This is a genomic window from Segeticoccus rhizosphaerae (genome assembly GCF_009192725.1).
Classification (GTDB): Bacteria; Actinomycetota; Actinomycetes; order Actinomycetales; family Dermatophilaceae; genus Segeticoccus; species Segeticoccus rhizosphaerae.
Genome location: NZ_VOHR01000002.1, coordinates 1 through 54593, shown reverse-complemented (window position 1 = coordinate 54593; position 54593 = coordinate 1). Strand labels below are relative to the sequence as shown.

General features: G+C 67.4%; 57 protein-coding genes and 3 pseudogenes. 32 read left to right on the top strand and 28 right to left on the bottom strand.

Features of this window, described 5'->3' with window-relative positions; genetic code table 11:
• The coding region (locus FRW57_RS00620) for a VOC family protein (protein ID WP_152185008.1) at positions 1-330 on the bottom strand (330 nt) is incomplete at its 3' end.
• Positions 331-498: 168 nt separating this feature from the next.
• Between FRW57_RS00620 and FRW57_RS00615 the strand changes: the two genes are divergently transcribed.
• Positions 499-1257 carry a trypsin-like serine protease gene (locus FRW57_RS00615; protein WP_137121174.1) on the top strand — a complete coding sequence of 253 codons (759 nt, stop codon included), beginning with the start codon at positions 499-501 and terminating at the stop codon, positions 1255-1257.
• A gap of 60 nt (positions 1258-1317) precedes the next feature.
• Here FRW57_RS00615 and FRW57_RS00610 read toward each other — a convergent pair whose 3' ends face one another.
• Complete coding sequence (locus FRW57_RS00610) at positions 1318-2187, bottom strand: EamA family transporter (RefSeq protein ID WP_137121175.1); 870 nt, start codon at positions 2185-2187, stop codon at positions 1318-1320.
• A 253-nt stretch (positions 2188-2440) separates the two neighbouring features.
• Here FRW57_RS00610 and FRW57_RS00605 point away from each other — a divergent pair, with 253 nt between their 5' ends.
• Together FRW57_RS00605 and FRW57_RS00600 are read left to right on the top strand one after the other, a co-directional pair.
• Positions 2441-3640: an MFS transporter gene (locus tag FRW57_RS00605; protein WP_152185007.1), complete on the top strand. Its 1200-nt coding sequence runs from the start codon at positions 2441-2443 to the stop codon at positions 3638-3640.
• 354 nt (positions 3641-3994) lie between these two features.
• Positions 3995-4420: a hypothetical protein gene (locus FRW57_RS00600; protein WP_137121177.1), complete on the top strand. Its 426-nt coding sequence runs from the start codon at positions 3995-3997 to the stop codon at positions 4418-4420.
• 15 nt (positions 4421-4435) lie between these two features.
• On the opposite strand, the gene FRW57_RS00595 is transcribed toward FRW57_RS00600, so the two are convergent.
• Complete coding sequence (locus FRW57_RS00595; RefSeq protein WP_152185006.1) at positions 4436-5059, bottom strand: NADPH-dependent F420 reductase; 624 nt, start codon at positions 5057-5059, stop codon at positions 4436-4438.
• A gap of 168 nt (positions 5060-5227) precedes the next feature.
• On the opposite strand from FRW57_RS00595, the gene FRW57_RS00590 reads away from it, so the two are divergent.
• Complete coding sequence (locus FRW57_RS00590) at positions 5228-5848, top strand: TetR/AcrR family transcriptional regulator (RefSeq protein WP_137121179.1); 621 nt, start codon at positions 5228-5230, stop codon at positions 5846-5848.
• Here FRW57_RS00590 and FRW57_RS00585 read toward each other — a convergent pair.
• The 4 genes and pseudogenes from FRW57_RS00585 to FRW57_RS24950 all read right to left on the bottom strand — a co-directional run.
• Positions 5831-6859: a patatin-like phospholipase family protein gene (locus tag FRW57_RS00585; RefSeq protein ID WP_137121180.1), complete on the bottom strand. Its 1029-nt coding sequence runs from the start codon at positions 6857-6859 to the stop codon at positions 5831-5833. The two genes, FRW57_RS00590 and FRW57_RS00585, sit on opposite strands and share 18 nt — an antisense overlap.
• Positions 6860-6959: 100 nt before the next feature.
• On the bottom strand, positions 6960-7886 hold the full coding sequence (locus tag FRW57_RS00580; protein WP_238999223.1) for an NADP-dependent oxidoreductase: 927 nt from the start codon (positions 7884-7886) through the stop codon (positions 6960-6962).
• A 150-nt stretch (positions 7887-8036) separates the two neighbouring features.
• Positions 8037-9278, bottom strand: a complete 1242-nt coding sequence (locus tag FRW57_RS00575) for an MFS transporter (RefSeq protein ID WP_137121181.1) — start codon at positions 9276-9278, stop codon at positions 8037-8039.
• A 163-nt stretch (positions 9279-9441) separates the two neighbouring features.
• Positions 9442-9813, bottom strand: a pseudogene (locus FRW57_RS24950) (peroxiredoxin family protein); the annotation flags it as partial.
• 387 nt (positions 9814-10200) lie between these two features.
• Between FRW57_RS24950 and FRW57_RS00565 the strand changes: the two are divergent.
• Positions 10201-10509: a GNAT family N-acetyltransferase gene (locus FRW57_RS00565; RefSeq protein ID WP_137121183.1), complete on the top strand. Its 309-nt coding sequence runs from the start codon at positions 10201-10203 to the stop codon at positions 10507-10509.
• A 460-nt stretch (positions 10510-10969) separates the two neighbouring features.
• Complete coding sequence (locus FRW57_RS00560; protein ID WP_162529203.1) at positions 10970-11614, top strand: RNA polymerase sigma factor; 645 nt, start codon at positions 10970-10972, stop codon at positions 11612-11614.
• Positions 11615-11681: 67 nt separating this feature from the next.
• On the opposite strand, the gene FRW57_RS00555 is transcribed toward FRW57_RS00560, so the two are convergent.
• From FRW57_RS00555 to FRW57_RS00535, 5 genes are all read right to left on the bottom strand, one after another.
• Positions 11682-12146 carry a DUF5709 domain-containing protein gene (locus tag FRW57_RS00555; protein ID WP_137121185.1) on the bottom strand — a complete coding sequence of 155 codons (465 nt, stop codon included), beginning with the start codon at positions 12144-12146 and terminating at the stop codon, positions 11682-11684.
• Positions 12147-12233: 87 nt separating this feature from the next.
• Positions 12234-12956 (bottom strand): FAD-binding oxidoreductase, encoded by a 723-nt coding sequence (locus tag FRW57_RS00550; protein WP_137121186.1) that lies wholly within the window; start codon positions 12954-12956, stop codon positions 12234-12236.
• Positions 12956-13558 (bottom strand): sulfite oxidase-like oxidoreductase, encoded by a 603-nt coding sequence (locus FRW57_RS00545; RefSeq protein ID WP_137121187.1) that lies wholly within the window; start codon positions 13556-13558, stop codon positions 12956-12958. The genes FRW57_RS00550 and FRW57_RS00545 overlap by 1 nt, the downstream gene beginning before the upstream one ends.
• 162 nt (positions 13559-13720) lie before the next feature.
• The gene (gene msrA / locus FRW57_RS00540) at positions 13721-14278 is read right to left on the bottom strand and encodes a peptide-methionine (S)-S-oxide reductase MsrA (protein ID WP_152185004.1); all 558 of its coding nucleotides are present in this window, start codon (positions 14276-14278) and stop codon (positions 13721-13723) included.
• A gap of 124 nt (positions 14279-14402) precedes the next feature.
• Complete coding sequence (locus FRW57_RS00535) at positions 14403-15173, bottom strand: SDR family NAD(P)-dependent oxidoreductase (protein ID WP_137121189.1); 771 nt, start codon at positions 15171-15173, stop codon at positions 14403-14405.
• Between the two features lie 270 nt (positions 15174-15443).
• On the opposite strand from FRW57_RS00535, the gene FRW57_RS00530 reads away from it, so the two are divergent.
• Positions 15444-16076 carry a TetR/AcrR family transcriptional regulator gene (locus FRW57_RS00530; RefSeq protein ID WP_202911483.1) on the top strand — a complete coding sequence of 211 codons (633 nt, stop codon included), beginning with the start codon at positions 15444-15446 and terminating at the stop codon, positions 16074-16076.
• A gap of 204 nt (positions 16077-16280) precedes the next feature.
• Here FRW57_RS00530 and FRW57_RS00525 read toward each other — a convergent pair whose 3' ends face one another.
• Entirely contained in the window at positions 16281-16748 is a 468-nt protein-coding gene (locus tag FRW57_RS00525; protein WP_137121190.1) for a hypothetical protein, read from the bottom strand.
• Positions 16749-16837: 89 nt separating this feature from the next.
• On the opposite strand from FRW57_RS00525, the gene FRW57_RS00520 reads away from it, so the two are divergent.
• From FRW57_RS00520 to FRW57_RS00490, 7 genes and pseudogenes are all read left to right on the top strand, one after another.
• Positions 16838-17917 (top strand): sigma-70 family RNA polymerase sigma factor, encoded by a 1080-nt coding sequence (locus tag FRW57_RS00520; protein WP_137121191.1) that lies wholly within the window; start codon positions 16838-16840, stop codon positions 17915-17917.
• A complete protein-coding gene (locus tag FRW57_RS00515; protein ID WP_152185003.1) occupies positions 17918-18796 on the top strand; it encodes an STAS domain-containing protein in 879 nt (292 codons plus the stop codon).
• The gene (locus tag FRW57_RS00510; protein ID WP_238384621.1) at positions 18793-19215 is read left to right on the top strand and encodes an STAS domain-containing protein; all 423 of its coding nucleotides are present in this window, start codon (positions 18793-18795) and stop codon (positions 19213-19215) included. Before FRW57_RS00515 ends, FRW57_RS00510 begins: the two co-directional genes overlap by 4 nt.
• On the top strand, positions 19212-19535 hold the full coding sequence (locus tag FRW57_RS00505; RefSeq protein WP_137121193.1) for a phosphatase RsbU N-terminal domain-containing protein: 324 nt from the start codon (positions 19212-19214) through the stop codon (positions 19533-19535). The genes FRW57_RS00510 and FRW57_RS00505 overlap by 4 nt, the downstream gene beginning before the upstream one ends.
• Positions 19536-19861: 326 nt before the next feature.
• Entirely contained in the window at positions 19862-20254 is a 393-nt protein-coding gene (locus FRW57_RS00500; RefSeq protein WP_238384622.1) for an ABC transporter substrate-binding protein, read from the top strand.
• A gap of 433 nt (positions 20255-20687) precedes the next feature.
• Entirely contained in the window at positions 20688-21116 is a 429-nt protein-coding gene (locus FRW57_RS00495; RefSeq protein WP_137121233.1) for an Hsp20/alpha crystallin family protein, read from the top strand.
• Between the two features lie 668 nt (positions 21117-21784).
• Positions 21785-21934, top strand: a pseudogene (locus FRW57_RS00490) (IS481 family transposase); the annotation flags it as partial.
• Here the strand turns inward: FRW57_RS00490 and FRW57_RS00485 are convergent.
• The 5 genes from FRW57_RS00485 to FRW57_RS00465 are packed head-to-tail and all read right to left on the bottom strand — an operon-like array spanning position 21931 to position 28695.
• Positions 21931-22881 carry a hydroxymethylglutaryl-CoA lyase gene (locus FRW57_RS00485; protein WP_137121194.1) on the bottom strand — a complete coding sequence of 317 codons (951 nt, stop codon included), beginning with the start codon at positions 22879-22881 and terminating at the stop codon, positions 21931-21933. The pseudogene FRW57_RS00490 and the gene FRW57_RS00485 sit on opposite strands and share 4 nt — an antisense overlap.
• The gene (locus FRW57_RS00480) at positions 22878-23492 is read right to left on the bottom strand and encodes an isochorismatase family protein (protein ID WP_137121195.1); all 615 of its coding nucleotides are present in this window, start codon (positions 23490-23492) and stop codon (positions 22878-22880) included. The genes FRW57_RS00485 and FRW57_RS00480 overlap by 4 nt, the downstream gene beginning before the upstream one ends.
• Positions 23493-23520: 28 nt before the next feature.
• A complete protein-coding gene (locus tag FRW57_RS00475; protein ID WP_137121196.1) occupies positions 23521-25395 on the bottom strand; it encodes a hydantoinase B/oxoprolinase family protein in 1875 nt (624 codons plus the stop codon).
• Positions 25396-25398: 3 nt separating this feature from the next.
• Positions 25399-27480: a hydantoinase/oxoprolinase family protein gene (locus FRW57_RS00470; protein ID WP_152185002.1), complete on the bottom strand. Its 2082-nt coding sequence runs from the start codon at positions 27478-27480 to the stop codon at positions 25399-25401.
• A gap of 9 nt (positions 27481-27489) precedes the next feature.
• Positions 27490-28695, bottom strand: a complete 1206-nt coding sequence (locus FRW57_RS00465; RefSeq protein ID WP_137121198.1) for a CaiB/BaiF CoA transferase family protein — start codon at positions 28693-28695, stop codon at positions 27490-27492.
• A 75-nt stretch (positions 28696-28770) separates the two neighbouring features.
• On the opposite strand from FRW57_RS00465, the pseudogene FRW57_RS24945 reads away from it, so the two are divergent.
• The 5 genes and pseudogenes from FRW57_RS24945 to FRW57_RS00445 form a co-directional block, all read left to right on the top strand.
• Positions 28771-29067: pseudogene (locus FRW57_RS24945) on the top strand (GntR family transcriptional regulator); the annotation flags it as partial.
• Positions 29068-29091: 24 nt separating this feature from the next.
• Positions 29092-29604, top strand: a complete 513-nt coding sequence (locus FRW57_RS00460; RefSeq protein ID WP_238999221.1) for a GntR family transcriptional regulator — start codon at positions 29092-29094, stop codon at positions 29602-29604.
• 182 nt (positions 29605-29786) lie between these two features.
• The gene (locus FRW57_RS00455) at positions 29787-32111 is read left to right on the top strand and encodes a hypothetical protein (protein ID WP_137121200.1); all 2325 of its coding nucleotides are present in this window, start codon (positions 29787-29789) and stop codon (positions 32109-32111) included.
• Positions 32108-33739 carry a hypothetical protein gene (locus FRW57_RS00450; RefSeq protein ID WP_137121201.1) on the top strand — a complete coding sequence of 544 codons (1632 nt, stop codon included), beginning with the start codon at positions 32108-32110 and terminating at the stop codon, positions 33737-33739. Before FRW57_RS00455 ends, FRW57_RS00450 begins: the two co-directional genes overlap by 4 nt.
• Positions 33740-33863: 124 nt before the next feature.
• Positions 33864-35108: an MFS transporter gene (locus FRW57_RS00445; protein ID WP_152185001.1), complete on the top strand. Its 1245-nt coding sequence runs from the start codon at positions 33864-33866 to the stop codon at positions 35106-35108.
• Between the two features lie 89 nt (positions 35109-35197).
• On the opposite strand, the gene FRW57_RS00440 is transcribed toward FRW57_RS00445, so the two are convergent.
• The 4 genes from FRW57_RS00440 to FRW57_RS00430 form a co-directional block, all read right to left on the bottom strand.
• Positions 35198-35944 carry an HAD-IA family hydrolase gene (locus FRW57_RS00440; protein ID WP_137121203.1) on the bottom strand — a complete coding sequence of 249 codons (747 nt, stop codon included), beginning with the start codon at positions 35942-35944 and terminating at the stop codon, positions 35198-35200.
• Positions 35944-36915: a sodium:solute symporter family protein gene (locus tag FRW57_RS00435; protein ID WP_203230160.1), complete on the bottom strand. Its 972-nt coding sequence runs from the start codon at positions 36913-36915 to the stop codon at positions 35944-35946. The genes FRW57_RS00440 and FRW57_RS00435 overlap by 1 nt, the downstream gene beginning before the upstream one ends.
• Positions 36873-37352 (bottom strand): sodium:solute symporter family transporter, encoded by a 480-nt coding sequence (locus FRW57_RS24705; RefSeq protein ID WP_203230159.1) that lies wholly within the window; start codon positions 37350-37352, stop codon positions 36873-36875. Before FRW57_RS24705 ends, FRW57_RS00435 begins: the two co-directional genes overlap by 43 nt.
• 106 nt (positions 37353-37458) lie before the next feature.
• Positions 37459-38319: a MurR/RpiR family transcriptional regulator gene (locus tag FRW57_RS00430; RefSeq protein WP_162308167.1), complete on the bottom strand. Its 861-nt coding sequence runs from the start codon at positions 38317-38319 to the stop codon at positions 37459-37461.
• An 82-nt stretch (positions 38320-38401) separates the two neighbouring features.
• Between FRW57_RS00430 and FRW57_RS00425 the strand changes: the two genes are divergently transcribed.
• A complete protein-coding gene (locus tag FRW57_RS00425; RefSeq protein WP_137121205.1) occupies positions 38402-39631 on the top strand; it encodes a metal-dependent hydrolase family protein in 1230 nt (409 codons plus the stop codon).
• 2 nt (positions 39632-39633) lie between these two features.
• Complete coding sequence (locus tag FRW57_RS00420) at positions 39634-40809, top strand: metal-dependent hydrolase family protein (protein ID WP_137121206.1); 1176 nt, start codon at positions 39634-39636, stop codon at positions 40807-40809.
• Positions 40810-41063: 254 nt separating this feature from the next.
• On the opposite strand, the gene FRW57_RS00415 is transcribed toward FRW57_RS00420, so the two are convergent.
• Positions 41064-41918: a substrate-binding domain-containing protein gene (locus tag FRW57_RS00415; RefSeq protein WP_152185000.1), complete on the bottom strand. Its 855-nt coding sequence runs from the start codon at positions 41916-41918 to the stop codon at positions 41064-41066.
• Here FRW57_RS00415 and FRW57_RS00410 point away from each other — a divergent pair.
• The 5 genes from FRW57_RS00410 to FRW57_RS00390 all read left to right on the top strand — a co-directional run bounded on the left by FRW57_RS00410 (position 41799) and on the right by FRW57_RS00390 (position 47073).
• Positions 41799-42716, top strand: coding sequence for an SDR family oxidoreductase (locus FRW57_RS00410; protein ID WP_238999225.1), 918 nt, complete (start codon positions 41799-41801; stop codon positions 42714-42716). The genes FRW57_RS00415 and FRW57_RS00410 overlap by 120 nt on opposite strands.
• A gap of 76 nt (positions 42717-42792) precedes the next feature.
• The gene (locus FRW57_RS00405) at positions 42793-43881 is read left to right on the top strand and encodes a substrate-binding domain-containing protein (RefSeq protein ID WP_137121208.1); all 1089 of its coding nucleotides are present in this window, start codon (positions 42793-42795) and stop codon (positions 43879-43881) included.
• A gap of 28 nt (positions 43882-43909) precedes the next feature.
• Positions 43910-44692: an ATP-binding cassette domain-containing protein gene (locus tag FRW57_RS00400; protein ID WP_137121209.1), complete on the top strand. Its 783-nt coding sequence runs from the start codon at positions 43910-43912 to the stop codon at positions 44690-44692.
• On the top strand, positions 44689-45750 hold the full coding sequence (locus FRW57_RS00395) for an ABC transporter permease (protein ID WP_338055327.1): 1062 nt from the start codon (positions 44689-44691) through the stop codon (positions 45748-45750). Before FRW57_RS00400 ends, FRW57_RS00395 begins: the two co-directional genes overlap by 4 nt.
• A 279-nt stretch (positions 45751-46029) precedes the next feature.
• Positions 46030-47073, top strand: a complete 1044-nt coding sequence (locus FRW57_RS00390; protein WP_137121211.1) for an ADP-ribosylglycohydrolase family protein — start codon at positions 46030-46032, stop codon at positions 47071-47073.
• A 544-nt stretch (positions 47074-47617) separates the two neighbouring features.
• Here FRW57_RS00390 and FRW57_RS00385 read toward each other — a convergent pair.
• Both FRW57_RS00385 and FRW57_RS00380 read right to left on the bottom strand, forming a co-directional pair.
• Positions 47618-47857, bottom strand: coding sequence for a zf-HC2 domain-containing protein (locus tag FRW57_RS00385; RefSeq protein WP_137121212.1), 240 nt, complete (start codon positions 47855-47857; stop codon positions 47618-47620).
• The gene (locus FRW57_RS00380; RefSeq protein WP_238999220.1) at positions 47854-48531 is read right to left on the bottom strand and encodes an RNA polymerase sigma factor; all 678 of its coding nucleotides are present in this window, start codon (positions 48529-48531) and stop codon (positions 47854-47856) included. Before FRW57_RS00380 ends, FRW57_RS00385 begins: the two co-directional genes overlap by 4 nt.
• A 193-nt stretch (positions 48532-48724) precedes the next feature.
• On the opposite strand from FRW57_RS00380, the gene FRW57_RS00375 reads away from it, so the two are divergent.
• A complete protein-coding gene (locus tag FRW57_RS00375) occupies positions 48725-49879 on the top strand; it encodes a lactonase family protein (protein WP_162308168.1) in 1155 nt (384 codons plus the stop codon).
• Between the two features lie 128 nt (positions 49880-50007).
• Here the strand turns inward: FRW57_RS00375 and FRW57_RS00370 are convergent, their stop codons facing one another.
• Positions 50008-50703, bottom strand: coding sequence for a TetR/AcrR family transcriptional regulator (locus FRW57_RS00370; protein WP_152184999.1), 696 nt, complete (start codon positions 50701-50703; stop codon positions 50008-50010).
• Positions 50704-50755: 52 nt separating this feature from the next.
• Between FRW57_RS00370 and FRW57_RS00365 the strand changes: the two genes are divergently transcribed.
• From FRW57_RS00365 to FRW57_RS00350, 5 genes are all read left to right on the top strand, one after another.
• Complete coding sequence (locus tag FRW57_RS00365) at positions 50756-51841, top strand: alpha/beta fold hydrolase (RefSeq protein ID WP_137121215.1); 1086 nt, start codon at positions 50756-50758, stop codon at positions 51839-51841.
• The gene (locus FRW57_RS00360; protein ID WP_152184998.1) at positions 51838-52647 is read left to right on the top strand and encodes an SAM-dependent methyltransferase; all 810 of its coding nucleotides are present in this window, start codon (positions 51838-51840) and stop codon (positions 52645-52647) included. The genes FRW57_RS00365 and FRW57_RS00360 overlap by 4 nt, the downstream gene beginning before the upstream one ends.
• A gap of 188 nt (positions 52648-52835) precedes the next feature.
• Positions 52836-53045: a hypothetical protein gene (locus FRW57_RS23885; RefSeq protein WP_203230157.1), complete on the top strand. Its 210-nt coding sequence runs from the start codon at positions 52836-52838 to the stop codon at positions 53043-53045.
• A 150-nt stretch (positions 53046-53195) separates the two neighbouring features.
• Positions 53196-53384, top strand: a complete 189-nt coding sequence (locus FRW57_RS23880) for a hypothetical protein (RefSeq protein WP_202911486.1) — start codon at positions 53196-53198, stop codon at positions 53382-53384.
• A gap of 107 nt (positions 53385-53491) precedes the next feature.
• Entirely contained in the window at positions 53492-53884 is a 393-nt protein-coding gene (locus tag FRW57_RS00350) for a Rid family detoxifying hydrolase (RefSeq protein ID WP_338055326.1), read from the top strand.
• A 34-nt stretch (positions 53885-53918) separates the two neighbouring features.
• Here the strand turns inward: FRW57_RS00350 and FRW57_RS00345 are convergent, their stop codons facing one another.
• Both FRW57_RS00345 and FRW57_RS00340 read right to left on the bottom strand, forming a co-directional pair.
• Positions 53919-54161: a hypothetical protein gene (locus FRW57_RS00345; RefSeq protein WP_137121218.1), complete on the bottom strand. Its 243-nt coding sequence runs from the start codon at positions 54159-54161 to the stop codon at positions 53919-53921.
• Positions 54158-54593, bottom strand: a 436-nt coding sequence (locus tag FRW57_RS00340; protein WP_420853229.1) for a MerR family transcriptional regulator, incomplete at its 5' end; no start/stop codon positions are given. The genes FRW57_RS00345 and FRW57_RS00340, both read right to left, overlap by 4 nt.

Below are 54593 nucleotides of genomic sequence, written 5' to 3'. Positions count from 1 at the left end.
CGGTGTCGGCGGCGCGACCACCCTCGCACCACCGCCGACGGCCGCGGTGGCCGCCGCCGCGGCATCATCGACCTCGAGCGCGAGCCGCAAGTGCGGCGAGACTCGCCGGCCGACCTCGACGTCGTCGATCATCTCCACCTGGGCGGTGTTGGCGATCTCGAGAGTGGCCCGGCCAGCATCGAGGATCGCGACCTGCGCGCCTGCATCGCCGGTGTACGCCTCCTGCTCGGACATGCCCAAAACGTCACGGAAGAATCGCAACGTCCCCTCGTAGTCCTCGGCATGGATCACCAATCGCAGCTGTTTCACACCGGTGTTGTCATCGCTCACGACAGCTTCAACTCCGGCCCGCTCACGAAACTTCCGACCCTCAGGCTCGGCTGCGGCACCCGAGGGTGGGCGCACACAGCGCGTCGTCCTTGAATGGGGCCCGCAGGAAGAATTGGCGTGGCACCCGACCTCTGGCGCGAACGGCCGCTACCCGCCATGATGTCTCGCATGATTCGACGCCTCGTCATCGGAGCCACCAGCCTGGCCTGCCTCACCGCGACAGCCCTGCCGGCGGCTGCCATCACCAACGGCCACCCGGACGGGAACGGCCACCCCAACGTCGGAGGACTCGTCGCAGAGCAGGCTTACTCGGACGGCACCTGGACTTACTGCTCGGGCACGCTCATCGCGCCGAGCGTGTTCCTCACAGCGGCACACTGCGGCGAGGGCGAAGGCGAGCAGGTGCGGATCACGTTCGACACGGCATACCAGGACGGTGACCCGGTGTATGCCGGGACCTTCCACGCCGACCCGCAGTACACCCACCAGCAGAACGACCCGCACGACATCGCCGTGGTGACGCTCGAACAGCCGGTGACCGGCATCACCCCGGCGCAGTTGCCCAAGGCCGAATCGCTGTCCCGCCTCAAGCAGGGACAGGAGTTCACCTCCGTGGGCTACGGCGCCTATGAAGTGACGAGCGGTCCCGGCGGCCACGGCTATCTCTACAACGACGTGCGGATGGTGACCAAGGGCAGCCTCGACGCGGTCAACAAGGCTTGGCTGCGCCTGTCGATGAACCCCGCCACGGGCGACGGCGGCACCTGCTACGGCGACTCCGGCGGACCCAATTTCCTGGGCGACACCGACCTCGTGGCGGCGACCACGATCACCGGCGACGCGATCTGTCGCGCCACGAACGTCGACTACCGCCTCGACACGGCAAGCGCACGGGCGTTCCTCTCCGACTACGTGACGCTGCCCTGAGGTCGGGAGCGAAGCACCGGCGTGGGGCAAGGTAGCGCCACGCACGTTTGGCCTCGATCGTCATCCGGAGACCACCATGAGGCCGATCCCCAGCAGGACCGCGCCCGCGCCGATCACCTTGCGCACCGGATCCGACTCCTTGAACAACCACCACGCCAGGAGCGAACCGATGACGATGCTCGATTCTCGCACCGGCGCGACCAGCGAGACGGGGGTCGTGCGCATTGCCTCGAGCACCAAGATGTAGGCCAGAGGTGAGAGGACCGCGACCACACCGACCTGCCGCCAGTGCCGATGCAGCACGGTCCCGAGCCTCGACGTGTCGTGCCGGTGAAGTCCGATACTCAGCATGGCGGTCTGACAAGCGCTGCCGAACGCGAAGTAGGTGACGGGCAACAGGGCCAGGGACGTCATCGCGTGGTCGTCCCACAGCGTGTAGCCCGCGATGGCGGCCCCTGTCAGGACGCCCCAACGCACGCCGAGCATGGCGCGATGTCGGTCGGGGCCGCCGCGACCACCGGTCACGACGACGATGCCGAGCAGGATCGCCAAGGCGCCGAGCACGCCGGTCCGCCCTGGCCGTTCATGGAGGGCGGCCAGGGCAGCCGCCATGGTCAGGAGAGGACCGACGCCTCGCGCGACGGGGTAGACGACTCCGAGGTCGGCCCGGTTGTAGCCGGTCTGCAGCGCCAGTTGATAGACGATGTGAACCGCCGCAGACACCAGTGGCCCGAACAGCAAACCCCAGGACCACGGCCATCCGGCTCGAGCCAACAGGGCGATACCGACCGGCACCCAGAGCAGGGTCGACCAGAGGTCGTACCACCACACGAACAGGTAGCCATCACCGCGAACCCCTTTTGCCGCGACATTCCAGAGCGCGTGACAGATGGCAGCCGTGAGGACCAGAGCGAGCGCGCTACCGCTCACTTCTGGGCCACCTGCAAAGCCATCTGCATCGCCTGACGGAGATTACCGTCACATCCAGTTGGTGGCTCTCGAGCAGGACACGGTGCTGCGACGAGATGGCGCTCGCGTTCGACCGATGACCAACTGTGCCGTGGATTCACGCTTATCCGGGCCGGACGATGGGACAGTTCGCAGGCCTGAGAAGATGCAGCGTGCCCTGGCGCCTCGACTTTGCTCTGTGCGACAGTCGGGCGGCGGATGACTGGGGCTCCCGATGCTAGCGGGCTACCGCGCCGCGTTCCGCGCTCCGGGAACGGTCGCGTTCTGCGCTGCATCGTTCGTGATGCGCATGCCCATTGCCATCTATCCGATCGCCTTGGTGCTGATCGTCTCGGCCCGCACCGGAGAGTACGGCTTCGCCGGCCTGCTCACCGGCGTCTACGTCGCCGCGAACGGCGTCGGGAACCCGGTGCTGGCCCGTCTGGTCGACCGGTTCGGCCAAAGCAGGACCCTCGTACCCGCCTCCGCGGTACACGTCGTCGCAACGGTCGCGCTGGCAGTGTTGATCGAAGCCGGGTTCCCGCAGTGGTCCTTCGTCGGACCGACCGCCGTCTCCGGCTTCTCCTACCTCGCGGTCGGGTCCTTGGTGCGGGCGCGCTGGTCGCACGTGTGGGGCCGACGCCCTGAGCTCAGCACCGCATACTCCTTGGAGGCCACCCTCGACGAGCTGATCTTCACCACCGGGCCACTGGTCGCCACCGCCATCGCCACCACGCTCGATCCTGTCCTGCCCCTCTTGCTGGGTGCGCTGCTGGTGTCGCTCGGCGCCGTGTGGCTGCGTGGCCTGCACAGCACCGAACCCCCGGTGCACGACACCTCGAGTGCGCGGTCGGGCTCTGCGATGCGGACCCGTGGCATGGTGCTGCTCGTGGCCGGGGCCGTCGCCATGGGAATGGTGTTTGCCAGCGCCGAAATCACGATCGTGGCGTTCTGCAGCCAGCAGGGACAACGCGCGCTCAGCGGGGCGGTGCTGGCCTGCCTCGCACTCGGCAGCGCAACCGCCGGCTTCATCTACGGCGCGCGAGCACGCATCGCTCCGGTACCTCAGCGGTACCGGCGACAAGCGATGCTGCTCGGCGGCCTGCCGATCCTGTTGTGGCTCGCGCCCAACGTGCCCGCGCTGGCGGCATGCGCCTTCGTCATGGGGCTCGGTGTCGCCCCTACGCTGATCACCGCCACCGAACTGGTGGAACGCACCGTCGACCGGTTGGTCCTCACCGAAGGACTTGCCTGGCTGGTGACCGGTCTCAACCTCGGGTACGGCGCCGGATCTGCGGTCGTCGGCCAGGTCGCCGACACCCACGGCCCCCGGACCGGGTTCCTCGTCGCCGTCGCCGCTGGGTTGCTGGTCGCGCTCAGCGCCGCACTGCTCCACACCCGGCTCACCAATCCAGTTGCCACGGCCGCCGACTGACGTCGGTCCCCTCCGACGAGCAGGAGCCGGCCTCGTCCTGGCAGACGAAGAGCTCAGGACCCGCATGGCGTGCCCCTGCCAGTCCTGGTGAGGAGCTCGATGCTGGACAGGAAGTGGTTCCACGCGGCCACTCAGTCGTCCCAGCAAGCCAGCTGGGGTGTCAGGCCAGCATGCCGAAATCGAAGCTCGGTGCCCTGGCCCCGTGGCCGGCTGTCGATCTCGATCGTCGTGCTCCTGTGCCAAACTCAGCTTGGTTAGGGTACGGATCGAAGCAGTCCTCGTCGCGCTGACCGAAGCCGAACGGAAGCGGTTGGCAGCCGCGGTTCCGCTGCTAGAAAGGATTGCGACCGAGCTATGAGCAATCGCTGGACTGGCCTCGAACCTGCCATCAGCGCGTTCCTGGATGACTTCGACGCCCGCGCTGGTGACCCCGACGGCCGCCCGGGCGAGCTCTTCGCCCCCACCTTCCTGGCTCTGGATCCACGCTACGCGGTGGCGATAACAGCTGAGCAGTTCGCTGCCTCGCTGCCTGCTCGCCGCACGATGTTCGCCGATGCGGGTGTGCGGGACGTGCGGCGTCGGGACGCGCGCCAGCTGCGTCTGGACGACCAGCACGTTCTGGTGGCGGGAGAATGGGCTGCGGAGCGTGACAGCGGGACCGTCGAGCTTTCCTCGACCCTTCTGGTGAGATCCGGTCCGGACGGATACCGCGTTCTCCTCTACTTGAACCACCACGACATCAGCGCGCTTCTCGCCACCCCGAGGGCCGAAGGCGTGTAGCGGGGACCCGTCTACTCAGGCGGGCAGTTGAGTGATGCTGAGGGCGAAGTCAAAGTTCCCCACTCCATTGTTGGCGAGGCCCACCGTGAGCACGCCCGCTCCTTCCAGCCAGTGCGCCATCTTCAGGCCGCCGACGTCCAGCGGGCGCAGTCCGAGGCTCTCGATGAACGTCTCCACACTTGCCTTGGCCTGCGCATCGTCGCCGGCGAGGAAGACATCGGGCTGACCCTTCTCGAGGACCTGACGAAAGATGGTGTTGAAGGCCTTCACCACGCTGGCGCTGGCCGGGGCCGCCTTGGCGGCTTCCTGCGCGATTGAGGTCTGCTCACGGTGGGCCAGCCCGTCGAACGTGGCATTGAATGGATTGCTGATGTCGACGATTACCTTGCCCGCAAGAGCGTCTCCGTAGTGGGCAACGACCGGCACGACACCGTCGGACAACAAGGCCACGATGACGATGTCCCCGCGCGGGGCGGTGCCCCACTCTCCCGTCGTGGCGCCGCCGCCGAGAACCTTGGCCAGGCCAGCAGCCTTGGACTGATCGCGGCCCATGACTTCAACGGTGTTGCCGCCTGCCACCGCCAGTGCGCCGATGGTGCGGGCCATGTTCCCCGTGCCGATGATGCTGATGTTGCTCATGAGATGTCCTGTCCGGGTTGTGGGTTGTGCGGTTTGGCTGGCGGCCGTGGCGCAGGTGATGAGCTCTGAACTTTATGTAAACCGCTCTGTGTGCTTACGCTATCGCTTGGAGGGCCGGGGCGCAAGCTATGTACACCGATCGTTACCCACTTGGGGTAGCATGCAGTCATGACGGAGTTGGAGAAGGGGCCCAAGGGCCGCCGCCGCGGTCGAGGCGCCCGCGAGCGCATCCTCAGCGCGTCCCAGCAGCTGTTCCGCGAGCAGGGCATCAACCGCACCGGCATGGATCAGCTTTGCGCGGAGGCCCAGGTGTCCAAGCGCACGGCCTACCAGCACTTCACCGGCAAGGATGAACTCGTCGCCGAGTACCTGCGCCGGTTCGACCCCTCCGTTCTGTCCGGCGTGTTCGACCGCACCGACCTCACACCCCGCGAACGGCTCCTCGCCGCCTTCGACATCCCGCGCGCCACTCCACTGTGCCCCTACATCGCCGCCGTCGTCGAACTCCACGACCCCCAGCACCCTGCGTCCCAGTACGCGCGCGACTACAAGAAAGCCGTCGCCACGCGGCTCGCCGACACCGCCCGCGAAGCCGGCGCTGCCGACCCTGAACGGCTCGGCGAGCAGCTCGCGCTACTCATCGACGGGGCCGCGGCCCGCACCCGGGTCCTCGACGCCGACGCCTTTCCCACCGCCGCCGCCATCGCCTCCGCCCTCATCGACAACGCCATCCCCGCGACAGCCTGCGATGACCAGCGACGGGAGCAAGCGTCAGGGCGCATCAGCTAGCCCGGCGGCTGCTGTGTCTGGAGAACGGTAGGTCGCGACGTATCGTGCGAAGTCCCAGCCCGGCTGGCTGTCATCGCCGTCCAGGAACGTGCGGGCTGCGTCCTGGCCCGAGGCAAACAGCGCTTGCTGGGTGTCATGGTCGAGGGAGAAGTCGGTGGAGCGCACTCCGAGCGTGTCCACGAAGATCGTCCGCGCCAGGGTGCTCGGCTCGTCCAGGTGCAGGTGGTCGAAGAACCCGGTCATCGTCGAGACCATCGCCCGCGTCATGCTGACCGCCCCACGCACCGGCGGTTCCTGCTGCGCCAAGGCGTTGGCACGTGCCGACAGCTTGATGCCGAACGTCGGCCACCGCGGCGGCACACCATCGGTGCGGTCGAAAACATCGACAGGGAAGTTCGACAGCATCCCGCCATCGACCAGCCACGTGTCCTCACCGGTCGTCTCGTCGCGCAGCTTGACCGGTTCGTAGAAGAACGGGATGGACATCGATGCCCGAACCGCGTCCACGACCGGGACGTCCGAACACGGCATGCCGAAGATCGGGTAGTCCCACGGCAGCCGGCGCAACCGGCGGTGGGACAGGTCGGAGGCCATGATCACCAACCGGTAGGCCCGTTCGGCCGGCAGGTCGCTTCCAGGGTCCTCAAGGAGCAGGTCGGCAAACGTGCGCACCCCATGAGCCGCCAGCGTGTCACCCAGCCAAGCTCGCAGGTACTCCCCCTCATAGATCCCGGACTCCAGCAGCAATGAGGTGGCCTTCCCCAGCGGACCCAGCCGGTCCAGTGGGCTCTCGTCCCGGAAGCTCTCGTAGTCCAAGGAGCGCATCGTCTCCTCGAGTTCGGCGGCGGGAAGGCCGGCAGCCACCAACGCCCCGACGATCGCCCCGGCCGAGGTGCCCGCCACCTTCTGGAACTGATAGCCGCGTTCGGCAAGCATGCTGATGGCCCCGACGAGGGCAATGCCCTTGACACCGCCACCCTCGAGAACCAGATCAGCGTTCAGACCGGTCACCCCACAACGGTAGAACCGCCACGCGACCACGTCCTCAGAATCGTGGAACAACGTCACTTCGGGCCATCGGGTGCTGCCGCCGGTGGATCGACCCTTCGCTTCAGTCGGTCATGGCGATGACCAGCTTGCCCCTGCGCCGGTCGGTCGAGTTGACCGCTGTGACAGCCTCGCTGATGGGCACGACCTGGCCGATGTTCGTGCGGATCCGTCCGTCCCTCACGCGCTGGGCGATCTCACGCAGCTGGGCAGGGACGGACTCGACGACGAAGTCGACTGCGCGTCCGTCGGCCGGGCGCGCCTCGACCGGACCGACAACCGACACCAACACTCCGCCGGGCCGAATGATGTCGGCGGACTGCTTCTGGACATCGCCGCCGATGAGGTCGAAGACCAGGTCGACCCCGCCGACGTCCTCGATCGCATCGTTTTCCAGGTCGACGAACTCGTGAGCTCCGTAGTCGAGCACCTTCTGCCGGTCACCAGCACGACCGGTGCCGATGACGTAGGCGCCGAACTCGCGTGCGAGCTGGGTGACCATCGTCCCGACCGCGCCCGCGGCGCCGTGAGCCAAGACGCTCCGGCCGGCCTGCAGGCGCCCGTGGTCGAACAACCCCTGCCAGGCGGTCAGGCCAGAAATGGGAAGGCTCGCGCCGACCGTGACGTCCACGTCGCCCGGCAGCGGGGCGAGGTTGCGGGCCTCGACGGCGACAGACTCGGCGAGGGTCCCGTCACGGTGCCAGTCGGTGATCCCGAACACCCGCTGTCCCAGCGTCAGCCCCGTCGTCCCGTAGCCGAGCGCAGTCACCAGCCCAGCCATCTCGTGCCCGGGGATGGAGGGCGCCCGGTCACGGCCTGCACGGTCGGTCCACGTGGAAGGCCACTCCATCTCCGTCGGCAAGAACCCCGACGCATGCACCTGGACGATGACATCGTTGATGGCCGCCGGCGGCTCGGGTCGTTCAGTCAGCGTCATCCCGGCCAACCCAGCAGCCTGGTCGTTCACCACGATCGCCTTCATGGAACTCATCTCCTTTTGGTAGGTGCCTCTTGTTGTGAGTTGGTGCTTCGAGAAGGTCAGCGCTTAGGAGAACGCCGAGGATGGTCTCCTCCAGTGTCGCGCCGTGGATGGTGTTCACGTGGCCAAGTGAACGTCGCCCCAGGGTGCCGTTGGCGTTTCTCACAGCGTCGTTTCTCGGTGCCCGAACGACTCAGAGCGCCCCTTTTGGGCCTGCTCGGTCATGCCGGGCGCGCGTGCCGCGACGACAGTGAAGGCGGTGGCGGCGAGGGTGAGGCCGCCGTACCCGAGTGCGATCGTCGGCAATGACACGATGCCGGTGAGCCCGCCGGCAACGAGGCTCGGGAAGGCTGCGCCGCTGTAGGACAGCAGGTAGATGATGCTGAAGATGGGGGCTCGGTCCGGCACCGTGCTGCCGAACAGGAGCCCGCGGACCGTGGCGCTGATCGCGACCCCTTGGCTGGTTCCGGCGAGGACGGTAGCGGCGATAAACAGGAGCAGCCGGCCGAAGGAGATGGCCGTGATGATGCCGGCGATGGCCACCAGGAACGCGAGCATGCCGATGCGCTGCGCGTTCGCCGGTGCGAAGCGCCCTGCGAGCGGGGCACCGAACGCGCTGGACGCCATGTACGAGGCGAACACCAGGCCGAGCGCGAGCGGGCTTGCGGTGTGCAGCTGGTCTTCCACGACGGCGGGCACCAGTGCCTGGTAGAACGACCCCATCGCCCAGGTGGCCAAGAACACGGCCGACGCCGCGGGAACCAGGTGGGTGACCCGGGCGGGCAGGCGCACCCGAGGCCGCAGAGACCGCCAGCCCACCGTCGGGTTCACGGTCTCGGGGCTGACCGCGATGAGCCCAGCAACCACGACGAGCAGGGCGCTGATGACGACGTAGACCAGCCCGCGCGGCCAGGGACCGAACTCGACGAGGGCGCCTGAGCCGACTGCGCCGACGGCAAGGCCGAACATGGGTCCTTGGCTGGAGGCGACCGAAGCCAGCCACGCGGGCCGCGCCGGTGCCGTGTCGACGATGTATGCGGTCACTCCGGTGCTCGCGATGCCGGAGCCCACGCCCATCAGCAGCCGAGCGGCGACGAGCGTGCCCAACTGGTGTACATCCAGCAGCATCAGGCAGCCAAGCACGACAAGGACCAGGCTTGCGATGGCGGTGTGTCGTCTGCCCCAGTGGTTCGACAGGCGCCCCAGCAGCAGGAGTGCCGCGATGGTGCCCAAGGAGTACGCGACGACGGCCAGCGACACTCCCTCGTTGGTGAGGCCGTCCTGACTCCGGTAGATGTTGTACAGGGGCACCGGGGCAGCGTTGGCGGCGAACGAGATCGCCAGGGCGGCGATCGCAGAACCGAACGCCAGCCGGTGGCGCTCGGTCGATCGGGTCGTGTCCATGGCAGGTGTCGGCGTGCGCAAGGGGCCGGGAGCTTGGCGCGCTCGGATGCTCATGACGCTGTGGCCCCGTTCTTGTCGCGACGTCTGTTGACGAACCCCGACACGTCGGCCGGCCCAAGCCGCCGATGGGGCCCGAGGAGTAGAGCGAGAGCATGATGTTGCCGTCGGTGTCGAGCACGAAGCCCGAGGACTGGAAGAACGTCATGTCGGGGTCGGTGTAGCACTCGAGAGCCTTGGCGACCTTCGGGACGTCGGCCTCGCAGCCGACGGCGAAGGGGATGTGCAGGTCCTGCACCGTCTGCCGTGCCGTGGCGCGGGAGTCGGCCGACAAGGCAACGGTTGTGATGTTCTCAGCCATGAGCAGGTCGTGCCGGGTGGCGAAAGACCGCAGCTGTCCCACGCAGTACGGGCACCACGCGCCCCGGTACACCAGCACGACGGCGTAGCCTCCCTGCGTCGCAGCGGGAAGCACCAGCTCGTCCCCTCCCGGCGTCGGCAGTGACAACTGCGGAAACGGCGAACCATTCGGCAACATCGGTGACCTCCAGCTGCTCGGTGCTGTCCCACTTGCCATGACGCCCTCGTCGACGTGCCCCGACCTGCTGACTCCGTCGAGGCTCGGCCCCACGCCAGACGCTGAGGTCGCGGGCGGTTCGTGGGCTGACGTGGCGTTGGTGCCCGCTGTGCTGATCGTCTTACCGGGCCCGTCAGCCAAGAGAGGTCCGCATTCACCGGCATTGACGGAGGTGACACGTGCCACTACAGCGGAGGGATGGAACGGTGATGCACCCGGGGAGAGATGGCCCGGCCGGCGAACACCAACCCCGCGGACGAGGCGGGCTGCCCTGCCGCTGAGCTGGATTGGATGGCTGGACAGGTGCGCCTCGCGACGATGACGGTCAAAACGGTTGGAGGAGACCCGATGGATGTGACGGTAGTCGACAACAAGGCGCTGTCCCGGTACGAGGCTCGCATCGGCGAGACGGTGGCCGGCTACAGCGTGTACCAGATCACGACCTCGATCATCATCATCGAGCACACCGAGGTGGATCCCGCCTACGAGGGTCAAGGAGTTGGCGGTGCGCTGGTGCAGGGAGCGCTGGACGACATCCGCGACCAGGGTCAGCGCAAGATCCTGGCGGTGTGCCCCTTCGTGCGGAGCTGGCTGGGCAAGCACCACGAGTACCGCGACCTGGTCTACGGCGTGGCACCGAGCCGCGTCACCGACTGACCTGCCCGGCGGCGGACCATGACCGGGTATGCCGACTGGACACCACCGTTCGCCAGGGTGGCCGTCGACAGCGTCACCTCTCACGACATCACCGTCGGCGTGACCGGGACGACGCCTTGAGGGGCGGCAGGCGGTGCTTCCCGCTCCGCACGGACTGAACCTTTCGGTCCAAACATGTCGCAGCGCGACAGCGCGGGCCCCCGGCGTGGCGGGCTTCCGACAGAACGCAATGTGAGCCCATCCACGGAGTTGACACAGCCCACCAAACCAGTAGTTTTGGACTATGCAGTCCTTTACCTTCGTAGCTCCGCACCCCAAGTTCGAGCACGTAGCCCCGTCAGGTCACGGTGCCGTAATTGGACTGAATAGACCAGTTGAACAGAAGGCCCCGGGCGCTGCCCGCACATTGGCTGACGAGCACGGACGTGCAAGGACGAACAGCACGCGGCCCTGCGGGGACGTGCAGGACTCCTCGAGCGTTGACCAGGAGCGCACGCGGGACAACGCGCGGTGGACGGCGGCGCTCACCCAGCCAAGGCCCGCCCGAGAGCGCGCCGCGGACGCCCTGTACACCTATCTGCTGCGGGCTGCACGCAGCGAGATCGGGCGTCGCTCAGACATTTCGCGACTGTCCGGCGCGGAACGGGACGACTTGGCCCACCAAGCGGCGGCGGATGCGCTCGTGTCCATCATGAGGCGCATCCCGGACTTCCGCGGCGACAGCAAGTTCACCACGTGGGCCCGAAGTTTCGTGACGTTCGAAGCTCGCGTGAAGATCCGCCAGCACAATCGCCGCAGCCTCGTCCATGGGTTGAACTCGCAAGACTGGGACCGCCTGCCCTGCCCCCGCGCCAACACACCGGAGGCCGAGGCCGAGGCGATCGCCTTGAAACAGGCGGTCATGTCAGCCATGGACACCTCGCTGACCGAGCGACAGCGTCACGTGTTCCTCGGCGTGGTGGTGCATGGTGCGTCGATCGAACAGCTCGCCACCCAGCTCGGGTCCAACCGCAATGCGATCTACCAGCTGATGTTCCACGCCCGCCGGAACCTTCGCCGTCACCTCGCTGAGCGAGGTTTCGTTCACGGGCTGCCGAGCCTGTAGCCCGCAACTCCCCCGGCCGAGTCATCCGTCGGTCGCCCCGCCTCCTGTACCGGCCGCGGGCGGGCGGCTACTCCTCGAGTTCGAGGTCGTCCCGGATGATGTGCACGGCCGCTTCCTCGGCGGAGGCACCGGCTGCGTCGATCCCGATGTCGTGGGCCCAATAGTCCGACCGAGCGTCGTTGTCGTCGACGTCATGGGCCAAGAGACGGCCGGCGCGTGCCGCCCCGACCTGATCGTCGATCAGCTCACCGTCGGTGTCGCTGGTGTCGCCCAGGCCGTCACCGTCGTCCTGGGTCAGCGAGGTGTCGGGCACCTCACGGGCAAGGCGCTGGTCGAGCGACTCGTGCCCGGCCGCCTCCCTCGCCGTCACTCCCCAGTCGAGGGAGCCCCGGGCGCGGCCGGGGGGTGAGTACCCGGTTTCGACGTCGTCGCCGTCGAACTCGTCGTCGTCCCAGCTCTCCTGGGGCCGCAGCAGCCCGTAGTCGCCGGCGTCCGTGGCGGAGATTCCGTCGGAGTCAAAATGAGGTGTCATGGCTGTTCCCCTTCGTGTGCCCTTGAGGCCAAGGATTCGAAAGCTTCACCCGCGCCCCGCCGCGGTCGGGGGTCCGGAACTGGCGGGTCATCCGGACGGGCCGAACCGTTCCACGCGGATGTCGTACGCCGGTACACCCAACGAGTCGAGCAGCATGGTCGCGGCATCGCAGAACGCTGGTGAACCGCAGACGAACGCCTGCTGACGGACATGGACCATTGGCGCGAGGTCCTCCATGGTCAACCGGCCTACCCCTCGGGGATCGCCCGGCGGGGCGGTGCGCGTGTACGCCACGCGGGTGCGGGGGCCCGTGATCTCGTCGGCGTAGTACAAATCTCGCGGTGACCGTGCGGACACGACCAGGGTCATGTAGTCGGACCGGCCTGCAGCTCGTGCTGCCCGCAGCATCGACATCAACGGGGCGACGCCGCTGCCTCCGGCGATGCCGAGGATCGGCGCGGAGACGTCCCAGGCGAAGTGACCGCCAATGGGCCCGCGGATGTCCACCATGTCGCCAACGTCCACCCCGTCGTGCAGGAACGTCGACACCTCTCCCCCGGGCAACCTCTCGACGGTGATCTCGAGAGGTTCCTGGCCTGGTGGCGACGCGGCCGAGTACGCCCGCTGCGCGTGGTACCCGTCATCGGCCGTCAAGCGGATGATGAAGTGCTGGCCGGCGACGAAGTTGTGTGGGCCAGCGACGTTGAGCTGGAATGTCTTCGCGTTCGGTGTCTCCTGGCGCACCGCGACGATCGTCGCCAGTTGCCACGGCTGCACGGGAGGGATGGCCGTGGAGACGAGCCGGTCCATCAGTCGCCTTGGTAGCGCTGCTCGAGCCACGGGTCACCCCGGTCGTGGTAGCCGCTCCGTTCCCACAGGCCGGGCTCGTCGTGGTCCATCAAGGTCAGGCCGGAGACCCACTTGGCGCTCTTCCAAAAGTAGAGGTGCGGGACCAGCAGACGGGCCGGGCCGCCGTGCTCCACCGGCAACGGTTTCCCGTCGATCGCCCAAGCGACCCACGCCTTGCCCCCGGTCACGTCGCTCAGGGAAAGGTTGGTGGTGTACCCGGTGTGTGAGCGGGCCATGACGAAGGTGGCCTCCGGTCGGGGGCTGGCGAGGTCGAGCAGCGTGTCGACTGAGACGCCGTCGAACGTCATGTCGAACTTCGACCAGGTGGTCACACAGTGGATGGCGCCTTGGTATGTCGACGGCGGCATCTTGTGCAGGTCCGCCCAGGACCACGTCTGGGTTCGCTCAACGAGTCCGTCGATCGTGAACGTCCACGTGGCGGTGTCCAGCCGAGGTGTTGGCTCGTAGCTCAGGACCGGCCAGCCGTCCCCCGTGTTGTACTGCCCGGGGGGTAGCCGGGGGTCGCTGCGGTCGCGCCGGGTGAATCCTCGCGTGACTGGCATGGATTCCTTACCTGCCTTTCGTCGTCGGGGTCAGGACGGGCACGGTTTGCGCGCTCATCTCGACGGTTCTCCTTTGGATGTATGACCGTGTCCAGCGCATCCGTGTCCGCGTGCTGGGTTGCGTCCGGTGCGCGCCGACGGAGCCTTCTCGGTTGCCAGGCCCTATGCCGGGGAATGCGCGCGTCTCGGCAGCTTCCAGCTCGGTCGGACAAAGTGACACGTGTACCCGTGCGGGACGTGCTGCAGGTAGTCCTGGTGCTCCGGTTCAGCCTGCCAGAACGTGGACGCGGCCGTGACCTCGGTGACGACGGGGCCAGGCCACAGACCGGACGCGTCGACGTCGGCGATCGTCTCCAGCGCGTCGGTGCGCTGCGCCTGGTTGGTGTAGAAGATGGCCGACCGGTAGCTGGTGCCAAGGTCGTTCCCCTGACGGTTCAGGGTTGACGGGTCGTGGATCTGGAAGAAGAACTCCAGCAGTGTCCGGAACGGCAGCACGTCGGGGTCGAACTCGATTTCGATGGCCTCCGCATGCCCGTCGTGGTTTCGGTACGTCGGGTTCGCCACCGTGCCGCCGGTGTACCCGACCCTGGTGCGCAGCACGCCCGGCATCTTGCGGACGAGCTCCTGCATTCCCCAGAAGCAGCCGCCGGCCAAGATGGCCACCTGGGCCTTGGGGTCGGTGGTCGCAGTGGGGTCCGCGCCTGCACGGGTGGTCGTCATGCTTGGTCCTCCTTGACTAGGGCGAGGCCGTCCTGGTGTCCGACCCCGTGGTCTGGTGCCGATGTCAGCCAGCGCTCGTGGCCACCACCCGTCGCTGCTGCACAGGCCAACGCGGCGAGGCCGCTCAATTGCGGCCCGCCATGATGCCGCCGTCGACGTTCACGATGCTTCCGGTCACCCAGCTGGCGTCGTCGGAGAGCAGGTACGCCACGGCGGCTGCGATGTCCTGCGCGGTGCCGATGCGGCCCAACGGGTGGATGCTGTCGAAGGTGTGCAGCGTGTCGTCGAGGCCGTCCTTGGGCAGGAAGCCCTCGTACAGGGGCGTGGCGACCACTGCCGGTGCCACCGCGTTCACCCTGATGTGCTCGCCTGCGAGCTCGATCGCCAGGTTGCGCGTCAGAGCGTGCAGGCCGGCCTTGGCCATGGAGTAACCGGATGAGGGAGTGGCCGCCAGGGCCTGGTGCGCCCACATGGAGCCGATGTTGACGATGGACCCGCCACTGCGGGCGATCATCAGCCGAGCCACGCCCTGGGTCAGGAAGAATGTGCCGCGGTTGATGTCCATGTAGGAGTCGTAAGCGGCCAGGTCGTAGTCGAGGAAGCCCTTGGGGATGAAGAACCCGGCCGAGTTCACCAGCATGCTGGTATCCGCGTGGTCGCGTGCGATGGCCTCGACCATCGCTTCGACCTGAGCCGGGTCGTTCAGGTCACCGGCGAAGGTCGCCACCTGACCACTGCCGCCGAATGTCTGGACTGCCTCGTCCAGTTTGGCCTGGTTCCGTCCGACGAGGACAGCGGAGCCGCCCTCTGCGACAACGGTGACTGCGGTGGCCAACCCCATGCCGCTGCTGCCGCCAGTGACGACCAGCTTGCGCCCTACGAAACGGTCAGACATTGCTGTAACCTCCGGTTGGTTTCCTGTCGCTCCATGTGTGGAGGCAGTCTCTTTCGTTGCATGAAGCTGTGGAGGTAGGTGCCGAGCGGAGGCTGTTCCTTACCGTGCTGATCCGATTTGTCCGCGGCTGTTGCATGAGCGGAGGTCGACGTGCCCCAAGCCGCTTCGGGATGGGCGCTGCCCCTCCCGCTGGGGTGGGAGCGTGGAATTGTAGTGGACCGGGTGGTCCGGCCCTATGCGAGTGTCGTGTCCGGCGGATATGGTCTTTACGTGCCCGGTGACCAGGGTCAGAGACCCCCACGACTGACAGCGCGAGGTGCAGCCACGCGCGCCCGCATCCTGCAGGCGTCCGACGAGCTCATCCGGGTTCACGGGGTCAACCGCACCCGTCTTGACGATGTGAGGGCGGCCACCGGCTCCAGCAAGTCCCAGCTCTACCATCACTTCCCCGACAAGGAAGCACTCGTGGCGGCGGTCATCGCCCGCCGGGCGGAGGCCATCCTCGAACGTGAAGCTGCCCTGCTCGGTCGCGTTGACTCCATGCGAGGGCTCGAACGGTGGCGGGACGCGGCCGTAAATCGCGTGCAGCTGCGTCGCGGGGCGCACGGCTGTGCCCTGGGATCGCTGCTCAGTGAGCTGGCCGACGAGGACGAGGGAGCACTGACTGCTTTGACGGAGCACTTCAACAGCTGGGAGATGCTGATGAAGGGTGCGCTGGACCGCATGCGGGCCAGCGGGGCGCTGCGACCGGACGCGGACACCGGGCGCCTGGCCACCGGGTTGATGTCCGCCTTGCAGGGCGGATACCTGCTGTCCCAGGCGGCGCATGATGCATCCCCGATGGAGGTGTCGTTGAACATGGCGCTGGAACACATCGGTTCGTACGCCGAAAAGGCCGCCTGAGGCCGCCGCGGGCGCCCGTTAAGTGGTACCCACTTCAGGTCACATTTCGCACCGCGGCCGCCGAGCGCCGAGGGGCTGGGCTCATTCCGGCCGCTGGGGGGCCGGCGGGGCTGCGTTCGTCGTTGTCCAAGGCCCATCTCTCCACGTACGCCAGCAGCAGGATGAGCCCAAGTCCGATGATCGGGGTCAACAGCACCACGGCGATCATGTTCGTTGCGCCCCGGACAGGGGCATCACGTTGGTGCGTTCGGTCCGCTGGCCACTCTCTGAGTCCGTGAAGGGTAGGCGGACTTGACCCACCTGCACTTGGAATCCGAGCAGGTTGACCTCCAACGGTCCGACGAGCACGGTGCCAGAGGCCTCGTTGCTGTGTCCTTGAGGTCGCTCATCCATCTCGATGGTGACCGGGAGCAGGCACCGGGTGCTGGCGAGCCCGAGGCGCTGGCCGGCTGCGTCATACAGCGTGCCGCTGACGACCGCCAGGCATCGCAGCCTTGAGCCTTGCAGTGAGCAGTGCATGACGCGCAGCCAGCCGTTCATCGATCCGGGCGTCAGGTCAGGTGCCGTGAACGTGCCGCGCACCGGCACTCGAGGCCGACTGGCGCGACCGCCCCCGGGTCCCCCCACCGGACGAGGGGTCCGAGAGGGCCGGCGAAACTGCAGGACGGTCATGGGTCGCTCCTTGCCGTTGAGTGCGCTGTCACCCATGGAGACGCCAACGTCGGAGGTGCATGACGCGCCTAGGCGGGTATAGGGCACCCATGAGCTCCGGGCCGTCAGTGGACGGCAGCGCCCAGAACGCCGGCCTTGAGGCGGTCGAGCGGGTGCTGCCTGTCGTGCGACGGGTGGTGGGTGCCCGGGTGTCGGACCCGCATCTCGCCGAGGACCTGGTGCAAGAGACCCTGCTGCGGATCATGACCGCTTGGGACCGTATCGAGGCCAGCATGGTCGAGCCGTACGCGATCGCCACGGCCCGCAACGTGGTCGCCACCATGTGGAGGGACCGCGACCGCGAAGCCCGCAACCGGCATCGCGCCTTGGACCTGTCCACTCCCGAGGCGCCGGAGGATCAGGTTGTGCTCGGCGAGGAGCAGGCGGCGATCTGCGAGGCGTTGGGCAGGCTGGGGGAGCAGGAGCGGACGCGGCTGCTTGCGCACGAGGTCTCCGGCCAGGACACCCGCAGCCTGGCGGCCGAAGCCGGGTCCTCGGCGGGTGCGGTGGCGGCCCAGCTGCACCGCACCCGCGCGCGGCTTCGTGTGGAGTACCTGTTGACGATGGAGCCGGGACCGCCGCCAACCGAGGACTGCCGCCCGGTCCTGCTAGCGCTCTCGGGCGGAAGCAGGCGACGACAGCGGGACCTGGGCGTGGGCCGCCACCTGTTGGGATGCGATTTCTGCGCCCGCGTTGCGGAACCCTTGCTGGGCCGCGCCGAAGCCCGCGAAGACGAGCTGCGGGTTCCCGTGCAGGGCGACGCGGACATCGTCAAGGCCAGGCAAGCGGCCCGCGAGGTGGCCGCCAAACTTGGGTTCGCCAAGACCCAGACCACCCTGGTCGCCACCGCCGTCTCCGAGGTTGCACGCAACATCGTCCGCTTCGCGGGTCGCGGCGAGGTGCTCGTCGAGACCTTGAGCGAGCCCCGAGCAGGGGTGCGCGTGGTGGCGCGTGACGCCGGCCCGGGCATGACCAATCCGCAGGAGGCGCTGGCGGACGGGTTCAGCACCTACAACGGGTTGGGCCTCGGGCTGCCAGGGGCGCGTCGGCTGATGGACGAGTTCGTGCTCGTATCCGAGCCGGGACGCGGCACCACAGTGACCATGACCAAATGGTTGGAGGAGGACTAGATGAACGACGAGAACCGGCCCCAAGGGGACGTGGACGAGGACCAGCTGCTGCCCCAGTTGGTGGCGCACCTGCGTGAGCATCGGGCGAAGCTGCGTGATGAGTGGGCCAGCCGTATCCGTGAGGCCCACCTGCTCGAGGCGATGTCGGCCCAGGAGATGGCCGCGGAGACCACCTCGGTGTACGACAACTACGTCGAGGTGCTCGAGACCGGCAGCGTCGAGGCGCTGCAGCACTATGCGCGCGACCTGTCCGAGCGCATCATTCCCCGGGGCGTGGAGACGCACGAGGTTGTCGGCATAGTTTTACTGCTGCGCGACGTCCTGGCCCGGTCGCTGTTCGAGAAGTACCAGAACGACTTCGCTCTGCTCAACCGCGTCCTGGACGCCTACGAACCCGCCGCCAACCGGATCGCCAACACGGTGGCCGTCAGCTTTGTCGAGGAGCGCGAAAGGGTGATCCGTCAGCAGCAGGACGCCATCCGCGAGCTGTCCACTCCGGTACTGCCGGTTCGTGAGCGCCTGCTCATCCTGCCCATCATTGGCTCCTTGGACGGTGAGCGTGCTCGCCAGCTGACCGAGCAGCTGCTCAACGGCATCCGCACGCACCGAGCCAAGGTGGTGGTCATCGATATCACCGGCGCACCCGACGTCGACCAGACGGTGGCCAACCACCTGGTCCAGACGGTGGACGCCTCCCGGTTGATGGGCGCCAGCGTCATCATCACCGGGCTTTCCCCCAAAATCGCCCAGACCCTTGTGACCATCGGTGTAGACCTGAGCAAGATGAACACCATCGGCGACCTGCAAGGCGGATTGGAGGAGGCCGAGCGGCTGCTGGGCTACCACGTCTCCACTGAGGAGGGCATCACCAGCTCGTGAGCGACACCGGACCGGCCCTCGTCTCGATCCTGCGCCAAGGCTCCTACCTCGTGGCGTCGGTCCACACTGCGCTCGATGACACCCAAATGCTGCGCTTCCAGCACGACCTGGTGGAGCGCATCGGCACGGACCGGGCTACTGGTGTCATCATCGACGTCGCCGCACTGGATGTTCTCGACTCCTTCGGCTCGATGACCCTGCGCCGGATCGCCGAGATGGCCCGACTACGCGGCGCCGAGACGGTCATCGTCGGCATCCAGCCGGACGTGGCCTTCGCCATGGTGCGCCTGGGCATGGGCCCGGGCGAGGTCCCCACCGCATTGGACCTCGAAGAAGGTCTGACTTACCTCAACGGACACCGCGACGGCCAGCCTGGCTCGGCTGACCGACCACCCCGCCGGCCGCAGCGGCGCCCGTGACCAGGCAGCCGGGTCATCACGAGGACCTGCGCCGCGACTACCAGGTCGCCTTCCTGCGCTATCTCGACCACGGCGAGGAGGCAGCCCTGGCCGACGGCTACGACCTCGGCCGCCGAGCCCTGCGCGACGGCGTTGCCCTGCTCGAGGTCGCCCGGGTCCACCATGACACCGTGATCGAAGTGCTCAGTGAAGCCTGCGTGGACGCGGTCGCGGTGGCGACCCGCGCCTCCTGGTTTCTGTTGGAGGTACTGGCTCCGTACGAGATGAACCGGCGCGCCACCGCACCCCGACACCTGCCTGACGCCAAGCCGAGAACGTAACCGGACGCGGCAGTCGCGGTCGCATGACGCAGCGACGTTGACGTTCATCCGCCCACCCACGGGGGACAGACCACGCTGGCGCGGCCCGGTCGCCTCAACCCTCGCGTCATCGGTCGAGCACTGGGGGGTCTTCACGGGTACCAACCGCCGATCGGCGGACGACCAAGGAGTGGGAAATGACTTTACGCACCAAGCTTGTCTCAACCGGGACGACCATTGCACTAGCCGTCGCCTTGGGTGTCGTACCGGCCGCGGCGTCAGCACAAGCCGCGTCACCGGCACCACAGGCATCCGCGACAGCTCAGGCAGCCGACGCAGTACTCCCCGTGACCGGCACCCTTCAAGACGGCAGTACCTTCACCGGACAGCTCAGCAACCTGTCGACCTCCGTGGTCAACGGCGTCCTGCAGCTGTCCGGAACCATCACCGGCACCGGACTGCCAACGGCTGGCACCACCTTCACGGCGCCCATCCAGGACCTGACCGCCGCAGGCACAGGGTGCTCGGTCCTGGACCTCGACCTTGGCCCGCTCCATCTGGACCTGCTGGGACTGGTCGTCGACCTGGCACCGGTGCACCTCGACATCACGGCCGTCCCCGGCGCTGGAAACCTGCTCGGCAACCTCGTCTGCGCGGTCGCAGGCCTTCTCGACCAGAACGGCCCGCTGACCGGTGTCTCGGCGCTGCTCAACCGGCTGCTGACCGGACTCGGGCTCTAACCCCTGCCATCACATACGCGGTGGCGGCGCGGCGCGCGCGCTCATGTCGCGCCGCCACCGTGCACATGAACCAGTTCCGGCGAACGGTGTAACTGGGCGCAAACCTCCGGGGTGCGCATGGTGTTGCGCGTCCATGCCGACCATCTCGGCCGCGACCGAGATGGCGTACACGCCCCGGTCGGGACCGACCCGGCTCACCGGGCGTCCCCGGTTTCCGGACCCCTCGGGGCGCGGGCCCCAGGTGGTGGCCACCTCCCGCGTGCTCATCGCCGGCACCTGGCCGGTCCGTCCGACGCAGTGGTCCTTCCACAAGCTGGTCATGGTGCTCTTGCCCCAGAATGTCGCGAGTGCTATAAGAGATCTATGGCAGCCACCAGAGGTTCAGGTGGCTGAGACTGCTTCATCAGGAGGGAGTGGTTTACCAATGGCTCAGATGATCATGCGCACCGACCCGTTCCGGGACCTGGACCGGCTGACCCAGCGGGTCTTCGGCAACGGCACTTTGGCCCACCCCGCGGCGATGCCGATGGACGCTTGGCGCGACGGCGAAGTCTTCGTGGTCGAGTTCGACCTGCCCGGAGTCGCCGCCGACGCGATCGACCTGGACGTGGAGCGCAATGTGATCACCGTGCGCGCCGAACGCCCTGCGCGGGAAGACACCGAGGACCTGATCGCCGCCGAGCGGCCGCGCGGCACCTTCAGCCGGCAACTGGTCCTGGGTGACAACCTGGACACCGAGCAGATCAGCGCCGACTACAACGCCGGAGTGCTCACCTTACGGATCCCGGTCGCCGAACAGGCCAAGCCCCGCAAGATCCAGATCTCCGACACCGGCCGGGACCGGCAGGCCCTGAACGCCTGAGCGCGAGACAGCCTCATGGCCATCGCAGCCGACGCCCACTGGTCTCTGCTCGCGTCGCCGGCTCGCCGCCCGGGACGGGCCGGCGGCGCGGGCAGAGACCCACACCCCAGGCCCCGGCAGCGGGGGCAGACAACGCTCACCTCCGCGTCTGCCACCACCGACCCGCCAAGCCACCCACGACCCGAAAGGCAGGTGATCGCCACCGGTGACCCGTCCCAATAGAGGCGGCTGCCCGCCCGACCCGCACGTGTAACCAGCAAGCGCCCGACGCACACCGCGCGGCGACCGCCCCCACGGGGAACCCCTCGCGGGTGCGGCGGCACCCCCTCCCGGGCCGTGGTCCCGGCCCGTCCTCTTGGGGCTGGGACCACGGTCCCGCCAGCGCCATCCCGCGGCTACGACGCCGCGGACAAGACCACCAGGAGCCTCGTCGACATGAGCAGCGAACGGCAGGCGGCAGCCGGCGCGCCAGAGCCGGTCCCGACCGAGCAGGCCCGACTAGAGCAGATGAGCTCGCGCGCCCTGATCGGGCAGCTGGCCGTGCTGAATGAACGACTCACCTCAGAGACCACCGCTGGCGGATACCGGCCCCTGCCCGGACGCTCCATGCGGATCGCCTCACTGACCCGACGCATCCGCCTGACCGAAGCCGAACTGGCCCGCCGCACGCCCACGCCCGGTTCTATGAATCAACACAGCAGCGCAACACCACACTGCCCGGCTGGCTCCACTTCTACAATCACCACCGAGCCCACTCCGCAATCGGAGGCCAGCGACCCATAACCAGGTTGACCAACGTCCCTGGACATCACACCTAGGCGATGGGCGGATCAGCCGAAGGGAATGCCCCAGCCCGCAGCAGGGCGCCTGGTAGTGGCTTGCCCAGCCGTCCCTCCAGCCACTCGACCGCTTCGGTCAGTTCTGTCAGATCCAGCCCGGTGCGTATGCCCATTCGGTCGAAGAGGTAGACCAGGTCCTCGGTCGCCACGTTGCCGGTCGCGTTCGGAGCGAACGGGCAACCGCCGGTGCCGCCGATGCTCGCGTCCAGGACCGTGACGCCAGCATCGATCGCGGCCGCGGCGTTGGCGACGCCTGTGTGCCGGGTGTCATGCAAATGCAACCGCAGAGGCATACCGGCTTCGACGAGTTCGGCGGCCAGGCCCACTCGGGTCGTGACGTCCGAAGGCACCGCCACGCCGATCGTGTCAGCCAGCGCGAGTTCGTCAGGTCCGGCGTCGATCACCCGCCGAAGTATCTCGCCCAGCCTGTCCAGGGACACCTCGCCCTCGAACGGGCAGCCGAAAGCCGCACCCACTGTGACGGTGGTGAACAGTCCCTGGTCGCGGGCTCGCGACACCAGGTCACCAGCCACGCCACATGCCGCGGCAGTACTCATGCCCTGGTTACGTTGGCAGAACGCATCCGTGGCCACGACCACGACGTTTACCTCGCGTATGCCGGCCTGGACCGCACGATCGAGGCCACGAGCGTTCATCACCAGCCCGGCATAGCGGACTCCATCCTCTTGAGGCAGCGCGGCCACCACTTCCTCAGCATCGGCCATCTGCGGGACCAGGCGCGGGTGCACAAAACTGGTAGCTTCCACCCGCCGAGCGCCGGCACGGACCGCTCGCCGGATCAGTTCGACCTTGTCTGCCGTGGAGATCAGCACGTCCTCGTTCTGTAGGCCGTCGCGCGGCGACACCTCGCACACGACGACGTCGCCGCGGTCCGGGAGATCCTTCGTGACGGACTCGGCGTTCATGTGGTCTCTTTCAAATACGCAACTGCAGTCTGCTCGTCCAGCACCTCGGCATACTTGGCCTGCAGGTCGTACAGGTTCGCCTCGTGTGGGCCGTCGTCTCGGTCGGCGACCGCCTCACGGACCACCAGCGGCACGAACCCGTATTGCAACGCGTCGACTGCGCTGGCCCGCACACATCCACTGGTGCTGACGCCCAGTACGACGACGGTGTCGACGCCGGCCGATACCAACGTCGAGGCCAGGGACGTGCCGAAGAACGCGCTGGCGTACTGCTTGACCACCACCAGTTCACCGTCGGCCGGAGCCACCTGCGGCATCAGCTCGCTCATCGGCCCCGGGCCGATGAGCTGCGCCAGCCCACCCACCTTTCGCAGGAAGACACCGGCGTCCACACCCTTCGGCCCGTACTCCACTCGAGTGTGCACCACCAGCACACCTGTGGCACGTGCCGCAGCCAGGACCCGGCTGGCCGAGTCGAGGCAGGACGTCGATGGCAAGCAGAAGGGGCTCTGCTCATCGAAGTACGCCCGCATCATGTCGATGGCTAGCACCGCGGGGCGGCGGCCTGGGATGAGGCGCCCGGCGAATCCATCGGCGAACGACGAGTCCATTGAGCATGCTCCTCGAATGTCGGAAGGCTTAGAGCGCCGGCGCCGGGGGGTGTGGGGCAGGCAGGCCGGTCTCCTCCTCGCAGCGAGCCAGGATCGTCTCCAACGGGGGGCCCATGTTGAAGGTCGGCAGCGGGTCAGGCCTACCGGAGCGCAGCTCCGCGCGAAGTTCGTCGGTGGCGGCGTCGTCGACGTTGCCGTCGTCGTCGCAGACCACGCCGTACCGGCGCGCTCCGTAGCTGGTGACCAGCCCCCGACGGACTTCCAGCGCGACAAGTTCGGGGTCTCGAGCCAGTGGATCGCCCCAGCCGCCGCCGCCCCAGGTCACGAAGTGAAGGACGTCATCGGGGTAGACCTGCACGTCTATGACCTTGCTCGCGATGATGTCGGTGCTCCCGTCCGCCCGCACGATCCACTTACGGCCGCGCGTCCCGGGTTCGCCCCCGTTGACCCCCCACGGGTAGGTCAGCCAGCGGTCGTCGTGGATCGCGATGGTGCCGGCCTCGAGGAACCGATAGGAGACGTCGACGCCGTTTCCGCCCCGATGCAGCCCGGCTCCGCCGGTGTCGCTGATGGTCTCCCAACGGTCAATTCGCAACGGGTAGTAGGACTCGAGATACTCACAGGGGATGTTCACGAAGGAGGGCCACAGTGAGTGGCCGTCCGGACCGTCGCCGATCGGCCGGCCCGGGATTCCGCCGAAGCCGATGGAGTAGAGCTGGAACCACTCTCCCTTGCGGTCTCCGGAGCTGTAGTTCCCGGAGAACATGAAGTGCGGAGACGAGGAGAAGCCGGCAGCGTTCAACAGGTCGGGGTTCGTCTGCCCGAGCAGACCGCCGAACAGGTCGAAGACGCGTCCGATTCCGTGGTTACGGGCATTGAGTGCCGCCGGATATTTCGGCTTCCAGAACGACTCCTCGGGGATCTTGACGTCGACCAGCGGGTAGAAGCCGTCATTCCACAGGATCTGCGGATCCGCGACGGTGATCATGTAGATCCCGAAGAACATCCGCATCAGGTTCTCGTTGATGAAGTAGTTGATGGGACCGGCTGCCTGGGGGCTGCTCCCGGTGAGGTCGATGAGCACTTTCTCCCCGGTCCGGGTCAGGCTCATCTTCAGTTGGTAGGGCCCGTAGCCGACGCCGTCGTCGCAGATGTAGTCGGTGAACGAGAGCGTCTCGCCCTCCTTGAAGACCATCTGCAGCAGCGTCTTCATTGCTCGGTAGTTGCGATCGAGCAGTGCGTCCAATGCCGAGGTGTAGGTGTCGGCGCCGAATCTCGCACACATCTCCTGGACCCGACGCGAGGCGGTGCGGCAGGCGGCGACCAAGCCGTTGAGGTCGGCGCGGTTCCAGTCCGGCTTGCGCACCTGGTTGAGGATGATCCGCAGCGAGTCCTCGGCCAGCTCGCCGGCCTTGTAGATCTTGAACGGCGGGATCACCACGCCTTCCTCGAAGATGGTGCGGGCATCAGTGGGCATCGACGCGGGTGTCTTGCCGCCGACGTCGGACATGTGGCCGAACATCGACGACCACCCTACGATGCGCCCCTCGAAGTAGATCGGCATCACGACCAGCCAGTCGTTGGCGTGGCTGATCGCCGCACCACACGAGTACGGGTCTGAGGTGAGCAGAACATCCCCTTCTTCGATGTCCCCTTCGAAGTTCTCCAAGAAGTCGGGGATCGAGAGCCCGAACTGCCCGACGACCATCTTTCCCTCGGGATCACCGATGAGCGGGAACTCGTCGTGCTGCTCGCGGATACCAGGCGACAACGCGGTTCGGAAGAGGACCTCGTCCATCTCGTACCGAGCGTTGCGCAACCCGTTTTCGACCAAGTCGAGAGTGACGAGGTCCACCTCCACCGGCATCAGCGGTTCGGTCGCGGTCTGGATCAAGCGCGCCATCTCTCAGCCCTCCTTGCTCTGGTCGGTGTCGTTGGGCCGGATGAGCAGGCTCCCGCTGGGGTGCACGGTGGCCGTGTGCCCGGGAAGCACCAGCGTCGTGGAGTCCATCTCGGTGATCACCGCAGCACCGTGCACCACGTTGCCCGCCTGGAGCCGGGCACGGTCGTAGATGCCGGCCTTCACCAGCGCCCCATCAACCCAGATCTCGTGATCTTCCCGCCGAGCGGCCACGGGATCGGCGCCGCCCTCGGCCAGCGTGGCTGCGGCGAAGTCAGGGCGTGGCCCACTGACGGTTGCGCGCACGGTCACCAGTTCCTGCTCGTTGCGCAAGAGAAACGAGAACAGGCGCTCGTGCTCGGCATCGAAGGCCGCCCTCATGCTGTCGAGCCCGGCGCCGGTACCGTCGAACGCGTCGATGTCGATGATGACTGGAATCTCGAAGCCTTGACCGTGGTAGCGCACGTCGGCGGCATAGGTCACCTGCTGGTCGCCGGCGTCGACACCCTCGGCGTCGAGGGAGACCCTGGCGGTCGCCGCCAGCTCGTCGAGGATCTCGCGCAGACTGTCGTCGGTCAGTTCGCTGAACCGGCGAACCAGCGTGCGCACGGACTCGTCACGCAGGCCCGTGGTCGCGTCACCGAGGGCGCACAGGACGCCTGGGGAGGGCGGGATGATCACCGGCCACGAGCCGGTGAGCTGGCCGATCGCGTTGGCGTGCAATGGGCCGGCGCCACCGTAGGCGACCAGAGCGAAGTCGCGGGGGTCGAATCCCTGTTGCACCGACACGAGCCGAAGGCCCCCGAGCATGTTCTCGTTGACGATGTCGATGATTCCCTCGGCCGCTGCCTCGACCGAGTCGAGTCCGGTGGCATCGGCGATCGCCTTGACCGCCGCATAGGCGGCGTCTCGATCAAGCGTGATCTCGCCCCCGGCAAGCTCGGTCGGAAGGTATCCCAGGACGACGTTGGCGTCAGTTACGGTCGGGTCGGTCCCACCCGCCGCGTAGGCCGCCGGGCCCGGGACGGCCCCGGCGGACTGAGGGCCGACCCGCAGGGCCTGGGTCAGCTCCGGCACGTGTGCGATCGATCCCCCACCCGCTCCCACGGTACGTACGTCGACCGAGGTCGCGCGCACCGTCAGGTCGGCCACCGTGGTCTCACGACCGATGCGTGGAGTCAGCCCCTGCACCAGGGCGACGTCCGTCGACGTGCCTCCCATGTCGAAGGTCAGGAAGTCCTCGTGTCCGGTTTCCTCGGCCACCCACACGGCTCCCGTGACACCGCCCGTTGGCCCCGACATGAGCATCGCGACCGGGTTGTCCTCCGCAGATCTGGCCGAGACGAGGCCCCCGTCACTGCGCAACATGTACAGCCTGCCGACGACTCCGGACTCGTCGAGCTGCGACTCGAGGTGCGCCACGTAGCTGGCGACCTGCGGCTGCACATAGGCATTGGCCACGGTCGTGATCGCGCGTTCGTACTCGCGCAGCTCCGGCAAGACTGATGAGGACAGCGACACCCGGATGCCGGGTAGCTCCTCAGCAGCGATCTCGCCGATCCGCTGCTCATGCTGCGGGTTCGCGTAGGAGTTGATCAGGCACACAGCCAACGCCTCGATGCCATGCTCGCGCAACCGGCCCAGTTTGGCCCGCACGTCGTCCTCATCGGGGACTGTGACAACTTCTCCGTCGCTCCCGACGCGTTCGCGCACCTCGACGGTGTCCTCGAGCGAAGCCAGGGGCTCCGGTTTGGGCCAGATGATCCAGCCTGCCAGGCCTCCCGGCACGAAGGAGCGGGCGATCTGCAGCACCTGACGGAAGCCGTCCGTGGTCACCAGACCGACGCGGGCTCCCTTTCCCTCGAGGATCGCGTTGGTGGCAACCGTGGTGCCGTGCAGCAGGGAACGGACCTGGTCGAGACTCACCCCCGCGTCCTCACACACTCGTTTGACGCCCCGAAGAACACCGACCGACTGGTCCTCGGGTGTCGAGGGCGTCTTCTCTCGGAAGGTCTCTCCGGTGTCCTCATTGATCAACAGGAGGTCGGTGAACGTGCCACCCACATCAACGCCAAGCCGGCAGGACATGCTCTCTCCTCAAATGATGCCGGAGGACCGCAAGGACGTCATCTCGCCGTCACTCATCCCCAGCAGGCCGTGGTAAATCTCTTGGTTGTGCTCTCCTAGCCCGGGCCCCACGTGCCGCACAGCTCCCGGCGTCTCCGACAGGCGTGGCGCGACGTTGTGCATCGCGAGTTCACCAAAATCCGGATGGGCCAACCGCACGATGGCCTCACGAGCCCCGAAATGCGGGTCAGCGAACATATCTTTGGCCTGAAAGATCCGACCCGCGGGAACGCCTCCGGCGTGTAACAACTCAAGCAGATCATCGGCTTGGATCGTCGACGTCCACTCCGCAATGAGGCCATCCAGTTCCTCCATGCGCTGCCCTCGGGCGCTGTGCGTGGCATACCGGTCGTCAGTAGCCAGTTCGGGGCGCTCCATGACCGCAGCGAGACGGCGAAACACGCTGTCCTGGTTCGCCGCTACCAACACCATTTCTCCATCAAACGTTGGATAGACATTGCTCGGGGATACATTGGGCAAGGTCGCGCCGGTCCGTTCCCGCTGGTAACCCGCGATCTGCCACTCTGGCAGCATTGACTCCATCATCGACAACACCGCTTCGTAGATCGCCGAGTCCACAACCTGACCGCGTCCGCTGCGCTCGCGTTGGTGCAGCGCCACCAGGGTGCCCAAGCACGCAAAGACGGCAGCCAGAGAGTCGCCCAGAGATATCCCGGTACGTGCCGGCGGCCGGTCCGGATCTCCAGTGACATAACGGATCCCACCCATTGCCTCACCGATCGATCCATAGCCGGCCCGCTGCGAGTAGGGGCCCGACTGGCCGTAGCCGGTCACCCGTGTGATCACGAGCCGGGGGTTGATCTCCCACAGTTGTTCCGGCGCCATTCCCCACCGCTCAAGCGTGCCGGGCCGGAAGTTTTCAACCAAGACATCCGCCGAAGACAACAGCTTGCGGACAATGTCCTGTCCCTGCTCGGTCCGGAGGTTGGCCGTCACCGATTTCTTGTTCCGGGCGACGACCGGCCACCACAGGGACTTCCCGTACGGCTTCTCCCTTCCCCACTGCCGCATCGGATCGCCGCGGCCAGGATCCTCGACCTTGATCACCTCAGCGCCGAAATCTCCGAGGAGCTGCCCGCAAAACGGCCCAGCCAGCAATTGGCCGAGTTCCACGACTCGCAGGTCGTCCAGAGGGAGTCGCTGCGGATCTGTCATTGGCTGCTCGCTTTGGCATCAGACACGCCACCACGGTTTGGCACTCCGACGGGCGTCTATCAGTGGAGTGGCTCAATGCCGAACCTAGATGTACCCAGTTCACAAAGTCAAGAGATTGCATGCAACCTCCGCCGGGTGGATGCTGGAGCCATGGGGAATGTGAGTCCACGAGGTCACGCCTCCGACGCAGGTCAAGCTGCCGAGCACGCGTACCGCTGCATCCGCGAGCAGATCCTCTCAGGGGAACGCTCGGGTGGAGAGTGGCTGCGTGAAGACGGACTAGCAGAGAGCATCGGCGTGAGCCGGACCCCCGTACGAGAAGCACTCAGGCACCTGGCCGCCGAAGGGCTGGTGCTGTACCAGCGGAACCGTGGCGTCCAGGTCCAGACTTGGACCATGTCCGACCTCAATGAGATCTACGGTCTGAGATCGCTGCTGGAGCCATACGGTTGTCGGCTGGCCGCTACCACCGGTAGGGCCGATCTTGAAGCACTCTCCGCAATGAACAGCGACATGGAACACGCCGCAAACGCAACGCAACCCGACCTCGACAGGGTCACCGAGCTCAACAACGACTTCCACCGGTTAATCATTGATGCGTCCGGGAACGCGCGACTCGGGGACCTGGTCACGTCAAACCTTCAGGTTCCTCTCGTGCGTCACACCTTTTCCCGCTACTCCAGGAGTTCCTTGCAACGGAGCATGGCCCACCACCGCGAACTAGTGGACGCCCTCCGAGCTGAAGACCCCGATTGGGCAGAGTCCGTCATGCGCTCCCACGTGCACGCAGCCTGGTCGGTCATGCGTCGCTATTTTGACAAGTCCGGGCCTGAAGCAGCGACTGGCCAATCACTCGAATCGCCCAACCAGCCCCCTCCAGAAGAAGCGGCGGCTGTCCCCGGGTCCTAGTCCGATCATGGCTCGTTGTATACGACATGGCCTGGAGCGACGATATGGCGCGTCGCCAGGTCGGTGGCTTGATCGCTCCCCTTGCCGGCAGGTTTCGGGTATCACCGCAGGAGGTCATCCACTCTTTGTGTGTAGCGTGCCCGGTACTCCGGCACAACGTAGCTACGGAGGAGTTTCGCATCATGGCCACCAAGAAGTCCGTACCGTCAGATGTCTCGCTGGTCACTGACGTAGATCCCCAGGCGCCGCCGCCAATGGTCGAACTGTCGCCCACCGGCGTCGCGACACCGCTCAGCTACGACGTTCCCGAGCCGATGTCCTACAGCGGCCGCAACTACATCACGCTCAGCTTCGGTGACGAGGCCGACCCATTCCTCGATCCGGCCAAGGACCCGAGGACGGTACTGGCGGCCGGCGCGCCGGCGGCACTTGCCCAGGCTTCGGCCGCGACGACCACGGGACCGGCGCGGAGGCCGCTCTCACTGACACATAGCGCGCTGAGGCCGACCGCTCCGATGCTTCCGCCCGGCGGGCGCACGAACCCTCCCGACCCTCCGGAACCGCCAAAGATCGTCGTGCTCATCGACTCACCGGCGCCAGGAAGCACCGTTCACAGCACCGGCCAGAGTGTGGGGCTGCAGCTATCGGGCCATTGGAGGGCGTACGGCTACCTCGGCACCCCGTTGATCAGTGTCAGCGACGGCAACGGCAAGGCGGTGACCGCAACGGTCGGGGCGTCCGGCACGTGGACGGCACCGCTGACCCTCGCCACCGCAGGCAATCACGTCCTCAACGTGATCGGAGTGGTCGAAGGCGGGACCTACCGCGGCCACCGACTGACCGGCCGCGATGCGGCACAGGCCACCGTCACGGTCGTACTCGACGACGGGGGCGGTGGCGGGGGTGACGTCCACACGGTCCCTACCGTCGTCGTCGCCAGCCCGCGCCCGCAATCCGTGGTCACAGCCCCAGACGGCCAGGCATCCGTCGTCGTGTCAGGTACGGCGAGCGTCACTCCCGCGGCCGCCCTCACCATCGTCGTCACCGACTCGGTCTCCGGGGACAAGCAGCAGACATCCGTCGCGGCCGACCAACCCGGATTCAGTCTCACGATGCCACTGTTGGGTCTTGGCAAACACAATCTCACCGTCGACGTGAGCAGCGCCGACGGCGGAAAGGCGTCGTCGACGGTCTCCGTGACGTTGTCGACCCAACCGGCGAGCGTGCGCATCCTCAACAAGTTGATGATCGTCGAAACGCTCAACCTCACGTCCTACCTCGGTGCGTATGGCGCCGGACGACTGTTGAAGACGTTCTCGCTGCTCGCCGGTGAGAAGACGACGATCAGCATGAAGAGCTACCGCAACGACGTCGACACGAGTAAGCAGGCCGCGAGCATCCTCGATTCGACCGCCACCGACGCGCAGTCCGACTTCGAGGACATGGTCAGCCAAGAGCAGACCGACAAGGCTTCCGAGGCGCAGTCCTCGTCGTTCAGTATCGGCGCCAAGGCATCCGCGTCGTGGGGCTTCGGGAGTGCCAGCATCGATGCGAAGTACAACGGTGCTGCGAACTCGGCGCGCGAGGAAGCGGTCAAGAACGTCGCGAACGCGACGCGCAAGCACGCGCTGAAAGCGTCGACCAACCGCAGTGTCACAGTGAACACCGAGACCGCGTCGACGCTCACCACCACGGAAGACGACTCGACGATTCGTGAGATCGCCAACATCAACGTGGCGCGCACGCTCAACTACGTGTTTCGGCAGATGAACCAGGAACACATCGTGATCTATCACCTCACCAACGCGAGGGTCGGTTACTACACCGAGGACATCGTCCTCGATGCCAGCGGCAAGGCCCAGCACGACAGCGACGGCAACATCGTTATTTCGAAGAACTACCAGGAGTGCACGCTGCCGGAGGTCGGCTCACTGCTCAAGCAGACCATGCGGCCTGAGTACGTCGACAAAGTCCACGAAGCGATCGTCCATGCGCTCAGCGGGATCCCGGACTACCAGGACACACTGCAGTCGCTGGTCGAGACGGCCACGCCGACCGACGACTCCGGCGAGTTGGTGACCGGCGCGGCGTACCTGCGGGTTGTCCGCAATCTCCACACGGTGTTCAAGGATCCGTACAGCCCGTTTCAGGTGCAGGTGCCGGGCATCGTGCTGGCGTACGACCACATCGTGCAACGCACTGATGGCGTATTCGTCGAGGCGATCCTCGGCCAGGGCGATGCGCTCGACCCGTACAGCCACGGCCTGCAGGACGCGGCCATCGCTGCCAAGAATGCGCCGATCGCGCAGGCAGCTCTGGCCTCGACCCTCGTGACCGGTCACGACACGCCAGGCGCCGACATCTACCGCAAGGTGTTCTTCGCGCAGAGCGACGAACCGCAGACCACCTCCGCTGCCACGACTTCGGCCGCACCCAGCAGTAGTGCCGTGCATGGGCACGTCGCCACGACGGCGGATGGGCGCAGCAAGAACGGCGTTCCCACGTGAGTACGCCCGCTGTGGCGGAGGCTGCGGCCGGCACCCCTTCAGCCGCCGCGCCGACGGGGGCCCTCGTCGACCTGCCACGCGGAGCGGACGTCACTCCCGTCGATGCCGCCGCAAGCGGCGCCGAGACGTACACCGCCGACGGCGGAACCCCTGGAGGAGACGCTGGGGCGCCCGACCCACCGACTGAGGCGGCACGACACGCCGAGGACCACGCCGTACTCGCCGCAATCGTCGACGACGTCCGTGCCCACGTCGGCGGACCGGCGACGCAGAACCCGATCGCCGGCACCGACGACCGGTTCCGGGCGCAGCTCATCGCTGCCGTCGGCCGCATCTTCGACGCCGTCGGAGCCGTCGTCCTCGATCCGGTGGCGGGCTCACCCTCCTCCCCTGCCCTGACCGCGCGCCGCGCCCTCGGCCTGGGACCGAAGGACGCCATCCCACCAGACGCCGCGACTCAGCTGCTGAGCCGGACGATGAGGACCTCGGACCCCTACGTGGTCGACTCTGTGCTCGATCGGTTCATCTCCTTGTCGGACGACGTGCGCACGTCGCTCTACGCAAGCGATCCCGACGCCAGCGACGCGATCGTCCGCGCCACCCTTGCAGACCTGGAGCAGGGAGACTTCCCGAAGCCTGCTCTGCGCGAGGAGGCCTCCGGGCAGGTCAAAGTGGTATTCGGCGAGCGGTACCGCGAGGCGCTGCGGGCGACGCGCAAACGTTTCCGCAAGGCATTGGGACGTACGGCAGAGCCGGACCCGCAGAAGCGTGCCCAGGACGGGCAGCTGGCCCACCAGATCATCATGGCCGAGTATTGGGAGGCCCACCAGGGCCATGACATCATCTTCGACACCCACATCTGGGATGCGGGGACGGAGTCGCTGCAGTACCTCAGCGACGTCGCGGCAGGTAACGCGCGCATAGCGGCAGTCCGCGACGCCCTGGTCTCGACGGTCACCAACGCTGTCGGTCAACCCGACATTCTCGACCTGTCCGACAGCACGGTCTACGAGATCAAACCGATCACGCAGATCTATGAGGGGGCGGCGCAGCTGGGTGGGAGATATCTGTACTTCCTGAACGCGGTGGTCTTCGGGAGCACCAAACTCTCGGAGCAGCTGATCGCGGCGCTCCTCCCGGGCGGCGGAAGCTCGTGGCCACCGCCGACGAAGTTCCAGCCGTACATGCCCGGGATGTGGCGGCCGTTGCCGATCACCCCGTTGCCGGACGGTCGGCTCATGGCCACGGCCCTTGCCGCTCCCGGCGTCATCGTCTACCAGATCTTCGGCGAGCGGAAGAAGGGTGAGAACTCCCCCAGCGAAGCAGAGCTGAAACTGATCGAGACGTTCGCGCTGGCGGCGCTGGCAGCGATTGCAGCAGGCAATCTCGCGATCGCGCCTGACGCCGACGTACTCGACGGGGAACACGTGATCCAGAGCCCTGTGACACGCGCGCCGGTCTACCTCGACGAACTCCGCCAGCTGATCGGGCTCACCCTGGATGTCGCGGCAGGCGCCTCGGTGGCAGTCCTGCTCGCCCAACTGGTGACGACGATCGAGCTCGGCGAGTTGTTCGCCGGAACTGCGGCCACGCTCGAAGCTCTCTTGGGCCTGCTCCTGCTCGCCTGAAATTCTCGTAGAGTGCCCACGCGAGCGCCACCGGACATCAGCAACGCCGACAAGCACTCCTTTAGCTCCTCCGGGCGGCCAAGCTCCTCGTGGGGGCGGACCGGCCCAGTTACAGTGTCGGTCCATGATGCCGCGACGGGTCCCGCCCCTGGTGTGGACGATTCTCGGTTCCAGCGCGGTGACCACGCTCGGCGTTTTACCCGTGTTCCTCCTCAGCTCGCAGTCCGTCTTCGTACGGGAGGACTTGGGCTTCGGCGAGACAAGGTTCGGCATCGCCGTCAGCGTCTTCTTCGCCTCCGCAGCCGTAACGGCGCTCCTGGGCGGCAAGCTGGCGGACAGACTGGGTCGACGCACGTGCACGCTGATGTCCGGGCTCCTGGGTGCTGCCGGGTGCTTCGGTGTCGCCCTCGCCCCGACCTGGCCGGCACTCCTGGTCGCCCTGATCGTGACGGGCGTTGCGAACGCTGCCTGCCAGGTGACCTCCAACCTCACCATGGCCCGAGCCGTCCCCGTGCATCGACAGGGGCTCGGCTTCGGCGTCAAGCAAGCGGCCATCCCGCTGTCGATCGTCCTCTCCGGTCTGGCGGTGCCGCTGACGAGCGACACCATCGGCTGGGCGGGCACCTTCGTCATCACTGGAACAGGTGGCGTCTGCGTAGCCCTGGCCGCTCTGCGGATCCCGGTCAGCGGACCACGGACGACCCTGCGGGCGCAGCCTGACGATCAGCCGCCTCGCGGGGCTCTCCTGCTCACGATGGGTTCCATCGCACTCGGCAGCGCGGCCGCCAACTCCTTCGGCGCCTTCATCGCCTCATGGGGATTCGAGGTGGGCCTGACGCCGAGCCAGGCCGGCGTACTCATGGCCGTCGGCAGCGGGCTCAACATTCTGGCCCGGTTGCTGTCTGGGCACCTCGCTGACCGGCGCTTCGGACGCAACCTGCCGCTGGTGGCCACCCAGATGGTCATCGGCGGCCTCTGCCTGGCCGCGATGACCCGGGCCACGCCCGCCGCACTCGTCCCCGCGACGCTGGTCGCGTTCGCTGTGGGATGGTCCTGGCCGGGTCTGCTGCTCTTCGCGGTCGTGCGGATCAGCCGTGACGCTCCGGCTGCGGCGTCCGGCATCGTGCAGGCCGGCGCTTTCGTCGGAGGCGCAGCCGGACCCGCGATCTTCGGCGTCGTCGCTGGCGCCGCTGGCTACCGGGTCGCGTGGTCCACCGCCGCCATCGCCTTCCTGCTCGGCTCAGCAATGATCATGGTGGCTCGACGGGCCTTCGTCGCCGACCTGATCCGCCGCCCACCCCATCGCCAGATCGGCTACGGCGGCGGCCGACACCACCCTCGACACCTCACGGACCCACAGGACAGCTGAGATCGGCTGGCCCTGTGAACGATTGAGCGTGCACACGCGCTGACTGACCGGTCGTCACGCCGTAGAACCGCCCCACTCCGGCCGACCCGTCAGTTGCAGCCTTCGGCCGCCGCTGCCTCAGCGAAACTCTTCATCGACGTGAACTCAAGGTCATACCTCCACTCTGCCCGCGGCTGGGGCGTGGCGCCCCAGCCTGGCCGGTGATGGCGCCTGTTGATCCAGACCGACGGGAAGTGGTGCCGTTTCGCCGGGACGTGGTCGTGGAACAGGCTTTGCGCCACGTGAAGCACTCGGTCGCCGGCGATGTCGAGGTCTGCCAGCGTCGTCCGCAGCGCGTTGAAGTGGTTGTCGGCAGGTTTGTAGGCCCCGACGTCCTCGGCAGTGATAATGGCCGCGAAGGAGCCGTAGAGCCGCTGGTTGCTGGCTACAAAGCCGGCGCGGTGCACGTTCGACAGGATGATGAGCTGGTAGTGCTGCTCTAGCCGGGCCAAGGCTTCGGCGGAATCCGGAAACGCTGGCCAGTCCGGAACGGACTGGCCCAAACTGTGCGCCCACCCGTCCGTGACCGCATGCCCGAGCCGGTCGCCGGTGAGGCGGAAGGCCTGGGCGAGCACGTCCGGGTAGAGCATCTCAGGGTGGTCCCGTTCGACGGCGGCCTCGTTGTCTGCGTAGGCCCGGAGCAGCGCCTCGTCGTCGGCGGGAAGCCCGGTCTCGTCGGCCCAGGCGCGCAGGACCGACCCGATGCCTGCCTCCCAGTCGATCAGCGTCCCGTAGCAGTCAAAGCTCAACGCCTGGAAGGAGCGCAGATCGAGCTCCTCGCGTTGTGGGCCATTCATCAGACCGGGTCCGGCACACGCTCATCGAGGCTGCGAACGGTCCGGTCTGGCATGACCAGGCTTCCCGCCACCAGGGCGATCAAGGCGACCGGGAGGGAGATGAGCACCGAGTTCAGGTCGTAGGGCTGGTCGAGCTGTTCCCAGGTGATGGTGACGACCACGCCCAGGACCATCGCCAGGAGGGCGCCGTTCCTGCTGGCCCGCCGCCAGAAGAAGATCGCCAGCACCGGCGGGGCCAGGGCCACGCCGTAGACGGTGTAGGAGTACATCTGCAGTTCGAGCACGGTCGGGAAGTAGCGACCCAGGATGTACGCCACGATGCCGATCCCCAGCACGGCCCACCGGTGGACGCGCAGGCGCTTGGCGTCATTCAGCTCACGGCCCATGAGTCGCTGCACGACGTCATACACGATGTTGCCAGCGCCGGAGAGCAGGAACGAGGAGCCGGTGGTGATGATGAAGGCCAACGCGCCTGCGAGGAGCAGACCGCCCATGATCGTGGGCAGGTAGTCCCGGCCGGCCAGCGACAGGATTGCCGTGTCAGGCGCGATCTTGGGCAGCAGCACGACGGCTGCCGATCCCAGCAGCGCGACCGGGATGGTGACCAGGAAGCTCGAGAAGAAGAATCCGGCCGTCGACTTCTTCGCCTCCGACTCGTCGCGTGAGGCGCCGAGCCGCTGATACATGTTCTGGTCGGCGAGGATCAGCAGGAACAAGGGCAGGAAATATCCCAAGAGCTGCAGCCAGGACAACCCGCCGCTGAAGGTGCGGTGGGTCTCCGGCATGCCGTTCCAGTAGTCCCCCGCGCCACCGATGTCGCCGCCGAGGATCAGGGGCAACGCGATCACCAGGCTGAGGACGATGACGAGCGCAGACGCGAAGTCGCTCCAGGCCACCGACTTCAGCCCACCACCAAAGGCCAGGAACATCACCAAGAGGGCCACCACGATGGCTCCGCTCTGTGGGGACATCGGCGTGATGACGCTGAGAATGTAGCCGCCACCGGTGAACTGATAGGCGGTGATGCCGGTATAGGCAACAGCGTGATGGCCGCCGCGATGACCCGCACCGCCAATCCGTAGCGCTGCTCCAGCAGCTCCGGGACGGTGTAGGTCGAGTGTCGACGGACCCGCTTGGCGACCACGTACAACACCACGATGCCGACGGGGGTCCCGGCCAGGAAGAAGATGGAGGCCAAGGGCCCGTACTTGTACGCGAAGCTCGCGCCGCCGATGATCGTGCCCGAGCCCACCCAGGTGGCCAGCAGTGTCCCGATCATCACCGGCCGGGGCAGGTCGCGGCCGGCGAACACGTAGTCGTCGCCGGTGGACATGACCTTCGAACGGCTGAACCACAGGCCGATGCCGACCATGAACAACAGGTACAGCACAAGGATGGTGACGTGCACGGGCTCCACTGGGGACCTCCGACGGTCAGGGGGTGGCCCAGCGGGCCGGGTCACCCGCTATGAAACCGCCTCAGGCCACAGATTGCAATAGATGTTGCAACCCGTCTCACGCATTGGGGTCGGGAAACAGCCCGTAGGTGCGCCACAGCTCCTCGACACGGTCGCTCGCCGCTGCCGCTCGGTCGGCGTCGAGGTCGACCATGTAGGCGATCAGCGCCTGCACCAGGGTCGTGGCCGCGACCAGGGACGGGAACATGCCGACTCCCTCACTGGGCATCATCACCACCTTGTCGGCCAGGTCCTGGTGTGCTCGGTCACTGATCATGATGATGGTCGCGCCCCCGGCCTTCGCAGCCCGCACCGCGTTGAAGATCTCCTCGGGAGTCCGCCACACGTGGAACACCACCACGGCATCGCCCTCACCGAGCAACGACACCGCATTGAGCAGAGCGGTGCCGCCGGTGCGGTGCAGCCGCACGTCGTGCCCGATGGTCGACGCCAGGTGCGCCAACTGAAGCCCGGGCGCGGCAAAGCTTCCCGACCCCAGCACCAGCGTGACCTTCGCGGCAAAGATGGCCGTCGCGGCCTCCGCCACCTTGGCCTCGTCCAGGAGCGGAGTCAGGTCGTGGAGGTTCTGCAGGTCTCGACGCAGCGTCGCGTTCGCAAGGCCGTCGCCGCTGGGACTGTGCTCCGTGAGTACCTCCGCCGCGGTCAGCCCAGCCAGGTAGCGAGATCTGACCTCGGAGCGCAGGGCCGGCCACCCGCTGAAGCCCAGCAGCTGTGCTGCGCGGACCACCGTGGCGACGTTCACCTGCGCCAGCGCCGCAGCGGCAGACGTGGAGGCGTAGGAGAGTTGGCGTGGGTGGGTGCCGACCATGACAAGCACCTTGGACACGCCCCGGCCAGCGGGGCGGCCACCGAGTCGTGACTGCACCCAAGGGGCCATGGTCGAGGGTTCGTGGTTCATGACACCATCCTGCAACATCTATTGCTGTACGGCTCGATTCCTGCAACCATGCCCACGACGACGCCGTGTTGAAAGAAAGACTATGACGCCCCAGCTGTTGGTCCTGAGGTCCGGTTCGGTCTGCGATGTGGCGGCCGGGCAGTCCGCTCCTCGGGACGTGCTCATCCAGGAGGGGCGCATCGTGGAGGTCGCCGAACGGGTCAGCGCCCCCGCGACGGCCACCGAGGTGGACGCAAGCGGACTCCATGTCGTGCCGGGCCTGATCGACGCCCACGTCCACGTGACGGCCGGCAGCGCCGACCTGGGGTCACAAGCCGAGGAGTCGGCGAACTACGTCGCCGCGCAGACGAGCACCATCCTGGCCGGAATGCTGCGCCGCGGCTTCACCACCGTTCGTGACGTCGGCGGCGCCGACTACGGCCTGGCCGCTGCCGTGGACGAGGGCCTATGGGCCGGGCCGAAGGTCCACTTCGGCGGAAAGGCGCTCTCCCCCACGGGCGGGCACGGCGACCTACGCGGCCCCGGCCGACAGGTCGCCGACAACCACGCCTGCTGCCCCAACATCGCCACAGTCTGCGACGGGCTCGACGAGGTGCGCCGGGCGGCGCGAAACCAACTGCGCACCGGCGCCCACCACATCAAGCTGATGCTGTCCGGCGGGGTCGCCTCCCCCACCGACCGGGTGGACTCGATGCAGTTCTCCACCAGCGAGATCGAAGCGGCGGTCGAGGAAGCGGCCAACGCCAACCGGTACGTCACCGGTCACGCCTACACGGCCCGCGCCGTGAACCGCGGCCTGCGACTGGGTGTGCGCTGCATCGAACACGGCAACCTGATCGACGACGAGAGCGTCGCGCTCTTCGTCCAGCACGACGCCTACCTCGTGCCGACGTTGGTCACCTACGAGTACCTGCACTCCGAGGGCGCCGAAGCCGGCCTCCCACCGGCGAGCCAAGCCAAGGTCGCCGATGTGCTCGAGGCCGGGCTGCACGCGCTCGACCGCGCCGCCCGAGGCGGCGTCAACATCGCCTTCGGCACGGACCTGCTCGGCAGGATGCACCGCCACCAGAGTGACGAGTTCCGCATCCGCGGCCAGGTGCAGTCGGCCGCCGACGTACTGCGCTCGGCGACGATCACCGGCGCGGCGCTTCTGGGCCGAGAGGGAGAACTTGGCGTCATCGCCGAGGGCGCAATCGCCGACGTCTTGCTGACCGACGGCAACCCGCTGCAGGACACCGAAGTCCTCGCCCAACCAGACAAACACCTGCGCATGGTGATCCAGGACGGCCGAGTCGTCCACGAACAGGGCTGAGCATGGCGCTGGTGCTGGCCGGTGGTCTCGTCTGGGACGGAGTCACCGACGAGCTTCGCCCAGCGGACGTGGTCTGCCACGACGGGCTCATCGAATCCGTGGCACCCCACGGCGCGGTACGCGCCACCGGCGAGGACGTGACCCTCGATCTCGCCGGGGCGACCATCATGCCCGGCCTGATCGACGCGTACGTCCACCTCGTCTGGGACGGCAGCACCGACCCCGTCGCCCAGGTCGATCACGACGGCGAACAACTGACCGTCGTCCGCGCCGCCGGCCACGCACGAGCACAGCTGCAGGCAGGCATCACCACCGTGCGCGATCTGGGCAGCAACTGGGACATCGCGATCACCCTCGCGCGAGCGGTCGACCGTGGCGCGCTGGACGGGCCCACCATCATCGCGTCGGGGCGCACCGTGATCATGACGGGCGGCCACGACCCCTTCTGGGGCATCCCCTGCGACGGCACCGACGCCGTGATCCACGGCGTCCGCACCCAGGTCGCCGCCGGCGCCGGCGTGATCAAGACCGCCGCAACCGGCGGCGCCTACGGTCAATCCGCCGGCGAGGAAGTCGGGGCCAGCGAGCTGACGTATGACGAGCTGGCCGCCCTGGCCCATGAAGCCCACCGCCGCGGCCGCAAGGTCGCAGCGCACGCACTGGGCACCGACGGCATCCGCAACGCGGTCAACGCCGGCATCGACACGCTCGAGCACGGCGTCTTCCTGACCGAGGACATCGTCGAGTCCATGGCGAGGCAAGGCACCACGCTGTGCCCCACCGCCGCGGTCTACCAGATCATGGCCGACGGCAACGCACCCGCATACGCCGTCGCCAAGGCCAAAGACGTGGTCGCCGCACACGAGCACAGTGTCCGGATGGCCATCGACGCTGGGCTGCCGATCATCGCCGGCACCGACGCCGGCGCCCCCGGCATGGCCCACCCCAGCCTCGCCTCGGAGATCCAGGCCCTGATCGGCTACGGCCTCAACCCCCTCGCGGCACTGAAGGCAGCTACCTCCACCGCCGCGGACGCACTCGACCTCCCATCGGGACGCGTCCAAGTGGGCGCGCCAGCGGATCTGATTCTCCTCGACGGAAACCCGCTCGAGACCCCAGCCGTCGTCCAAAGCCCCTGGGGCGTCGTGCGACACCAACATCTCGTCAGACACGGCTAGGGCGGTAGCAGTTCCTCGAGCGGTTCTCCGCCCATGATGCGATGTCGCAGTTCGGGTTGAGCGGCACCTGACTCCTCACGCCCGGCCACGACGTCGGCGGCAGCCGGAGCAGACAGGCACCGGGCTCCGTTGTCATCGCCGTCCACGATGACACCGATCCCACCCGGGCGAGGAGCGCCGCACCCGTCACGGCGCCCTACGGCGAACCCGCTGGAACATCTCTTCGGTTCCCAGCCCGGGCATGCTGAGAAGCGTCACATTGTTCGTGGCAGTTTGGCAGGCAGATTGCTACGAACGGACGACTCACGCACCACCAGTTCCGCTGGCAGGACGGTCGAACGAGCTGGCATGCGGGGCTCTTGGATCGCTCGGCGCAGCAGGCCGACGGCTGCGCGGCCCAACAGGTCCAGTGGTTGGCGCACTGTGGTCAGCTGGGGCCGGCTGGCCGTCGCCAACACGGTGTCGTCGAATCCGGTCACGGCAACCTCATCGGGCACCCTGATTCCACGCTGGCGTAGACACTGCACAGCTCCGACGGCGATGAGATCGTCGGCACAGACCAGGGCGTCGGGCAACTGTTCGTCCTGCCCGGATCCCGCCTCCAGCAACCGACGGGTGGCCTCGTACCCCCACTCGATCGAGAACTCGCCGACGAGGACCCGTCGTTCGACGCCGGGATCTGACGAGCGCAGGTGTGCGACGAACGCCTCCAACCTCTGCCGCGCCGTCGAGATCTCGAGGCCCGCCGTGATGTAGGCGTACCTCCGGTACCCCTGCTCTCGAAGGTGGCGCAGGATCCGGTTCACGCTGTCGACCTGGTCAACCCCCACTAAGTACCCGCTGCCGCCCACCGTCTGGCGGTCGATCTGGACCAGTGGCAGACGATCAGCCGTGAAGGCAACCGCCTGCCGGCTCGCGATCCGATCGCAGACGCTGATGATCATCCCGTCGATCTGGTGGTCGACCAGGCGCCGCAGAGCGTCGGCCTCCTGTGCCACGTCGTTGCCCGAGTCGCAAAGGAGGAGGGTAAGGCCGACGCTGCGGGCCTCCGTCTCGACCGCCTTGATCACGGCGGGGAAGAACGGGTTCGCGATGTCGGGTACCACCATGCCGATCGTCTCGGTCGTCTGTCTGCGCAGCCCCCTCGCCAGTCGGTTGGTGCTGTACCCAAGGCGTTCCGCGGCCGTCCGCACCCTTGCGGCGAGCTCGTCACCGGCGCCACCTCGGGCATCGGTCGGGCCTGCGCCAGGGCGCTCGCCGCGGACGGAGCACGCGTCGTGCTTGGCGGCCGACGCCAGGAGCGCCTTGACGAACTTGTGGCGGACCTGGGGGACGAGCGATGCATAGGCGTCCGGATGGACGTCAGACGACCCGCCGATGCGCGACGGCTCGTGTCAACAGCTCACAAGAAGTGGAACAGGGTCGACGCGCTCGTTCTCAGCGCGGGCATCGGAGCTTACGGCAGCATCCTGGACCACACTGACGACCTGGTCGCGACCATGATCGACACCAACATCACAGGCACGATCTGGCCTTTACGTGCGGCGCTACCGCAACTCTTGGCCAATCCCAGCGGCGGCGGCGACATCGTGATCATCGCCTCGGTAGCAGGACTCCGCGGCGGCGCGAACGAGGCCGTTTACGCCGCAACCAAGTTCGCCCAGATCGGCCTCGCCGGCGCGGTGGACCGGGAACTAGCCCCTCAAGGAGTGCGAGTAACGAGCATCTGCCCGGCCGCCACCCGAACCGAGTTCGCACTCGGGCTCGGACGCACAGCCGATACCCCGGGCCAAGAGGACTGGCTGACACCTGAAGACGTAGCAGCCGCGGTCATCACCACGCTGCGCCAACCACGACACATGCGAACCCAGCTCTGGAGCATGTGGAGCATGGCCGAAACGGGCTGACCGTGCTTCTGCGACGCATCTCCAACTCGTCACCGGATGACTGGTCCGGTGGCATGCCATCAAGAAGGTGTCAAGCATGACGTTACGACGAAGGGTCCCAATCTGGCTGGCCGCCGCTTGCGGCACAAGCTTGATCCTCAGCGCGTGCGGAGGTAGCTCCCCCTCCAGCTCGGCGACCAACGGCACCACCGGCGGAGGTACCGGGGGGAAGCAACTGGTCTACTTCATTTTCAACGGCTACACACCGCCCTACTTTGCGCCCATGGCCAAAGGAGTACAGGACGCCAGCAAGCACTTTCCCGGCCTCAACATCAAGATCCTCGGCGCGAACGGATCGGCATCGACCGAGATCAACCAGATCAAACAGGCACAGGCGGCCGGTGCCAAGGCGATCATCCTCAACGCGATCGACGGCTCGGTCACCGGTGCCGCCAAGCAGGCCTCCAGCTCGGTCCCGATCATCACGATCGACCGCGACGTCACGGACCCCAGCGCGCGCATCGCCTTCATCGGCGACAATGACAAGAAACTCGGCAAGCAGCTGGCCACGAGCTGCATCCAAGGCCTGACCTCCTCCGGGCTGAAGAAGCCCTGGCACGTCATCGATCTGCAGGGTACGCAGGGCGCGAGCACCTCAGTCGACCGTGAGGCAGGGATCCAGACCGTACTGAAGCCTCTGGAAAAGAAGGGCGACCTCTCCGTGCTCCTCAACCAGTCGGCCGACTTCGCCACAGACAAGGCGCAAACCCTGATTTCCGAGTCGCTGGCGAAGTCCACGAACGTTCAGGCTGTCATCGCGAGCAACGACGCCATGGCCCTCGGGGCGATCAACGCGCTCAAGTCCCACAACATCACCGCTGGCAAGCAGGTGATCGTGTGCGGCGCAGACGCCCAGCCGGAAAGCCTCGCCGCGATCAAGTCCGGAACCCAATTCAGCACTGTGACTCACGCGCCATACGTGGAAGCCTTCTGGGCCGTAGAGGCGATCGACGCCTATCTCACGAAACAGACCAAGCCGGACGCCAATCGCTACCCCAACGGTGTGGTGCTGTTGCCCCAGGTGGTCGTGACCAAGAAGAACGTGGCGAAGGTAGGCGCCTGGGGCACCCCGCAGACCGTGTCTGCCCTGCCCTATGGCGGGTTCAAGTCCTACCCGGCCGGATGAGCGAACGCACCAACAGCGAAAGCACTCAATGGACGCCACCGACCTCTCACCTCAGCACCCTGCCGCCGGGGTACCCGTGTTGTCTGTGCAAGGTCTCGTCAAGCGCTTCGGGGCGGTGACCGCCCTGGATGACGTCAGCCTCGAAATCCACGAGGGCGATGTACTGGGAGTGGTTGGCGACAACGGGGCCGGCAAGTCAACCTTCCTGTCCCTGCTCAGTGGCTACCTCCAGCCCGACGAAGGCAGCTTTCGCTACCGCGGCAAGCCGGTGCGGATGAGCTCCCCTGCACAGACCCGTCAAGCGCTGGGTATCGAGATGGTCTACCAAGACCTCGCCATGGCCCCGGACCTCACGGTCTGGCAGAACTTGTTCCTCGGCGCGGAACTCGGCCGCTACGGGATGCTCCGTCGGCCGCTCATGAGGCGGCGTGCGCGCGACGTACTCGCGCGCATGAAGACCAAGATCGAACCAGATTGGCCCGTCAGCGAGCTGTCCGGAGGTGAGCGGCAACTGGTCGCCGTGGCCCGAGGTCTCCTCTTCGACCGGGACATCATCTTGCTGGACGAACCCACGGCGAACGTCTCTGCCGCCAAGTCTGACGACGTCCTGGACACGATCCTCGACCTACATGCCCGCGGCAAGACAGTCGTTCTCATCAGCCACCGCCTTGAGGACGTCCTCGCTGTGTGTACCCGCATCGCGATATTCGTGAACGGACGGCTCGAACACGTCCTGGACAACACGGACATAAAGGTTGCCGACCTGGTTCACCTCATGTTCGGCGGCAGTCCGGCCACAAGTACCGGATGAGACCACGTATGCCGTTCCCCCACCTCCCTCGCGTCTCCGGACCACGCGGGCCTCTCCGAGCCGCAACGAATCCCAGGGACGCCCGTCTACGCCATGCCTCCCGGCTGATCCTGGGTCGCGAAGGCAGCATCCGCAGGCCGGTTGGATTCCTGATCATCGCCGCTGTCATCGCCACCATCATCACTCCAAGTTTCATCCGCCCGGCCAACCTCAACGCGTTGCTCGTCGGCTCAAGCTTCCTCGCTGTCGTGGCGGTCGGCGAGGCGTTCGTAGTGATGGTGGGATCGATCGACCTGGGGGTCGAGAGTCTGCTGGCGTCCTTCGGGATGGCCGTGGCCTGGCTAACCGTCTTCCACGCAGTACCCACCGGACTCGCGATTCTCATCACCCTGTTTGGCTCCATCGTGGTCGGCCTGATCGTCGGGGCACTGGTTGCGAAGGTCCACATTCCCTCGTTCGTCGTCACCCTGGGCACGTACTGGGGCTTCCGCGGGATCGCCTTGCTTACCAACGGCGGCGCCTACATCAGCCCTGCCAGCCGCAACACGGCGCAGACCTCGTTCGGCTTCGCCGGCGTCGCAGGCTCGACAGGCGGGATCTCCAACCTCATCATCATCGCGGTCGGGATTGTCATCGTCGGGCAGTGCATCCTGTCCTTCACCAGACTCGGCTTGTGGCTCAAGAGCATCGGCTCGAACGAACTAGCGGCGCGACGGGTCGGCTTGAGGGCGGACTGGCTCAAGATGAGCGTGTTCGCCATCTCGGCGCTCTTGGCGGCATGCGCCGGGATCATGATCACGGCGTGGCAGGGGTCGATCTACCCCAACACCGGCGAGGGCTACTCGCTCGAGGCGATCGCTGCGGTGATTCTCGGGGGAATACCCTTCACAGGCGGACGGGGATCGATCGTTGGCGCTGCGATCGGGGCGCTCATCCTCGGCATCATCAACGACCTCATCGTGCTTCTCGGACTGCCCGCGCTCTACGAGTACATCTTTGTCGCGATCGTCCTCATCGTCGCCGGTCTACAAGCACGATCCGACGCGCTGGTCAAGTAGTCCCGTTGCAAGAGTGAGCCCGATCAGCGCCTCAGCGGGAACGTCGTCGAGCGGTGTGCTCGAAGTTGCGCCCTACACGAACTCCGGACCTGCAGGGTGACGGCCACCCGTGGTGACTCGGGTGATGCGCGCCACGGCGTCGGCGATGTGCTTCTCTGCGTGAAGAACGACGGCGCCCTGCGCTGGCGCCAGGCGCCTTACCTGCGACTCGTCCGGCTGACCGGAGGTTCTGTCGGTAGCCGCATATATCGTCAGGATGACGAGAGAGAGGTGGTTCGGATGAGACTGACGCCGACACAGATTGACAGGGCCAGCGGTGTGCTGCTCGGCCAAGCCTGCGGGGACGCGCTGGGGGTGCCGTACGAGTTCGCGCCTGCCCTGGCCGCCGACCAGGTGCCCCGGATGACCGGTGGCGGGCTGGGCGGGTACGCCCCGGGTGAGTGGTCCGACGACACCCAGATGGCGGTGTGCATCGCCGAGGTGACGGCGACCGGGTCGTTGCCCAACAGCGATGCTGGCATGAGCCGCATCGCTGACCAGTTCCTGCGCTGGCTGGACTCGGCTCCCGCGGACATCGGGGCCCAGACCTCCACCGTGCTGCGAGCCACGCGCCAGCAGGCGGGTGGCGGGGACTACGTCGCGATGCTCGACGCCTCACGAGCCCTGCACCAGCGAACCGGCCACACCGCTGGCAACGGCGCGCTGATGCGCACCGGCATCATCGGCGTGGCCCGACTGGAGAGCCGCGACCTGACCGCCACCGCGGCCCGAGCCGTCGCCGAACTCACCCACTGGGACCCGCTCGCCGGGGACTCCTGCGTGCTCTGGACCGAGGCGGTGCGGCTCGCCGTGACCGACGGGGTGCTGGACCTGCGCTCCGGCCTGGACCTCGTGCCCGGACCGCGGCGCACCAGCTGGGCCCGGTGGATCGACCAGGCCGAGGAACGCGAGCCGGCCCACTTCACCCGCAACGGGTTCACCGTGACAGCTTTGCAGGCCGCGTGGTCGGCCATCGTGCACACCGACCACCGCGACGGCGACCCCGCCCACCTGGTCCGGGCCTTGCACGCGGCCATCCGCATCGGCCACGACACCGACACGGTCGCCGCGATCACCGGCGCACTGCTCGGCGCGCGCTACGGCGTCTCCGCGATCCCCTTGGGTCTGCGGCGCACCGTGCACGGATGGCCGCACCTGGGCGCCCGCGACCTGGTGCAGCTGGCCTACCGGACCGCCCTGCAGGGACACGTCACGTCTGGACCAGGCCGCCCGACAGATCACCACACCGCGCTGCGCGTGCCGCAGATCGACGACCTCTTGTGAAAGCAGGCACACGCATGACCACCGACATCCAATCCGCCGCCCTTCTCGCCAAGCGGATCGACACCGCCCGCGGCATGATGCTCGGCCCGGCCCTCGGAGACTCCTGGACACGCCCCCACTCCCCCGGCCAGCTCCGGCCCGCTGGCGCGGCCACCCAACTGACCTGCGCCACCGTCCACGGGCTGATCCGCTCCCTCGAACACGCCGGCCGCAACCTACCGCTCGAATTCGAGCACACCACCTTCACCGCGCTGCAGCGGTGGGCCACCGCCCAGCAGATCCCCAGCACCCGCCCCAGCCGCGCCCCGGAGCCCTGGCAGGCCACCACGCCCGGCTACACGCAACGGCGGGGCAGCGCCCCGGCCACCGAGCGCGCGCACGAAGTGCCCCACACCACCGACGGCAGGCGAGTCCTAAGCTTCTCACTGCCCGAGGCCCCCGTCGGAGGCAGCTTGGCGGACTTCACATGTCGCTGCTCGGGCCGTAGTCCCGGCCAGCTGCGTAGCCTGCCTGAACTTGAGCGGGTGAGCACGAAGATGCCGGGTCAGCGCTCGCGCCAGCCCCGGAACGCGGCCAACAGATGGGTTCGCGCCTGCCAGGACAGGTCGTCCTCGGCGACCTGGCCCGCAGCTTGGATGACCTGGCGGAACTGGTCGACGTACGTCCGACATCCTGAGCAGAGGGCCAGGTGCTCCTCGAAGCGGCGGGCGGTGAGCTCGTCGAGCTCGCCCTCGAGGTAGTCGGTCACCAGCTCGACGAGCTGCGCACAAGTGATTGCAGTCATGTTCGCTCCGTTCGCGCGGCGTGGCGCCTGCTGAAGTAGCCCTCGACCTGCTGGCGGACGAACGCGCAGGCACGGTGCAGCAGCACGCGCTGATTCCCTGGTGACAACCCCAGAATCTCGCACACCTCCTGCGGTTTGCAGCCGTCGACGTCCCGTAGGGCGATCACGACCCGTTGGCGCTCGGGAAGTTGCATGATCGCCTCTCGGATCACCCGTTCGGCTTCCCCGGACAGGGCCGCGTCCTCCGGTGACGTCCAGGGCGCGGGAAACTGCCGCCAGCCGCCGGGAAACGGCTCCTGGGGTCCCTGGAAGCGCGCCGAGTCCACGGTGGGGCCGGCGTCGAGATCAGCGGTCAGCGCGGAGAACGGCACCGTCCGCCGATCCTTGACCCCTTGGGTTCGGGCGACGTTGAGCAGGATCTGGAACACCCAGGTACGCAGCCGGGCCCGGCCCTCGAAACGGTGCAACCCGCCCAGCACCGCCATCCAGGTCTCCTGCAAGACGTCCTCGGCGGCCGACCCGGAGGACACGTGCAATCGCGCGAGCCGCAGCATGGCCGGCGACCAGGCATCAACGATCTCTGCGAACCGACGCTCGTCACCGGCCAGCAGTGCGGCAACGAGCTCGTCGTCGCTGCGTGTTCGGGGATCATCGGCACCAGCCTGCTCACCCACTCGCCCACTCTATGCCTCAGCAGATCCGGTCTAGTCGTCCGCGAACAGTGCCGACGACTCCCGCCTACGGGACTGCCGCGCGGGCGGGCAGTGATCTCGGTGTAACGCCCGGAGGCCGAACCGAGACTGACCAGTCAGCGTGGCTCACCGGAACCCGCGGCACACCATCCACACCGCACGGAAAGCAATGATCATGAACAAGCCAACCCGCAGCATCGTCGCCTCAGCATCCCTGGTCGGGGCGCTGAGCCTCGTATTCCCGGCGGGCGTCGCATCGGCAGCATCCCCGCAGGCGCAGGTGTCCTCCACACGGCATACGGTCATGATCCAGACCAACTCCCTGACCGGCAACCGGATCGCGGTCTACGACCAGGCGCCCGACGGCACCCTGACCCGCGCCGGCAGCTACTCCACCGGTGGCCTCGGCGGCCAAGCCTCTAACTCCGTGGCCGACTACCTCGCCTCACAGGGATCGCTGGTCTACAACGCCCGCCAGCACACCCTGCTCGCGGTGAACGCTGGCAGCAACACCCTCTCCGTGTTCAAGGTCCGCGGAGACCGGCTCACCCGCCGTCAGGTTCTGCCCTCCGGAGGCAGGTTCCCGGTCAGCATCGCGGTGAACGGCGACCTCGTCTACGCGCTCAACGGGGGCGGCGCCGGAACCGTCGCCGGCTTCCGCCTGAACCACGGCCGCCTGCGCCACATCCACGGCTCGGTCCGCCACCTCGAGCTTGCGAACACGACCCCGCCGAACTTCCTCACCTCGCCCGGACAGATCGGATTCACCCCAGACGGACGGAACCTGCTCGTCACCACCAAGGCGGCAACGAACAGCATCGAAGCCTTCCGAGTCACCCCACGCGGTCTGCTCTCGGAACATCTCGCGAGCACCGCAGCGTCGACACCGGTGCCGTTCGCCTTCACGTTCACTCCCAACGGGCACCTCGTCGTCGCCCAAGCCGGCAACAGCACGCTCGGCACCTACGCGGTGCACCCCGACACCCGCCTCACCCCGATCGGCTCCCTCAGCGACGGTCAGCAAGGGCTGTGCTGGGTCACCCGCATCCAGAACCACTACTACGTCGCCAACGCCGGCAGCAACACCATCAGCGCGTACACCGTCTCGCCCCGTGGCATCCCGGCACTACTCGGCAGCACCGGTGTCGTCGCAACCACCGACGCCGGGCCCATCGACATGGCTGCCTCTCCCGACGGACAAACCCTCTACGCCCAGGCCGGCGCCGCCGGACGCATCGACACCTACCGCGTCAACCGCGACGGCACCCTGACCCGCATCGGCAGCATCTCAGGGCTCCCCACCGGCATCGAGGGGATCGCCGTCCACTGAGCGTGGCCCGACAACGGGCCGCCACCGGCGCCGGCGGCCAGGCCCGACCGTACTTGTGCTGGAGGAGAGGGACCGGACTACGACGTGTCCGGGCCGAGGTGGCGACGACAAGGCCGTACCGTCGGTTGTCAGGTCCGGTCGACACCAGTCGCGTTCCCCCGTCCACCCGGTCCGCGCGGGGAAAGGACGCCTTCGATGAAGTCGCCGGTGAGCTCCTCAAAATGGCGGAGGGTTTCATCGGGTAGGTCACGCAGCGGTCCCTCGCCGGTGAGCACCGCCAGCCCATGGACGGTGGACCAGATGGGGTATTCGACGCCGGCGCGCCGCCGCCGGTTGAGCACCCGGGCGTCGGCCAGTTCGTCCAGCACCGCGCGAAGTTGATCGAACGGCATGGGAACTCGGCCGGTGCCGCGGTCGGGGCCCTCGTAGTCATGCTGAGGAGGGAGCGCGAACGCGGTCGCGAACAGTCCCGGCTCGGCGCGGGCGAACGCCAGGTATGCCCGGCCGACCGCGCGCAACCGGTGACGTGCTGCGACTGGGTCGCCATACCTACCGCGCACGCGGCCGACGGCAGCGGCCATGCGTGCGGCGAGTTCTCGCATGGCCGCCGTGCAGACCGCGGCGAGCAGCTCCTCGCGATCGGCGAAGTGCCGGTATGCGGCGTTGCGCACCACCCCCACCCGCCGGGCCACTTCCCGCAGGACGACGGCGTCCGGGCCTCCAGCTCGCGCCAGTTCGAGTCCTGCGCTGACCAAGCCGTCCCGGACGGCACCTCGAGGATGCCGCCGGGCTGTGGTTCTCCCACCGGTTGATTCGCTGTTCATGTCGACAAACTAGTGGACAGCGTCCACACAACCGAAGCCGGAGGAGACTCTGATGGACAGGACCAAGATCCCAGTTGAGACACGACCGGGACATGCGCCGGTGACGGCGGCTGAGTGGTTCGCCGGCGGGCGGCGGGTCTGGTACGACCCGGCACCTGCGCGCGTCCCGACCGGGAAGCAGCGCGCTGCGGCTCCCGACGCGCTCAGGGTTTTCGAGCGCATCACCGCTGCGGCGCCGGGAACGGACCAGGACGCCGTGTGGCTGACGATGCTCCCCGGGTTCCCGGACGGGTCCTACGGCTGGGCGCAAGTGGATCGCCTGCTCGGCGGTGATCTCGCCCCGCGGTTGTATGTGGAGCCAGTGGGGAAGGGTGACTCGGACAAGCCCCGGGACTACCGGTACTCCACTTACGAGCGGGCAGACCTGGTCCAGGCACTGTGGCGACACCATGGCGTGCGCCGGACCGTCGTGGTCACCTTCGACTACACCTCGTTGGCGCTGTTGGAGCTGCTGCGCCGCCAGGCGGAACGGACCTCTTCCGGCGGCACCGCCGGGACGGTGATCGTGGCCGCGTTCATGATCAATGGTGGCCTGTTCGCCGACGCGCACAGCCACCCGTGGCAGGGCACGCCGCTACTGGCCAGCCCGCTTGGGGCGCTGGGGATGCGGCGGTGGCAGAGCTCGCCACGCGCCTTCGCCGCTTCCATGCTGCGGGCCCGGATGTACTCGCGCGGTTACCGGCCCGGTCCGGAGGAGCTCAGCGAGCTGTGGTCGGCGATCACCCGACGGGAGGGAGCTGCCTTCGCCCACAACGCCGCCGGCTTCGTCGCCGAGCACCACCGCCACGCCGACCGGTGGGACCTGTCCGCGATCATCCGCGACCTCGATGACACGGTCGCCCTCTATGTCGGCGGCAGCGACGAGGACCCCTATGAACACCGGCAGATCCCTGCCACCCGGCAGCGCGTACCCCAAGCGCAGGTACTCACCTTCCCCGGCGGCCACCTGACCACCAGCGAGCAGCCGCACCTGCTCGCCGCGGCAATCCGAGGCATCGCTGCCCGCCACGGAGTCGGGACCGCCGGCACCGGCCCAGCCCTTACCCAGACCCTGCCCAGATCGGGAGCCACGCCATGACCTACACAGAGACCGGCCTCATCACCACGATCGAACAACGCACGGGAACCCAGATGGCCGCCCTCACCCAGTCGCAGCTCGACGGGATCGACCAGTTCCACGCCGGCGGAGCCGCCGCCGTGGACCGGATATTGCCAGGCCTCAAACTCGCCCCCGGCATGACCGCGCTCGACGTCGGCTCCGGACTTGGTGGCCCGGCCCGGCAAATCGCCCGCTCGACCGGCTGCGCGGTCGTCGGCGTGGACACCGCACGGTCCTACGTCGACGCCGCAACGGCCATGACGCAGGCTGCCGGCCTGGCCGGACAGGTCAGCTTCTCCTGCGCTGATATCACCGAGGTCGAGCGAGGCGACTTCGACGCCGCCTACACCATGCACGTCCAGATGAACATCGCCGACAAGACGGGGTTCTTCCACCACATCGGGGGTCGGCTCCGGCCAGGGGCAAGGCTGGCGACCTTCGAGGTCTGTCAGAGCGGTCGAGACAAGCCCGAGGTCCCTCTGCCATGGTCGCTGGATGGCGACGACAGCTTCCTCACGACACCCGCTGACCTGCGCCCGACCATCGAAGGCAGCGGGTTCGAGACGATCGAATGGGTGGACGAGACCGCCTGGGCCCTGGAGTGGTTCCACGAGCTCGCGGTGCCCTCGAGCGCTGACGGCGCAGCCATGTTGCCCACACTGCTGACTAACGGTCCAAGGCGCATGGCGAACTTCACCAGAGCCCTGGCCGACGGCACCCTCACCGTGCACCGCGGTGCATTCACATTCGTGGGCCCGAGGGATCATGGCCGTCAAGATGCTTAGCGAGCGGGTCTTCCTGTGCTGGCGTGTTGGGGGCCGTCCGGCTTCCTCCGACTACTTCTCCCTGACGGCGTGCAAGAGGGTGACACCGAGCCATGGGCCGCCGTACCAGTACCCGGGTCCGAGCGATGGCCGGGTTCCGTTACCGGGGCATGACCCCGACCGGCCTACGGGTGATCCCACCCCCGGGCGTGACGCTCGCGTTGATGTTCGGCCCCGTTTTCATCACCGTAGGTGGTGCCACGGGCCGCCAGCTGCACGGAAGCTTCGTTGCCGGGCTCGGGTTCGAACCGATGCAGGTGCATCAGGCAGAGAGTTTCGCGTGTTTGCAGGTGCGCCTGTCGCCAGTGACCGCGGGAGCGGTTCTGGGTGCCAGTCAGCCGAACTGGGCGGGGCCGTGATCGCCCTGGACGAGCTGCGGGGAAGCGAGGCATCACGAATCGCCCGGCAACTCGAGGATGCCCGCTCCTGGCAGGAACGTTTCGCGTTGACCGATGAACTCCTGGCCCGCCGACTCGAGCTGAGGCCCCCGGTGGACGCGGAGGTCTCCCATGCCGGGGACCGGGTCGTCGGCAGTCGCGGCCGACCGTGGCTTCACCGACCAGTCCCACCTGCACCGAGATGTTCAGGCGCTCACCGGGCTCACGCCGGCGACCGTGGCCGACGAACCGTTTCTGACCGTCGATTGCGTCGCGTGGCCCGACGCTTGGCAGCACACCACCGGCTCCCGAGAGGTGTGACCCGCGGTCTCGAGGCCCGACGGGACGGTTGCTCCGCAGTAGTGTCGCCGCCGCGATGCAACGCTCACTGTGGCAGGCTGAACTCGCCAGCCCTTACTCGTACACGAATGGGAGCGCCCATGTCACGCATTGCCGTCACGTCGGAGCGTGGCGTGGCCGTCGGTCCCTACTCGCAAGCCATCGACACGGGCCAGTTGGTCTTCCTGTCCGGGCAGACGCCGTTGGACCCACACACGGGCACGTTGGTGGAGGGTGGCCCCGGTCAGCAGACCGGCAGATGCTTGAACAACCTCGTCGCCGTGCTCTCTGCTGCCGGCCTGACGACCGACGACGTCGTGAAGTGCAACGTCTATCTGACCGACATGGACGACTTCGCCGAGATGAACCGCGTGTACGCGTCGTACTTCGCGCAGCCGCCCCCCGCACGTACCACGATCGCCGTGGCTGGCCTGCCTCTCGGCGCACATGTCGAGATCGAGATGGTCGCCGTACGCCCGTGATGGCGAGGCGGAAGCCCAAGCTACGGCCGTAGGCTCAGTCGCGGGAGCCTGGGCCGCCCCTGTAGTCGTAGTCATCGTCGTCCTGGCCGGGTACGGGCAGGGTTTGTTCCCAAGCATCCGCCTGGTCTACCTCGTCGGTCTCATCGCGGCGATCCTCGGTGTGGTCGGTGGTCTCGGGGACGGCCGGGGTGGCCTGCTCGGCGGCGTCGGCCTCGGGCACGGCGGCGGTGGGGTCAACGGGCTCGTCGTTGCCGCCCGGGGTGGTCGTCGGTGTCATGACCGGTTTTCTCCCTTCGTGGTGGCGGCATCATCCGTACTGTGCGTGGTGTCGTGGCCGTGGTTGCCGGTGGGCTCGCGGTTCTTCAGCCGGTGGTGCAGCCGGCCGTTCTCGTCTTGCAGGTCCAACACCATGGCGATGCCGGCCAGGTTGAGCCCGTCGCCGAGCAGGGCACCGATGCGGCGCAGCCGGTCCAGGTCGTCGGCGCTGTAGCGGCGGGTGCCCCCAGCGGTCCGGTCGGGTTCGAGCAGCCCGCGGGACTCGTACATGCGCAGTCGCTGGGCGTCCATGCCGGCCAGCTCGGCAGCCACCGAGATCCCGTACACGCCCTTGTCCGGGTCGACCGGGCTCACTGGGATTCCTGCATGGCCGTCTCGGCCGCGGCCAGCAGCGGCGCGGCGGCGCGCTCGGCGGCCTTGTCCGGCCCCGGCC

Coding starts and splice junctions, on each gene's coding strand:
- FRW57_RS23880 (WP_202911486.1), top strand. CDS start 53,196: ATGCCGGGGACCGGGTCGTCGGCAGTCGCGGCCGACCGTGGCTTCACC.
- FRW57_RS00430 (WP_162308167.1), bottom strand. CDS start 38,319: ATGAACCACGAACCCTCGACCATGGCCCCTTGGGTGCAGTCACGACTC.
- FRW57_RS00455 (WP_137121200.1), top strand. CDS start 29,787: ATGGCCACCAAGAAGTCCGTACCGTCAGATGTCTCGCTGGTCACTGAC.
- FRW57_RS00555 (WP_137121185.1), bottom strand. CDS start 12,146: ATGACACCTCATTTTGACTCCGACGGAATCTCCGCCACGGACGCCGGC.
- FRW57_RS00435 (WP_203230160.1), bottom strand. CDS start 36,915: ATGTCCCCACAGAGCGGAGCCATCGTGGTGGCCCTCTTGGTGATGTTC.
- FRW57_RS00480 (WP_137121195.1), bottom strand. CDS start 23,492: ATGGACTCGTCGTTCGCCGATGGATTCGCCGGGCGCCTCATCCCAGGC.
- FRW57_RS00375 (WP_162308168.1), top strand. CDS start 48,725: ATGAACAAGCCAACCCGCAGCATCGTCGCCTCAGCATCCCTGGTCGGG.
- FRW57_RS00395 (WP_338055327.1), top strand. CDS start 44,689: ATGAGACCACGTATGCCGTTCCCCCACCTCCCTCGCGTCTCCGGACCA.
- FRW57_RS00525 (WP_137121190.1), bottom strand. CDS start 16,748: ATGACCGTCCTGCAGTTTCGCCGGCCCTCTCGGACCCCTCGTCCGGTG.
- FRW57_RS00575 (WP_137121181.1), bottom strand. CDS start 9,278: ATGGACACGACCCGATCGACCGAGCGCCACCGGCTGGCGTTCGGTTCT.
- FRW57_RS00515 (WP_152185003.1), top strand. CDS start 17,918: ATGAACGACGAGAACCGGCCCCAAGGGGACGTGGACGAGGACCAGCTG.
- FRW57_RS00495 (WP_137121233.1), top strand. CDS start 20,688: ATGATCATGCGCACCGACCCGTTCCGGGACCTGGACCGGCTGACCCAG.
- FRW57_RS00385 (WP_137121212.1), bottom strand. CDS start 47,857: ATGACTGCAATCACTTGTGCGCAGCTCGTCGAGCTGGTGACCGACTAC.
- FRW57_RS00460 (WP_238999221.1), top strand. CDS start 29,092: ATGTCCGACCTCAATGAGATCTACGGTCTGAGATCGCTGCTGGAGCCA.
- FRW57_RS00350 (WP_338055326.1), top strand. CDS start 53,492: ATGGGAGCGCCCATGTCACGCATTGCCGTCACGTCGGAGCGTGGCGTG.
- FRW57_RS00580 (WP_238999223.1), bottom strand. CDS start 7,886: ATGAGTTCCATGAAGGCGATCGTGGTGAACGACCAGGCTGCTGGGTTG.
- FRW57_RS00615 (WP_137121174.1), top strand. CDS start 499: ATGATTCGACGCCTCGTCATCGGAGCCACCAGCCTGGCCTGCCTCACC.
- FRW57_RS00400 (WP_137121209.1), top strand. CDS start 43,910: ATGGACGCCACCGACCTCTCACCTCAGCACCCTGCCGCCGGGGTACCC.
- FRW57_RS00605 (WP_152185007.1), top strand. CDS start 2,441: ATGCTAGCGGGCTACCGCGCCGCGTTCCGCGCTCCGGGAACGGTCGCG.
- FRW57_RS00415 (WP_152185000.1), bottom strand. CDS start 41,918: ATGGTGGTACCCGACATCGCGAACCCGTTCTTCCCCGCCGTGATCAAG.
- FRW57_RS00545 (WP_137121187.1), bottom strand. CDS start 13,558: ATGCCAGTCACGCGAGGATTCACCCGGCGCGACCGCAGCGACCCCCGG.
- FRW57_RS00470 (WP_152185002.1), bottom strand. CDS start 27,480: ATGTCCTGCCGGCTTGGCGTTGATGTGGGTGGCACGTTCACCGACCTC.
- FRW57_RS00590 (WP_137121179.1), top strand. CDS start 5,228: ATGACGGAGTTGGAGAAGGGGCCCAAGGGCCGCCGCCGCGGTCGAGGC.
- msrA (WP_152185004.1), bottom strand. CDS start 14,278: ATGACGACCACCCGTGCAGGCGCGGACCCCACTGCGACCACCGACCCC.
- FRW57_RS00365 (WP_137121215.1), top strand. CDS start 50,756: ATGGACAGGACCAAGATCCCAGTTGAGACACGACCGGGACATGCGCCG.
- FRW57_RS00360 (WP_152184998.1), top strand. CDS start 51,838: ATGACCTACACAGAGACCGGCCTCATCACCACGATCGAACAACGCACG.
- FRW57_RS00520 (WP_137121191.1), top strand. CDS start 16,838: ATGAGCTCCGGGCCGTCAGTGGACGGCAGCGCCCAGAACGCCGGCCTT.
- FRW57_RS00565 (WP_137121183.1), top strand. CDS start 10,201: ATGGATGTGACGGTAGTCGACAACAAGGCGCTGTCCCGGTACGAGGCT.
- FRW57_RS00595 (WP_152185006.1), bottom strand. CDS start 5,059: ATGAGCAACATCAGCATCATCGGCACGGGGAACATGGCCCGCACCATC.
- FRW57_RS00475 (WP_137121196.1), bottom strand. CDS start 25,395: ATGGCGCGCTTGATCCAGACCGCGACCGAACCGCTGATGCCGGTGGAG.
- FRW57_RS00345 (WP_137121218.1), bottom strand. CDS start 54,161: ATGACACCGACGACCACCCCGGGCGGCAACGACGAGCCCGTTGACCCC.
- FRW57_RS00440 (WP_137121203.1), bottom strand. CDS start 35,944: ATGAATGGCCCACAACGCGAGGAGCTCGATCTGCGCTCCTTCCAGGCG.
- FRW57_RS00390 (WP_137121211.1), top strand. CDS start 46,030: ATGAGACTGACGCCGACACAGATTGACAGGGCCAGCGGTGTGCTGCTC.
- FRW57_RS00445 (WP_152185001.1), top strand. CDS start 33,864: ATGATGCCGCGACGGGTCCCGCCCCTGGTGTGGACGATTCTCGGTTCC.
- FRW57_RS00425 (WP_137121205.1), top strand. CDS start 38,402: ATGACGCCCCAGCTGTTGGTCCTGAGGTCCGGTTCGGTCTGCGATGTG.
- FRW57_RS00550 (WP_137121186.1), bottom strand. CDS start 12,956: ATGGACCGGCTCGTCTCCACGGCCATCCCTCCCGTGCAGCCGTGGCAA.
- FRW57_RS00600 (WP_137121177.1), top strand. CDS start 3,995: ATGAGCAATCGCTGGACTGGCCTCGAACCTGCCATCAGCGCGTTCCTG.
- FRW57_RS00370 (WP_152184999.1), bottom strand. CDS start 50,703: ATGAACAGCGAATCAACCGGTGGGAGAACCACAGCCCGGCGGCATCCT.
- FRW57_RS00485 (WP_137121194.1), bottom strand. CDS start 22,881: ATGAACGCCGAGTCCGTCACGAAGGATCTCCCGGACCGCGGCGACGTC.
- FRW57_RS00465 (WP_137121198.1), bottom strand. CDS start 28,695: ATGACAGATCCGCAGCGACTCCCTCTGGACGACCTGCGAGTCGTGGAA.
- FRW57_RS00405 (WP_137121208.1), top strand. CDS start 42,793: ATGACGTTACGACGAAGGGTCCCAATCTGGCTGGCCGCCGCTTGCGGC.
- FRW57_RS00535 (WP_137121189.1), bottom strand. CDS start 15,173: ATGTCTGACCGTTTCGTAGGGCGCAAGCTGGTCGTCACTGGCGGCAGC.
- FRW57_RS00420 (WP_137121206.1), top strand. CDS start 39,634: ATGGCGCTGGTGCTGGCCGGTGGTCTCGTCTGGGACGGAGTCACCGAC.